At 72.8% G+C, this 54532-nt stretch carries 58 protein-coding genes and 1 riboswitch (3 of these 59 running past the window's edge); of the genes, 30 read left to right on the top strand and 28 right to left on the bottom strand.

Annotated features, from left to right (window positions below):
• Window positions 1-81: the 3' end of an RNA-guided endonuclease InsQ/TnpB family protein gene (locus ACIBG4_RS07105; protein WP_397201051.1), read on the top strand. 1248 nt of this gene lie to the left of the window's left edge; the window shows 81 of its 1329 coding nt (coding positions 1249-1329); its start codon lies off the left edge, out of view; the stop codon is at window positions 79-81.
• Here the strand turns inward: ACIBG4_RS07105 and ACIBG4_RS07100 are convergent.
• On the bottom strand, window positions 1-1501 hold the 5' portion of the coding sequence (locus ACIBG4_RS07100; protein ID WP_397201050.1) for a metallophosphoesterase family protein. 8 nt of this gene lie to the left of the window's left edge; 1501 of the gene's 1509 nt are visible here — the first part of the coding sequence; the start codon lies at window positions 1499-1501; its stop codon lies beyond the left edge, outside the window. The two genes, ACIBG4_RS07105 and ACIBG4_RS07100, sit on opposite strands and share 89 nt — an antisense overlap.
• A gap of 121 nt (window positions 1502-1622) precedes the next feature.
• Between ACIBG4_RS07100 and ACIBG4_RS07095 the strand changes: the two genes are divergently transcribed.
• The gene (locus ACIBG4_RS07095) at window positions 1623-2036 is read left to right on the top strand and encodes a hypothetical protein (protein ID WP_397201049.1); all 414 of its coding nucleotides are present in this window, start codon (window positions 1623-1625) and stop codon (window positions 2034-2036) included.
• 40 nt (window positions 2037-2076) lie between these two features.
• Here the strand turns inward: ACIBG4_RS07095 and ACIBG4_RS07090 are convergent, their stop codons facing one another.
• The gene (locus ACIBG4_RS07090; protein ID WP_397201048.1) at window positions 2077-3768 is read right to left on the bottom strand and encodes an FAD-binding oxidoreductase; all 1692 of its coding nucleotides are present in this window, start codon (window positions 3766-3768) and stop codon (window positions 2077-2079) included.
• Window positions 3769-3784: 16 nt separating this feature from the next.
• On the opposite strand from ACIBG4_RS07090, the gene ACIBG4_RS07085 reads away from it, so the two are divergent.
• From ACIBG4_RS07085 to ACIBG4_RS07070, 4 genes are all read left to right on the top strand, one after another.
• A complete protein-coding gene (locus tag ACIBG4_RS07085; protein ID WP_397201047.1) occupies window positions 3785-4339 on the top strand; it encodes a TetR/AcrR family transcriptional regulator in 555 nt (184 codons plus the stop codon).
• Entirely contained in the window at window positions 4314-5954 is a 1641-nt protein-coding gene (locus ACIBG4_RS07080) for a glycerol-3-phosphate dehydrogenase/oxidase (RefSeq protein WP_397201046.1), read from the top strand. The genes ACIBG4_RS07085 and ACIBG4_RS07080 overlap by 26 nt, the downstream gene beginning before the upstream one ends.
• Window positions 5955-6129: 175 nt before the next feature.
• Window positions 6130-6999, top strand: a complete 870-nt coding sequence (locus ACIBG4_RS07075) for a sucrase ferredoxin (protein WP_310716889.1) — start codon at window positions 6130-6132, stop codon at window positions 6997-6999.
• A 102-nt stretch (window positions 7000-7101) separates the two neighbouring features.
• Window positions 7102-7413: a WhiB family transcriptional regulator gene (locus ACIBG4_RS07070; protein WP_080036407.1), complete on the top strand. Its 312-nt coding sequence runs from the start codon at window positions 7102-7104 to the stop codon at window positions 7411-7413.
• A 201-nt stretch (window positions 7414-7614) separates the two neighbouring features.
• Here the strand turns inward: ACIBG4_RS07070 and ACIBG4_RS07065 are convergent, their stop codons facing one another.
• On the bottom strand, window positions 7615-7848 hold the full coding sequence (locus tag ACIBG4_RS07065; RefSeq protein WP_310716885.1) for a DUF397 domain-containing protein: 234 nt from the start codon (window positions 7846-7848) through the stop codon (window positions 7615-7617).
• A 127-nt stretch (window positions 7849-7975) separates the two neighbouring features.
• Complete coding sequence (locus tag ACIBG4_RS07060; protein WP_397201045.1) at window positions 7976-8866, bottom strand: helix-turn-helix domain-containing protein; 891 nt, start codon at window positions 8864-8866, stop codon at window positions 7976-7978.
• A gap of 132 nt (window positions 8867-8998) precedes the next feature.
• On the opposite strand from ACIBG4_RS07060, the gene ACIBG4_RS07055 reads away from it, so the two are divergent.
• Window positions 8999-9469, top strand: coding sequence for an ATP-binding protein (locus tag ACIBG4_RS07055; RefSeq protein WP_397201044.1), 471 nt, complete (start codon window positions 8999-9001; stop codon window positions 9467-9469).
• 9 nt (window positions 9470-9478) lie between these two features.
• Here ACIBG4_RS07055 and ACIBG4_RS07050 read toward each other — a convergent pair whose 3' ends face one another.
• Entirely contained in the window at window positions 9479-10123 is a 645-nt protein-coding gene (locus ACIBG4_RS07050; RefSeq protein ID WP_397201043.1) for a phosphoribosyltransferase, read from the bottom strand.
• Window positions 10124-10178: 55 nt separating this feature from the next.
• The gene (locus tag ACIBG4_RS07045) at window positions 10179-10526 is read right to left on the bottom strand and encodes a DoxX family protein (protein ID WP_397201042.1); all 348 of its coding nucleotides are present in this window, start codon (window positions 10524-10526) and stop codon (window positions 10179-10181) included.
• Window positions 10527-10641: 115 nt separating this feature from the next.
• Between ACIBG4_RS07045 and ACIBG4_RS07040 the strand changes: the two genes are divergently transcribed.
• Window positions 10642-11559: a LysR family transcriptional regulator gene (locus tag ACIBG4_RS07040; protein ID WP_397201041.1), complete on the top strand. Its 918-nt coding sequence runs from the start codon at window positions 10642-10644 to the stop codon at window positions 11557-11559.
• A gap of 9 nt (window positions 11560-11568) precedes the next feature.
• Here the strand turns inward: ACIBG4_RS07040 and rsgA are convergent, their stop codons facing one another.
• Entirely contained in the window at window positions 11569-12666 is a 1098-nt protein-coding gene (gene rsgA / locus ACIBG4_RS07035) for a ribosome small subunit-dependent GTPase A (protein ID WP_397201040.1), read from the bottom strand.
• Between the two features lie 327 nt (window positions 12667-12993).
• Between rsgA and ACIBG4_RS07030 the strand changes: the two genes are divergently transcribed.
• The 3 genes from ACIBG4_RS07030 (at window position 12994) to ACIBG4_RS07020 (ending at window position 15828) form a co-directional block, all read left to right on the top strand.
• On the top strand, window positions 12994-13590 hold the full coding sequence (locus ACIBG4_RS07030; RefSeq protein WP_397201242.1) for a sigma-70 family RNA polymerase sigma factor: 597 nt from the start codon (window positions 12994-12996) through the stop codon (window positions 13588-13590).
• On the top strand, window positions 13587-14312 hold the full coding sequence (locus ACIBG4_RS07025) for an anti-sigma factor family protein (protein WP_397201039.1): 726 nt from the start codon (window positions 13587-13589) through the stop codon (window positions 14310-14312). The genes ACIBG4_RS07030 and ACIBG4_RS07025 overlap by 4 nt, the downstream gene beginning before the upstream one ends.
• 163 nt (window positions 14313-14475) lie before the next feature.
• Entirely contained in the window at window positions 14476-15828 is a 1353-nt protein-coding gene (locus ACIBG4_RS07020) for a CHRD domain-containing protein (RefSeq protein ID WP_397201038.1), read from the top strand.
• Window positions 15829-15901: 73 nt separating this feature from the next.
• On the opposite strand, the gene glyA is transcribed toward ACIBG4_RS07020, so the two are convergent.
• The 4 genes from glyA to ACIBG4_RS07000 all read right to left on the bottom strand — a co-directional run bounded on the left by glyA (window position 15902) and on the right by ACIBG4_RS07000 (window position 19585).
• Window positions 15902-17155 carry a serine hydroxymethyltransferase gene (gene glyA / locus ACIBG4_RS07015; RefSeq protein WP_310716868.1) on the bottom strand — a complete coding sequence of 418 codons (1254 nt, stop codon included), beginning with the start codon at window positions 17153-17155 and terminating at the stop codon, window positions 15902-15904.
• 25 nt (window positions 17156-17180) lie between these two features.
• Window positions 17181-17263: riboswitch (ZMP/ZTP riboswitch) on the bottom strand.
• A gap of 27 nt (window positions 17264-17290) precedes the next feature.
• Window positions 17291-18271, bottom strand: coding sequence for a YihY/virulence factor BrkB family protein (locus tag ACIBG4_RS07010; RefSeq protein WP_397201037.1), 981 nt, complete (start codon window positions 18269-18271; stop codon window positions 17291-17293).
• Between the two features lie 36 nt (window positions 18272-18307).
• Complete coding sequence (locus ACIBG4_RS07005) at window positions 18308-18703, bottom strand: YccF domain-containing protein (protein ID WP_310716864.1); 396 nt, start codon at window positions 18701-18703, stop codon at window positions 18308-18310.
• A gap of 12 nt (window positions 18704-18715) precedes the next feature.
• Window positions 18716-19585, bottom strand: coding sequence for a TIGR03084 family metal-binding protein (locus tag ACIBG4_RS07000; RefSeq protein ID WP_397201036.1), 870 nt, complete (start codon window positions 19583-19585; stop codon window positions 18716-18718).
• Between the two features lie 47 nt (window positions 19586-19632).
• On the opposite strand from ACIBG4_RS07000, the gene ACIBG4_RS06995 reads away from it, so the two are divergent.
• From ACIBG4_RS06995 to ACIBG4_RS06975, 5 genes are all read left to right on the top strand, one after another.
• The gene (locus ACIBG4_RS06995; RefSeq protein ID WP_310716859.1) at window positions 19633-19758 is read left to right on the top strand and encodes a hypothetical protein; all 126 of its coding nucleotides are present in this window, start codon (window positions 19633-19635) and stop codon (window positions 19756-19758) included.
• A gap of 54 nt (window positions 19759-19812) precedes the next feature.
• On the top strand, window positions 19813-19902 hold the full coding sequence (locus tag ACIBG4_RS06990; protein ID WP_355443229.1) for a putative leader peptide: 90 nt from the start codon (window positions 19813-19815) through the stop codon (window positions 19900-19902).
• 108 nt (window positions 19903-20010) lie between these two features.
• Window positions 20011-21684: a nitrite/sulfite reductase gene (locus ACIBG4_RS06985; protein ID WP_310716857.1), complete on the top strand. Its 1674-nt coding sequence runs from the start codon at window positions 20011-20013 to the stop codon at window positions 21682-21684.
• A gap of 163 nt (window positions 21685-21847) precedes the next feature.
• Window positions 21848-22576 (top strand): phosphoadenylyl-sulfate reductase, encoded by a 729-nt coding sequence (locus ACIBG4_RS06980; protein ID WP_397201035.1) that lies wholly within the window; start codon window positions 21848-21850, stop codon window positions 22574-22576.
• Window positions 22558-23352, top strand: a complete 795-nt coding sequence (locus ACIBG4_RS06975) for a sirohydrochlorin chelatase (RefSeq protein ID WP_397201034.1) — start codon at window positions 22558-22560, stop codon at window positions 23350-23352. The genes ACIBG4_RS06980 and ACIBG4_RS06975 overlap by 19 nt, the downstream gene beginning before the upstream one ends.
• A 177-nt stretch (window positions 23353-23529) precedes the next feature.
• On the opposite strand, the gene ACIBG4_RS06970 is transcribed toward ACIBG4_RS06975, so the two are convergent.
• The 4 genes from ACIBG4_RS06970 to ACIBG4_RS06955 all read right to left on the bottom strand — a co-directional run bounded on the left by ACIBG4_RS06970 (window position 23530) and on the right by ACIBG4_RS06955 (window position 26608).
• The gene (locus ACIBG4_RS06970; protein WP_397201033.1) at window positions 23530-23826 is read right to left on the bottom strand and encodes a hypothetical protein; all 297 of its coding nucleotides are present in this window, start codon (window positions 23824-23826) and stop codon (window positions 23530-23532) included.
• A gap of 53 nt (window positions 23827-23879) precedes the next feature.
• Complete coding sequence (locus tag ACIBG4_RS06965; RefSeq protein WP_397201032.1) at window positions 23880-24428, bottom strand: GNAT family N-acetyltransferase; 549 nt, start codon at window positions 24426-24428, stop codon at window positions 23880-23882.
• A 168-nt stretch (window positions 24429-24596) separates the two neighbouring features.
• A complete protein-coding gene (locus ACIBG4_RS06960; RefSeq protein ID WP_397201031.1) occupies window positions 24597-25301 on the bottom strand; it encodes a DUF1707 domain-containing protein in 705 nt (234 codons plus the stop codon).
• 86 nt (window positions 25302-25387) lie between these two features.
• On the bottom strand, window positions 25388-26608 hold the full coding sequence (locus ACIBG4_RS06955) for a cytochrome P450 (protein ID WP_397201030.1): 1221 nt from the start codon (window positions 26606-26608) through the stop codon (window positions 25388-25390).
• Between the two features lie 79 nt (window positions 26609-26687).
• On the opposite strand from ACIBG4_RS06955, the gene ACIBG4_RS06950 reads away from it, so the two are divergent.
• Together ACIBG4_RS06950 and ACIBG4_RS06945 are read left to right on the top strand one after the other, a co-directional pair.
• Window positions 26688-27266: a TetR family transcriptional regulator gene (locus ACIBG4_RS06950; protein WP_397201029.1), complete on the top strand. Its 579-nt coding sequence runs from the start codon at window positions 26688-26690 to the stop codon at window positions 27264-27266.
• A gap of 83 nt (window positions 27267-27349) precedes the next feature.
• The gene (locus ACIBG4_RS06945) at window positions 27350-28711 is read left to right on the top strand and encodes an ankyrin repeat domain-containing protein (protein WP_310717182.1); all 1362 of its coding nucleotides are present in this window, start codon (window positions 27350-27352) and stop codon (window positions 28709-28711) included.
• 126 nt (window positions 28712-28837) lie between these two features.
• Here the strand turns inward: ACIBG4_RS06945 and ACIBG4_RS06940 are convergent, their stop codons facing one another.
• From ACIBG4_RS06940 to ACIBG4_RS06930, 3 genes are all read right to left on the bottom strand, one after another.
• Window positions 28838-29179 carry a hypothetical protein gene (locus ACIBG4_RS06940; RefSeq protein WP_310717180.1) on the bottom strand — a complete coding sequence of 114 codons (342 nt, stop codon included), beginning with the start codon at window positions 29177-29179 and terminating at the stop codon, window positions 28838-28840.
• A gap of 63 nt (window positions 29180-29242) precedes the next feature.
• On the bottom strand, window positions 29243-30310 hold the full coding sequence (locus tag ACIBG4_RS06935) for an ATP-dependent DNA ligase (RefSeq protein WP_397201241.1): 1068 nt from the start codon (window positions 30308-30310) through the stop codon (window positions 29243-29245).
• A 106-nt stretch (window positions 30311-30416) separates the two neighbouring features.
• The gene (locus ACIBG4_RS06930) at window positions 30417-31142 is read right to left on the bottom strand and encodes a pyrimidine reductase family protein (RefSeq protein WP_397201028.1); all 726 of its coding nucleotides are present in this window, start codon (window positions 31140-31142) and stop codon (window positions 30417-30419) included.
• Between the two features lie 143 nt (window positions 31143-31285).
• Here ACIBG4_RS06930 and ACIBG4_RS06925 point away from each other — a divergent pair, with 143 nt between their 5' ends.
• Window positions 31286-31687: a hypothetical protein gene (locus tag ACIBG4_RS06925; protein ID WP_310717173.1), complete on the top strand. Its 402-nt coding sequence runs from the start codon at window positions 31286-31288 to the stop codon at window positions 31685-31687.
• A 32-nt stretch (window positions 31688-31719) separates the two neighbouring features.
• On the opposite strand, the gene glgX is transcribed toward ACIBG4_RS06925, so the two are convergent.
• From glgX to pgeF, 3 genes are all read right to left on the bottom strand, one after another.
• The gene (gene glgX / locus ACIBG4_RS06920; RefSeq protein ID WP_397201027.1) at window positions 31720-33843 is read right to left on the bottom strand and encodes a glycogen debranching protein GlgX; all 2124 of its coding nucleotides are present in this window, start codon (window positions 33841-33843) and stop codon (window positions 31720-31722) included.
• A 59-nt stretch (window positions 33844-33902) separates the two neighbouring features.
• Window positions 33903-34328: an OsmC family protein gene (locus ACIBG4_RS06915; RefSeq protein ID WP_310717168.1), complete on the bottom strand. Its 426-nt coding sequence runs from the start codon at window positions 34326-34328 to the stop codon at window positions 33903-33905.
• Window positions 34329-34448: 120 nt separating this feature from the next.
• On the bottom strand, window positions 34449-35156 hold the full coding sequence (pgeF, locus tag ACIBG4_RS06910; RefSeq protein WP_397201025.1) for a peptidoglycan editing factor PgeF: 708 nt from the start codon (window positions 35154-35156) through the stop codon (window positions 34449-34451).
• A gap of 130 nt (window positions 35157-35286) precedes the next feature.
• Here pgeF and ACIBG4_RS06905 point away from each other — a divergent pair, with 130 nt between their 5' ends.
• On the top strand, window positions 35287-36726 hold the full coding sequence (locus ACIBG4_RS06905; protein ID WP_397201024.1) for an aldehyde dehydrogenase family protein: 1440 nt from the start codon (window positions 35287-35289) through the stop codon (window positions 36724-36726).
• 18 nt (window positions 36727-36744) lie between these two features.
• Window positions 36745-37659, top strand: a complete 915-nt coding sequence (locus ACIBG4_RS06900; protein WP_397201023.1) for a tetratricopeptide repeat protein — start codon at window positions 36745-36747, stop codon at window positions 37657-37659.
• A 258-nt stretch (window positions 37660-37917) separates the two neighbouring features.
• Here ACIBG4_RS06900 and ligD read toward each other — a convergent pair whose 3' ends face one another.
• A complete protein-coding gene (gene ligD, locus ACIBG4_RS06895; protein WP_310717158.1) occupies window positions 37918-38925 on the bottom strand; it encodes a non-homologous end-joining DNA ligase in 1008 nt (335 codons plus the stop codon).
• 359 nt (window positions 38926-39284) lie between these two features.
• On the opposite strand from ligD, the gene msrB reads away from it, so the two are divergent.
• Window positions 39285-39686 (top strand): peptide-methionine (R)-S-oxide reductase MsrB, encoded by a 402-nt coding sequence (gene msrB / locus ACIBG4_RS06890; RefSeq protein ID WP_310717156.1) that lies wholly within the window; start codon window positions 39285-39287, stop codon window positions 39684-39686.
• 229 nt (window positions 39687-39915) lie between these two features.
• Here msrB and ACIBG4_RS06885 read toward each other — a convergent pair whose 3' ends face one another.
• From ACIBG4_RS06885 to hemG, 4 genes are all read right to left on the bottom strand, one after another.
• Entirely contained in the window at window positions 39916-40518 is a 603-nt protein-coding gene (locus ACIBG4_RS06885) for a hypothetical protein (protein ID WP_397201022.1), read from the bottom strand.
• Window positions 40519-40678: 160 nt separating this feature from the next.
• Window positions 40679-42190, bottom strand: a complete 1512-nt coding sequence (locus ACIBG4_RS06880; protein ID WP_397201021.1) for a hypothetical protein — start codon at window positions 42188-42190, stop codon at window positions 40679-40681.
• A gap of 99 nt (window positions 42191-42289) precedes the next feature.
• A complete protein-coding gene (hemQ, locus tag ACIBG4_RS06875; RefSeq protein ID WP_397201020.1) occupies window positions 42290-42991 on the bottom strand; it encodes a hydrogen peroxide-dependent heme synthase in 702 nt (233 codons plus the stop codon).
• A gap of 4 nt (window positions 42992-42995) precedes the next feature.
• Window positions 42996-44402: a protoporphyrinogen oxidase gene (gene hemG, locus ACIBG4_RS06870; RefSeq protein WP_397201019.1), complete on the bottom strand. Its 1407-nt coding sequence runs from the start codon at window positions 44400-44402 to the stop codon at window positions 42996-42998.
• A 170-nt stretch (window positions 44403-44572) separates the two neighbouring features.
• On the opposite strand from hemG, the gene ACIBG4_RS06865 reads away from it, so the two are divergent.
• Window positions 44573-45571 carry a DUF4349 domain-containing protein gene (locus ACIBG4_RS06865; RefSeq protein ID WP_397201018.1) on the top strand — a complete coding sequence of 333 codons (999 nt, stop codon included), beginning with the start codon at window positions 44573-44575 and terminating at the stop codon, window positions 45569-45571.
• Between the two features lie 17 nt (window positions 45572-45588).
• Here ACIBG4_RS06865 and hemE read toward each other — a convergent pair whose 3' ends face one another.
• The gene (gene hemE, locus ACIBG4_RS06860; RefSeq protein ID WP_397201017.1) at window positions 45589-46611 is read right to left on the bottom strand and encodes a uroporphyrinogen decarboxylase; all 1023 of its coding nucleotides are present in this window, start codon (window positions 46609-46611) and stop codon (window positions 45589-45591) included.
• A gap of 588 nt (window positions 46612-47199) precedes the next feature.
• On the opposite strand from hemE, the gene ACIBG4_RS06855 reads away from it, so the two are divergent.
• The 7 genes from ACIBG4_RS06855 to ACIBG4_RS06825 all read left to right on the top strand — a co-directional run bounded on the left by ACIBG4_RS06855 (window position 47200) and on the right by ACIBG4_RS06825 (window position 54390).
• Complete coding sequence (locus ACIBG4_RS06855) at window positions 47200-47796, top strand: DUF3000 domain-containing protein (protein ID WP_310717144.1); 597 nt, start codon at window positions 47200-47202, stop codon at window positions 47794-47796.
• A 45-nt stretch (window positions 47797-47841) separates the two neighbouring features.
• Window positions 47842-49116 (top strand): HRDC domain-containing protein, encoded by a 1275-nt coding sequence (locus ACIBG4_RS06850; protein WP_397201016.1) that lies wholly within the window; start codon window positions 47842-47844, stop codon window positions 49114-49116.
• 74 nt (window positions 49117-49190) lie between these two features.
• Window positions 49191-50336: a Gfo/Idh/MocA family protein gene (locus tag ACIBG4_RS06845; RefSeq protein ID WP_397201015.1), complete on the top strand. Its 1146-nt coding sequence runs from the start codon at window positions 49191-49193 to the stop codon at window positions 50334-50336.
• Window positions 50333-51496, top strand: a complete 1164-nt coding sequence (locus ACIBG4_RS06840) for a dihydrodipicolinate synthase family protein (protein WP_397201014.1) — start codon at window positions 50333-50335, stop codon at window positions 51494-51496. Before ACIBG4_RS06845 ends, ACIBG4_RS06840 begins: the two co-directional genes overlap by 4 nt.
• Window positions 51493-52356: a sugar phosphate isomerase/epimerase gene (locus tag ACIBG4_RS06835; protein ID WP_310717135.1), complete on the top strand. Its 864-nt coding sequence runs from the start codon at window positions 51493-51495 to the stop codon at window positions 52354-52356. The genes ACIBG4_RS06840 and ACIBG4_RS06835 overlap by 4 nt, the downstream gene beginning before the upstream one ends.
• 184 nt (window positions 52357-52540) lie before the next feature.
• On the top strand, window positions 52541-53428 hold the full coding sequence (locus ACIBG4_RS06830; RefSeq protein ID WP_397201013.1) for an MEDS domain-containing protein: 888 nt from the start codon (window positions 52541-52543) through the stop codon (window positions 53426-53428).
• Window positions 53425-54390, top strand: coding sequence for an anti-sigma factor RsbA family regulatory protein (locus ACIBG4_RS06825; RefSeq protein WP_397201012.1), 966 nt, complete (start codon window positions 53425-53427; stop codon window positions 54388-54390). Before ACIBG4_RS06830 ends, ACIBG4_RS06825 begins: the two co-directional genes overlap by 4 nt.
• Before the next feature lie 24 nt (window positions 54391-54414).
• Here the strand turns inward: ACIBG4_RS06825 and ACIBG4_RS06820 are convergent, their stop codons facing one another.
• On the bottom strand, window positions 54415-54532 hold the end of the coding sequence (locus tag ACIBG4_RS06820; protein WP_397201011.1) for a class I SAM-dependent methyltransferase. The gene runs 485 nt beyond the window's last position; 118 of the gene's 603 nt are visible here — the last part of the coding sequence; its start codon lies beyond the right edge, outside the window; the stop codon is at window positions 54415-54417.

Raw genomic sequence — 54532 nt, 5'->3', positions numbered from 1 at the left:
AAGCGATCCGCACCTCGTCCTCCAGGGGTGGCTCCAGTTCCTGGTCCAGGCAGCCGGTGGCGGCGAAGCAGCGGAGGGTGAGCGTGTCCGGCGTGACCGACATGTGCAGGAACTGCTTGAAGAACGGGGGCGTGTCCCAGTCGGACAGCTCCGACAGGTAGCGGTGGAAGACCCGGCCGACCGGCAGCCGCAGCGGCCACGGCCAGGACCCGAGCAGCCGCGCCGCCCACTTGACGCGCGGCGTGATCCGCACCGGCGACTCGATGGGCCGCACCGGGGTGTTGCCGATGCGCTCGGACATGACGCAGGCCGCCTCGGCCGGCGTGAGGTAGAGCCACTTCATGCGCAGCCGCCTGGCGTAGAGCTGGCTGTAGAACGACAGGGAGTCGCCGCGCAGCGGGTAGCACTTGAAGTCGTCCTCGTGGACGGCGGCGACGTCCACCCGGCCGATGGTGTGGGTGGCGTGCATGAACGCGCCCCCGCCGCCGGACACGACGTACTGGATGACCCGGTCGCCCACCCGGACGGGGTAGCGCTGGTAGTTGTGCACGTCGCCGCCGATGGCGGCCACGTAGCGGTGGCGGGGGTCGCGGACGATGTCGTCGATCGTGCCGCCGTCCTCCAGCGGTGAGGGTTTGTACTCGTTACGGGTGTAGATCGGCTTGCCGGTGACGAGGATCTTGGGCCGGGGGTCCAGGGACACCTCGCGTAACCAGGCGGTCTGCCGCCGGTCGATGGCGCCCCTGATGCCGGTGTCGACGCCGACGACGAGCAGGCTCTCGCTCTCGATCGCCCAGTACGGGCCGGGCTGGGCGGCCGGGCCGGCGGCCTGCTGGGAGGGGCGCGAGCGCAGCTTGCGGGCCTCGGCCAGGCGGGACTCGTCGATGGTCTCGGGCCTGCGCCAGAGGAGCCCGCGCAGCCCTCCGCCGGCCGGGCCGGGCTTGAGCGGCGGCGCGTCGCAGAAGACCCGCATGAAGCCGCCGAGCCCGTCGTACCAGTCGTGGTTGCCGGGGATCGCGTAGATGGGGGCGTCGTAGTCCTGGTACGGGCGGAAGAACTTGTCCCTGTACTCGTTGCCCGATCCGGCCGGGTAGATGACGTCGCTGGCCACCACCGCGAACGACGTCCCCTGCCCCATCCGCAGCAGGCCGGGCACGACCGCGTACTGCGAGGCGTCGCCCTCGCCGGTGTCGCCGAGCAGGATGAAGTCGAAGGTGGGGCCCAGGCCGGGGCGGACGCGGAAGCCGGGGTCGGCGCCCTGGTCGAGCCGGCCGGTGACCCAGCGCTCCCGGATCTCGGGCGACGGATCGCCGAACAGTCCGGCCAGGATCTCGTTGCGCGAGCGCCACAGTGTGCGCGGGTCCAGCCAGGTGAAGCCCTTCCGCTTGGGCCGCAGCCGGTCGAACGTGCCGATCCGGGAACAGGCCCAGCCTGCCCCTTCTTCGGACACCCGGGACGAGAGCTGCTTTCCGCGTTCGGCCGCCGCTTCCACCATGACCATATCTTTACCGTGATCTTTCCGGCGCGCATCCCGAACGCTCCGTGCCGCTCTCGACACGGAAGGTTCCCATGTGTAGCCTCACGCCCCAAGCAAGCGGTTGTCGGCCGCGGGAGGGGCTGCCATGGCCCGGAACGGTCCGGACGATACGACCCGGCGGGACACCTCGGAGGTGGCCGCCGTCGAAGGGCTGCTGGCGTTGGCGCACATGCGGTGGCGGTGGAGCCGGGGGCGGGTCCGCTGTGTCGTGGAGGCGGTCATGCGCAGCCGCGCGCTGGCCGCCGCGGACCCGGCCGCGCACACGGCGCTGCTGGTCCGCTCGCTGCGTTCGGCGGCCCGGGTGATGCTCGGGCGCGGGCGGCCCGGGGAGGCGCTGCCGTACGCGCTGGAGGCCGCCGCGCTGGCCCGCTCGCTGGGCGGCCCGGCGCTGGTGATGTGCCTGGGGACCCTGACGGAGACGTACGAGGCGCTGCACCGGTACGGCGAGGCCGCGGCCACGGCGCGGGAGGCCGAGGCCGCCATCGACCCGCCCCCCTGAGCCCGCCCGCTCCCCCGCGAGACGCCCGCCGGAAGGCCGGTCAGGGCACCAGCGCGCCGGGGTTGAGCACTCCCTCCGGGTCCAGCCGCGCCTTGACGGCCCGCAGCACCTCGACGCCCACCGGCCCCAGCTCCCGCGTGTACGCCTCCAGGTGGTCGCGGCCGACGCCGTGGTGGTGCGACACGGTCCCGCCCGCCCCGGCGATCGCCTCCAGGGTGGCCCGCTTGGCCGTGGCCCACTGCTCCACCGGGTCGCCGTGCTGGGCGGTCACCACGGTGAAGTACAGCGACGCGCCGGTCTCGTACACGTGGGAGATGTGGCACATCACCAGCGGCGACCCGAGCGCGCCGAGCAGCGCCAGCCGCACCGCGTCGTACAGGCGGGGCAGCCCCGACCAGAAGCAGGCCGTCTCCAGCGTCTCCACGGTCGCGCCGGCGGCCAGCAGCGAGTCACGCAGGTACGGCGCCGAGTACCGGCCCCGCTCCCACGCCTGCCCCGGCTCCTCGCCGAGGGGCTCGCCGCCGTGCCGCGCGAGCACCGCCCCCGCCCCCGCCCGGACGGCGGCCACGGACGCGCCCTCGTAGCCGGCGATCACCAGGCAGCCCGGCCCGCCTCCGCCCAGCGCGTCCGGCCGGGCCAGGCCGACCATGGTCTCGGTCTCGTCCGACAGCCGCAGCACCGTGGGCAGCGGCCCGTCCTGGGCGAGCGCGCGCAGCGCGGCGGCGCCCTCACGGAACGACGGGAAGCGCCAGCCCTCGTAGACCTTCTCGGCGGGCGCGGGCCGTACCCGCAGGCGCAGCGAGGTGATGACGCCGAACGCGCCCTCGGAGCCGAGGACGAGCTGCCGCAGGTCCGGCCCCGCCGCGGAGCGGGGCGCCCGGCCGAGCTCCAGTGTGCCGACGGGGGTGGCCACGGTCAGCCCGGCCACCATGTCGTCGAAGCGGCCGTATCCGGCGGACGCCTGCCCGCTGGACCGGGCCGCCGCGAAGCCGCCGAGCGTGGCGTACTCGAACGACTGGGGGAAGTGGCCGAGCGTCATGCCGTGCGCGGCGAGCAGCCGCTCGGCCTCCGGCGCCCGCAGCCCGGGCTCCAGCTCGGCCACCCGCGACTCCAGGTCGAGGCCCACGAGCCGGTCCAGCCGCCCCAGGTCCAGCGCCACCACGCCCGCGAACGCCGCCCGCCCGCCGGCCCCGTTCCCGGGCGGGCCGGCTTCCGCGGTCGTGGGCCGGCCGGCTTCCGCGGTCGTGGGCCGGCCGGCTTCCGCGGTCGTGGGCCGGTCGGCTTCCGTGGTCGTGGGCCGGTCGGCGGCGAGACCGCCCACGACCGAGGTGCCGCCGCCGAAGGGGACGACGGCGACGCGCTCGCGCGAGCACAGCTCCAGCAGTTCGGCCACCTCGGTGTGCGAGCCGGGCAGCACGACGGCGTCGGGCGCGTCGAGGGCGTCGCCGGCGCGCATGCGCAGCAGGTCGGGCGTCGACTTGCCGCGCGTGTGCCGGACCCGCTCCTCGGGGGAGGTGTGGACGTGCGCGGCGCCGGTGATCCCGGCCAGCGCCTCCAGCAGGCGGCCGTCGAGGGCGACGCCGGGCAGCCGCACCGACTCCAGCGGCACGGCCGGGGCGGCGGGCCCGCGCACGCCGAGCAGGTCGCGCAGCAGCTCGCGGACCGGGCCGGGAAGCTCGCGGGCGCGGGCGGGGTCGCCCCAGCCGGACCAGAGCATGGGTTCAGCGGACATGTCTACACTGTGACACATGACGTTGATCCGTCACAATGACGGCGTTCTGGACGCGGCGCATGACTGCGTGCTGGCCTACGGGGTACGGCGCACCACGCTCACCGACGTCGCCCGCCGGGCCGGCGTCTCGCGCATGACGCTCTACCGGCGCTGGCCGGACGTGCGGTCGCTGGTGGCCGACCTGATGACGCGCGAGTGGCTGCGGGCGGTGGAGGACCTGGACCTGTCCGACCCGGTGGCGGCCGTGGTGGAGGGGGTGCGGCGGCTGCGCGCCCACCCGCTCTGGGTCAAGATCGTCGAGGCCGACCCCGAGCTGCTCCTGCCGTACCTGCTGCAGCGCAGGGGGGCCACCCACGACGCCGTCCTCGCCGTGCTCGAACGCGTCACCGGCGACCCGCGCGCGGCGCGGGCGGTCCTGCTGGTCGCCCAGTCGTTCCTGATCTCCGCGCCCGCCATGACCGGCCCCGGCCCCGAAGGGGCGGACAGTGACACTGTGACCCTGGACGACCTCGACGCCGAGCTCGCGACCCTGCTGGAGGGATACCTTGGACAGCTCGCTCAACGCCCGTAGGAGAAGCCGGGAGCTGGCGCGGACCGCCGGGGAGACGGTGGACGTGCTCGTGGTGGGGCTCGGCGCCACGGGCGCGGGCGCGGCCCTGGACGCCGCCTCCCGGGGCCTGACGGTGGCGGCGGCCGACGCGCACGACCTGGCGTTCGGGACGTCCCGGTGGAGCTCCAAGCTGGTCCACGGCGGGCTGCGCTACCTGGCGAGGGGCGAGGTGGGCATCGCCTACGAGAGCGCCGTGGAGCGCGGCGTCCTGCTGCTGCACACGGCGCCGCACCTGGTGCGCGCGCACCCGTACGTGCTGCCCCTGACCCGCGACGTCTCGCGGGCCCGGGAGGCGGCCGTGATGGCGGGCTACCGGCTCGGCGACGGGCTGCGGACCGCCGCCCGCACGCCCCGGCCGCTGCTGCCCGGCCCGTCGCGCCTGGACGCGCGGCGGACGCGCCGGCTCGCGCCGTTCCTGCGCCCGCAGGGCCTGCGCGGCGGGCTGCTGTCGTGGGACGGGCGGCTGCTCGACGACGCCCGCCTGGTGGTGGCCCTCGCGCGCACGGCCGCCGCGCACGGCGCCCGGATCCTGACCCGCTGCCGCGTCCTGGAGCTGACGGGCCGCGGAGCGCGGGCGCGGGACGAGCTGACCGGCGAGGAGTTCGAGATCCGCGCCAGGGCCGTGATCAACGCGACGGGCGTGTGGGCGGGCGGGCTGGACCCGCGCGTGCGGCTGCGGCCGTCGCGGGGGACGCATCTGGTGTTCGCGCCGGGGACGCTGCCGGGGCTCACGGCGGGGCTGCACCTGCCGGTCCCGGGCGCCGGCAACCGGTTCGCGCTGCTGCTCCCCCAGCCCGACGGGCGCGCGTACCTGGGGCTCACGGACGAGCCCGTGGACGGCCCCGTTCCGGACGTGCCGGAGGCGCCAGAGGAGGACGTCACGACGCTGCTCGGTCTCCTCAACGCGGTTCTGGACGTCCGGCTGCCCCGGGAGGCCGTGGCGGGCGCCTACGCGGGCCTCAGGCCGCTCCTGGCGGGCGAAGGCGGCACGGCCGACCTGTCGCGCCGGCACGCCGTGCTGGGGGGCGAGAGGGGCAGGAGAGGCTGGCGTGGCGACGCGGTGGTCACCGTCGTGGGCGGCAAGCTGACCACGTACCGCCGGATGGCCGAGGACGCCGTGGACCGGGCGGTGTCCGTCGCGGGGCTGGACGCGGGGCCCTGCCGCACGGCCCGCCTGCCGCTCGTGGGCGCGAACCCGGCGGCGGGCACACCGGCCGCGCCGGGCACGGCGGGCGGACCCGGGCGCGCAGACGCGGACCGGGGCGCGGGCCAGGACCCGGAACAGCTTCCGGCGCGGCTGGTGGAGCGCTACGGCGGCGAGGCGGCGGCCGTGCTGCCGTACGCCCGCGCCCACCCGGAGGAGGTCGGGCCGGGCGTCACGGCGGGCGAGCTGCTCTGGTCGGCGCTGCACGAGGGCGCCCTCGACGAGGGGGACCTGCTGGACCGGCGCACCCGCATCGGCCTGGTCCCGGCCGACCGTGCCGCCGCCCTGCCCGCCGCCCGCGCCATGCTGGCCCGCGCCGCCGCCACCCTGGAGGCCGCCGGGGACGCCACCGGGGCGCCGGACACCCCGTGACCGCCCGCAGCCTCCCCGGGGATGGCCCGACACGAGCGGGGCGACACGTCGGGCGGATCCCCCACATCCGGCGAGCCTTACCGTTAGGTTAGTCTTACCTAATCTCATGCAGGCTCGCAGAGGGGGAGCGTTGGCCAGGGGCTGCGAACATCCGGACGGATGCCACAGCGGAGCGGTGCCCACCTGGGCCAGCGCCACCGTGGGGGCCCGGTTGTGGCTGCTCGTCGAGTACTCCGGCCCGTGGCCCTCCCACCTGGAGAGCCTCGACCTCCCGGACGACGTCGCCCGGCTCGTCGAACGGGCCCTGGAGCGCGGCGTCAGGCCCCAGCTGATCCGGCGCCCGGGGCGGCGGACCCGATCGGCGGGGCAAGGGATGCGTGTGCTAGTCGCCTACGGCGCGGGCCCGCAACCGTGGCTGGCCTCGGGCGTCGTCGCAGGTCCTGACGATCTTGACCTCGACGCGCTGGTGGCCGGAGTGGTCCCGGAGTCCTGCATACTTGAGGACGAGCCGGTATTTCTGGTCTGCACGCACGCCAAGCGCAATGCGTGTTGCGCCCGCATTGGACTACCCCTCGCTCGTGACCTGGCCACCAGGTGGCCGGACAGAGTATGGGAAACGTCACACGTTGGCGGCGATCGTTACGCCGCCAACCTCGTGTGCTTGCCACACGGAATTTTCTACGGCAGCATGTCTCAGGCTGCTGCGATCGCAGCGGCTAACGCGTACCGGTCGGGCGAGATCATTCTCGACCGCTACCGGGGACGCGCAGGCATCCCTGAGCCATTGCAAGCCGTCGAGCACTTCGCCCGAGCCCATACGGGAGAGTGCTCTGTCGGCGCAGTGGCCGTGGAATCCTCCAGGTCGGACGGCGACGTCACCGAGGCCCTCGTGAGCTGCGGCGACGTCCGGTTCCGGGTTGTGGTCAAGCCCTCGGCGTTCCGAGCGCCGTGTGGCACGGCTTGCGCCGACACGATCACCACCTACCGGCTGGTTTCGCTGGACAGGCTCTCGCCTGTGCGGTATGCCACGCCGGCGCTTACCTGACTCATGGGAACATCACGGCCCCTCCTTGCGTTGGAACAGTGACGCCGAAAGCGTCCAATGCGGCTCAATTACCGAAATACCTCTCACGAAGGTGGTTTTCTCATGTCTCAGGTACGTCGGCAGCTCGCCCGCCCGCGCCCCAGCTGGGGTTGGCAGGATGATGCCGCGTGCCGGGGTGAGGACCTCGTGCTCTTCTTCGGCCCCGACGGAGAGCGCCAGCCCGAGCGTGACGTACGTGAGCGGAAGGCCAAGGCGATCTGCGCGCAGTGCCCCGTCCGCAACGAGTGCCTGGACTACGCGCTCTCGCGCCCGGAGAAGTACGGCACGTGGGGCGGCCTCAACGAGGACGAGCGCGCCTCCGAGCGTCGCCGTCGCATGCGCCGCGCCGCCAGCGCCGGCATCTCCGCCGCCTGACCCGCCCGGCAGTCACGAGCACCGTGTGATCCCGCAGTTGTCCCGATGAACCGGGGCCAGGCCCGCCAGGTCCAGGCCCCGGCGAACCCGGTCGGGACAACTGCATGATCAGGCGCGAATCTCAACCCGAGCACGCGAAAGAGCCCGGCGCCTTCCCTCGGCGCCGGGCTCTCGTCATTGGTCGATCCCCGTTCGAGCAGATCAGACGATCAGGTCGTCGAACTCCCCGTCCTTGGCCCCCAGGACGAACGCGGTGATCTCGGCGCGCGTGTAGACGAGCGCGGGATCGTCGGGAAAGCGCGAGTTGCGCATCGCGATCTCCCCCGTGGGCAGGGTGGCCACCTCGACGCAGTTGCCGTTGGGGTTGCTCCGCCTGCTCTTCCGCCACACGACGGGGAGGTGGCCGGCGGGCGTTCCGTTGCGGAACCCATGCATGGAAGAAGCTCCTCGCTTGCAAATGCACGTGCATCCGTGCTTTGCGAGCAGAGATTACGGCAGCGCGAGACCGGCCATACCCCTGATGGCCAAATTTCCCCCTATGGGGTGGGTCACAGGCGCGCGGTCACAGCGACGAGCGCAGTCCCTCCAGGAACTTCCTGGTCCGGGCCGGGGACTCCGCCTGGATGCTCAGCCGGTCCATCACCCGCATGTAGTGCTCGGCCTCGGCGGGCTTGTCGAGGTAGAGGGCGCTGGTGAGCTGCTCCATGTAGACGACGTCGGGCAGGTCCCGCTCGGGGAAGCGCAGGATGCTGAACGGCCCGCCGGCCGCCGCGTGACCGCCCCGCTCGAACGGCATCACCTGCACGGTCACGTTGCGCAGGTCGGTCATCGCCAGCAGGTGGTCGATCTGCTCGCGCATGATTTCGGGGCCACCGAGCGTGCGCCGCACGACCGCCTCGTCGATCACCGCCCACAGCGTGACCGCGTCCTCGCCCGTCAGTCTCCGCTGCCGCGTGGTGCGCAGGCGCACCCGCCGCTCGATCTCGTCCTCCGGCGCGACGTCGTGGACGAGCCTGATGACCGCGCGGGCGTAGCCGGGGGCCTGGAGCAGGCCGGGCACGAACTGGTTCTCGTACGTCCTGATGACCGAGGCCGCGCCTTCGAGACCGATGTACACCTCGAACCAGGCGGGCAGCAGGTCGCCGTACTTGTGCCACCAGCCCTGGGCGTTGGCCTGCCGGGCGAGGCTCAGCAGCGGGGCGCGCTCGGCCTCCTCGGTGACCCCGTACAGGGTGAGCAGGTCGGCCACGTCGCGTGCCTTGAAGCTGACCTGCCCCAGCTCCAGCCGGCTGATCTTGGCGTGCGAGGCGCGAATCGCGTATCCGGCGGCCTCCCGCGAGATACCCTTCTCCGTGCGGAGCCTGCGCAGCTGGCTGCCCAGCAGAATCCGCAGGACCGTCGGGCTTCCCGGCGTGAAGCCGAGGACGCTCCCTTCCGCGCTTGGTGCGCTCACGCCACCGCTCCTAGATCATCTGCACGTGCAAATGCGATTTGCATCCGTAAACGGCGAAAAGTCTTGCATCGGAAAGCGCATGCCGTAAAGATGGCTGTGGATCATTTAACAGACCGTGCTTCGGGGGCCACGATGACGACTTTCGACGCTCGGCCGCAAGCCCCCGTCATAGGTGCCCGGCCGCCGGAATGGCTGTCCTCCGTCCTGCTGGGCGGACGGCCCACTCCCCGCGACGCGATCTTCCCCTTCCACGGGCTGATGGAGCCCGCGTGCGTGTCCTCCGCCCGGCGCTTCGTCGACCACACGCTGGCCGCCTGGGGGTCGGACTGCGTGGCCTTCGAGGCGCAGCTCGTGGTGTCCGAGCTGGTGACCAACGCCATGCGGCACGGCGGCGGCATCGACGAGCTCCGCCTGCTCGGCTACGGCACCGAGGTGGCGTGCGTGGTCACCGACCGCTGCCTGGCCGCGCCGGTGGCCGCCTCCCCCGACCTGTTCGCCGAGTTCGGGCGCGGGCTGCGGCTGGTCGAGGCGATCTCCACCACGTGGGGCTGGGTCGTCTCCAGCGCCCGCCGCAAGCTCGTCTGGGCCGTCCTCGCCGCCTGACTCGCCGGGCTACGGGTTCGGCTCTCCCCTCCCCCTCGCCAGCAGCTCCAGGACGTCGGCGTCGCTGAGCTGGTCGAAGTGGACGTACCACTGGCCGACCGCGCGGAAGTCGGCGGGCGTCTCGAGCACCACCACGTCGTAGGCCTCCCCGCGCAGCGCCCGCACCGTCTCGCGGGCCCCGACCGGCACCGCCAGCGTCACCCTGGCCGGCCCCGCGCGGTCCACGGCCCGCAGCGCCGCCCGCGCCGTGCCGCCGGTCGCCAGGCCGTCGTCCACCACGACCACCTCGCGGCCCGCCAGCACGGGCAGCGGCCGCTCGCCCCGGTAGACCCGTACCCGGCGGGCCAGCTCCCGCCGCTCCTGCTCGACCACGGCCGCCACGGACGACGGCCGCAGCCCGAGCCGCGTGAGCAGCGGCAGGTCCAGCACCGGCTCGCCGCCCTCGGCTATCGCGCCGACGCCCAGCTCCGGCATCGGCGGGTAGCCGATCTTGCGGGTGACGAGCACGTCGAGCACGCCGCCCAGCCGCCGCGCGACGGGCAGCGCCACGGCGACGCCTCCCCGGGGCAGGGCCAGGACCACGGGGTCGCGGAGGTGGAGCAGCCGCCCGGCCAGCAGCTCACCGGCCTCGGCCCGGTCGGCGAACACATCCATGCCCTGGTCCTACCCGCCCCGCCCCGCTCCCCCGCCCTATCGCCATGACGGGTCGTCAGGCGACGCCGAGGACGAGGCAGGCGACGGCCAGCCCCAGATATCCGGCGGGGACCGCGATCGGGCCGTACACGCGGATGCGGACGTGCGCGACGACGGCGCCCGTGAAGAACAGGACGAGCCCGGCCGCCGCGGCGACGCCGACGAGCGGGACGCCCAGGAGCCCGAGCGACAGCCCGGCCGCCCCTGCGGCCTTGAGCGCCCCGAGCATCGGGATCCAGGAGTGCGGGACGCCCAGCGCGGCCGAGTTGGCGAGGACGAACCCCGCCCGCGCGAAGTCGGCGATCGCCGCCCAGGCGTTGACCGCGATCGTGAGGACGGTGACGACGACGTACGCAAAGGACATGGAGCTCGGCTTCCTACGGGAACGGACGTCGGGCGGCCGCCGCCGCTCGCTGGCTCGCCCAGCCTCGCCGAGCCCTCTCCCGGCCGTCCAATACCGGCGTCTATAACCTGGCGGCATGGACGTCGACACCCGGTTGTTGCGGTACTTCGCCGCCGTGGCGGAGGAAGGCAGCCTCACCCGCGCCGCGGAGCGGCTGTACGTGTCCCAGCCGGCGCTGACCCGGCAGATCAGGCAGCTGGAGACCCAGCTCGGAGTGCGGCTGTTCGCGCGCTCCCGGTCCGGCATGGAGCTGACCGATCCGGGCCGGACCCTGGCCGGGCGGGTGCCCGCTCTGCTGTCCGGGTGGGACGACGCGCTGCGGGAGACCAGGGCCACGTCCGCCCGGGCCGCCCGCCTGCTGCGGATCGGCTTCCTGGCCAGCGCCGCGAACGAGATCACCCAGAGCATCGTCGCGGACTTCGCCCGCCGCCGGCCCGGCTGGAAGGCCGACATGCGGCAGGCGACGTGGTCGGACCCGACGGCCGGGCTCGCCGGGGGCGACGTCGAGGCCGCCCTGCTGCGGCTGCCGTTCCCCGGCCAGGACACTCTGCGCGTGGAGGTGCTGTTCTCCGAGCCCCGCTGGGTCGCGCTGCCCTCGGACCATCCGCTGGCCGCGCGTGAGCGGATCGCCTTCCGGGACCTGTGGGAGGAGCCGTTCGTGGCGGCCCCGTCCGAGACGGGCGGGTGGCGGGACTACTGGCTGGGCGCCGACGAACGCGAGGGCCGCCCCGTCCGCGTCGGCGCGGTCACCGACCAGCCCGACGAGTGGCTCAGCGCCATCGCCAACGGCTACGGCGTCGCCCTGGCCCCCGAGTCCGCCAGCCGGTTCTACACCCGCCCGGGTGTCACGTACCGGCCAGTCACCGGTGTCGCGCCGAGCGGGGTGGGCGTCGCGTGGACTCCCGCCGGCGACGCCGATCCCGTCGTCCGGGACTTCGTCCGCGCCTGCCTGGACAACAGGCCGCCCAGGCAGGACGGCGAGGTCACCGCCTGATCGCGGCCGTCAGGGACGGGCGCGCCCGGAGCGGCGCATCTCCTTGTGGATGATCTTCCACCGGTTCTGCTGCTCCTTGCGGAGCCGGGCGTCGGTGCGGCCCGCCATCCAGGCCGCCTCCCGCTGGAGCTTGCGCCAGCTGGTCAGCCGCCGCTCCGGCAGGTCGCCGCTCTCGACGGCAGCCGTCACCGCGCAGCCCGGCTCCGCCTCGTGCCCGCAGTCGCCGAACCGGCACTGCTGTGCCAACTCGTCGATGTCCGAGAACACCAGGTCGACGCCCTCGTTCATGTCGTACAGGCCGACCCGCCGGATGCCGGGCGTGTCGATGACGAGGCCGCCCCCGGGCAGCGGGATCAGCTCCCGGTGGACCGTCGTGTGACGGCCCCGCCCGTCGCCGGCGCGGACGAGCTGCGTCTCCATGACGCCGTCGCCGGCGAGCGCGTTGACCAGCGTGGACTTGCCGGCGCCGGACGGGCCGAGCACGACGGCGGTACGCGAGCCCTCCAGGTACGCGCGCACCAGGTCGACGCCCTCCCCGCGCAGCGAGGAGACGGCGTGCACGTCGACGCCCGGCGCGGCGGCGTGCACGTCGGCGAGCAGGTCGTCGAGGCCCTGGTCGAACAGGTCGGCCTTGGTGACGAGCACCACGGGCGTGCCCCCCGACTCCCAGGCCAGCGCGACGAGCCGCTCGATGCGGCCGAGGTCGGCGAAGTCGGTGGAGTGCATGGACGGCTCGGCGACGAACACGATGTCCACGTTGGCGGCCAGCACCTGGCCCTGGCCGTCGCCGGACAGGCCGCCCCGCGAGTCGCGGCTGACGCCGCCGCGCACGAACGCCGTGGTGCGCGGCAGCACGGCGTCCAGCTCGTAGCGGCCCTCGGGCAGGGCGCGGAGCGCGGCCCAGTCGCCGACGCACGGCAGCGCGACGGGGTCCTCGGCCGAGGCCCGGCGCACCCGCGCGGAGTAGCGGGCGTGGTGCTGGCCGTCCACGGTGATCACCTCGGCGGCGCCGCGGTCCACGCGGGAGACCCGCCCGGGGACGGCGCCGGAAGGAAGCTCGGCGGCGCGGGACGCGGTCCAGCCGAGCAGGGAAAGGTCGAACGACAACGCAGTGATTCCTCTGCTGAGAAGGGAGACCGGGTGGCTCAGGCAGGCACCCGGAGGTGAACGGCACGCAGGCGGAACAGGACAATCCGCATGGTCTCCACCTCCTGTCTCGCACTCTTCTCGCGCCACGGCCGCGCTCTCGCGCTCCGTGGGATCACTCCATGGTCACCGCGGCGCGCGGCGACGGCGACGCCCCGGTGCCGGGCCGTCGCGCAGACTCTACGCAGCCCGCCACGAAGGACGCAATCCCATTTTTCTCGGCGTGTCGTTGAACCCTGCCCGGAGCCCTGGCCGTACTTCCTGCCGACGACTCGAGAAAGGGGAATGATGCGGACCAGCACGTATCCCCCACCCTCGGCCGAGGGGGCCGGCCTCATGGGCAAGCCGCGGTTGAGCCAATGGATCAGGCGCGTCCGGCCCGATGACGACCTGGTCGTCTCGGCTCTCTATCGGGAGTACCACGGGCCGCTCCTGGCGTTCGTGGTACGGCTGACGGCGGGCGACCGGCAGTGGGCAGAGGACGTCGTACAGGAGACCATGATCCGCGCCTGGCGGAGCGCGGAGCGGCTGGATCCGGCGTCGGTCTCGTTGATGCCCTGGCTCGCGACCGTGGCCCGACGTATCGTCATCGATGACCGGCGGCGCAGGGACGCCCGCCCCCAGGAGTCGGGCGACGGGCCGCTGGAGAGCGTGCCCGTGCCCGACGAGATGGAGGGACTGCTGCACCAGGTGCTCGTGTCAGACGCGCTGAGGGCGCTGTCGCCGGCGCACCGCGAGATCCTCAATGAGACGATCCTGCGGGACCGGTCGGTGAACGACGCCGCCGAGGCCCTCGGGATCCCCGTGGGCACGGTGAAGTCCCGGGTGTACTACGCCGTACGCGCCCTGCGCGTCGCACTGGAGGAGAGGGGGGTGACGGCGTGACGTCGCAGGTGGAGCACACCGATGTGGGCGCCTACGCCCTCGGCCTGCTGGACGACGACGACAAGGCCGCCTTCGAGGAGCACCTGGCCACCTGCCCGCCGTGCGCGGCAGAGCTCGCCGACCTGTCGGGGGTGGCGGGCGCGCTCGTCGGCATCGGCCCGCTGGACGACCTCGGCCCGCCGCCGTCGCGCGGCGAGGCCGAGGTCGTCGATCTGATGCGGCGCAAGCGGACGGCCGACCGCCGTGCGCGCAGGGGCACGATCGTGATCGGACTGGCCGCCGCGGTGACGCTGGTCGCCGGCGGCCTGACCGTCGGCACCCAGCTCGGCGACTCGGGCGCCGTGCCGCCGCCCGCGGCGGCCGGGCACCACGACCATCTGGGTCCGGCGGAGCAGTTCTACGCCGACGGCACCCCCGTGGCCGGCACCGGCGCCCGCGGCGTCACCGGCGGCCTGGTGATCGAGTCGAAGGCGTGGGGCACCCACGCGGCGCTCAAGCTGTCGGGCGTGAAGGGCCCGCTGGAGTGCGAGCTGGTGTCGGTGTCGAAGTCCGGGGAGCGGCGGGTCATGACGGGATGGGCGGTTCCAGCCGCCGGTTACGGGGTCCCGGGGCAGCCGGATCCGCTCTACATGCACGGCGGCAGTCCGTACCCCCTGGAACAGATCGACCATTTCGAGGTGGTCACCACGAAGGGCGAGAAACTGCTCACCGTGAACGTCTGACCTCGCGCCGGATGCCCTCTCACCTGCGGTGGGAGGGCATTTCCATGCCCTCTTCCCCTGGTGGCAACCGGTACTTTTACCCGTTCACGGGTTGAACCTCCGCCGGTCCGGGTCCCGTACTGCCTGCCGTACCGAACCGAACGCCCGAATGCAGAGGTTTGTCATGCCCAGTTCCCAGGACGCCCGCACCGGCGCCGCACTCGCCATCGGCCTGCTGGCCGCCGCCCTCGCCCCCACCGCCGTCCCGGCCGCCGCCGACGCCCGGCCCGCCCAGCGGGCGATCGTGCCCGCCGCCCCGTCCCGCGCCGACGCCGGTGACGTCTTCCTGGCCGCCGGTCTGCGCGGCGCCAACGAGGTGGGCGTCCGGGGCGACGCCGACGGCCGTGCGACCGTCGTGCTGCGCGTCAGCGGCGACCGGGTCGCCTTCGCGATCCGCTGGAACGGGATCGGCGCCCCCACCGCGGCCCACGTCCACCTCGGCGCGCGGGGCGCGAACGGCGACGTGCGGCTGGAGTTCCTCACCAAGCCGCTGCCCGGCGGCGTGCTCGGCGTCAGCGGCTCCGTCGAGGCCGATCCCGAGCTGGTCCGGGCGCTCGTCGAGGACCCGGGCGGCTTCTACGCCAACGTCCACGACGCCCGTCACCCGAAGGGCGCGGTGCGCGGCCAGTTCCACCAGGTGGGCCCCGTCGATCTCGACGGGGTGCTCCAGGGCAGCAACCGCGCGACCCTGAGCTCGCGCGCGGACGGCGGGCAGGAGGTTCAGGCGAAGGACGGCAAGAAGCGGGGCGACAAGGACGGGCGCGCCGTGTGGTGGCTGCGCCCGCACGGCTCGGCCATCGGCTACACCGCGACCTGGTCGGGGCTCGCCCCGGTGACGAACGGCCACGTCCACAAGGGCGTGCCCGGCGAGAACGGCGCCGTCGTGGCCGACCTGTTCGCCGCGCCGAAGGGGCTGCCGGCCGGCATCACCGGCGTGGCGGGCGAGGCCAGGGTGCCGGCCGCCGTGGTCAAGCGCATCGCCGCCCACCCGGGCCGGTACTACAGCAACCTGCACACCACCGAGTTCGGCGGCGGGGCGGTGCGCGGCCGGCTGTCCGGCAGGCCGTTCGGCCACCCGCGCGCGCTCACCGCCGACGTGCTGCGCGGCTCCCAGATCTACGCCTGCGCCGAGCAGCCGGGCGGCGGGTACGCCTTCACCCAGGAGGGCGTGGACGCCCGGTTGCGGCGCGGCATCGCGCACTCCTTCGTCACCCCGGCCGCCGGCCCGCCGCAGTGGATCGCTCCGGACGGCAGCGCGGTGCGCGGCAAGGTCGTCACCAAGACCCCCAACGGCGAGCGGGCCATCCCGGAGCTGGTGCTGGCCGCCACCCCGGCGGGCGCGAAAGGCGGCCTGTTGTCGGGCGTCACCCAGGTGCTGCGGCTCAACACCGAGGGCGGCGTCGCACCGGCGGGCTCGTGCAAGCCGGGACGGAAGGCGCGCGTCCCGTACCGGGCCGACTACCTCTTCCTGGGCTGATCGCCGCGGGGAGAGACGGCGGCCCCGTCCCGGACCACAGGGTCCGCGACGGGGCCGCCGGCGTCGGTGCGGACTAGGACAGGCCCGGGGCCGGGAACTGGGCGGTCAGCTCGCTGACCTCCTGGTGGACGCGCGCGATGACGTCCTCGGCGTCGCCCTTGGCCAGGGCCGTGACGACCTCGTCGATCCAGGCGCCGATCTGCCGCATCTCCGCCTCGCCCATGCCGCGCGAGGTGACCGACGGGGTGCCGATGCGGATGCCGGACGGGTCGAACGGCTTGCGGGTGTCGAACGGGACCGTGTTGTAGTTGGTCTCCAGACCGGCCCGGTCGAGCGCCTGCGCGGCGGGCTTGCCGCCGATGCCCTTGGGCGTGAGGTCGAGCAGGATCAGGTGGTTGTCGGTGCCGCCGGAGACGAGGTCGAAGCCGCGGCTGCCGAGCTCCTCGGCGAGCGCCTTGGCGTTGGCGACGACCTGGTGGGCGTACGCCTTGAAGTCGTCGGTCGAGGCCTCGTGCAGGGCGACGGCGATGGCGGCGGTGGTGTGGTTGTGCGGTCCGCCCTGCAGGCCCGGGAAGACGGCCTTGTTGAGGGCCGTGGCGTGCTCGTCGCTCGACGCCATGAGCATGGCGCCGCGCGGGCCGCGCAGCGTCTTGTGGGTGGTCGTGGAGATCACGTCGGCGTGGCCGACCGGCGACGGGTGCGCGCCGCCCGCCACGAGGCCGGCGATGTGCGCGATGTCGGCGGCCAGCACGGCGCCCACCTCGCGGGCGATGGAGGCGAAGCCCTCGAAGTCGATCGTGCGCGGGATGGCGGTGCCGCCGCAGAAGATGAGCTTCGGCCGGTGCTCCAGGGCCAGCTCGCGCACCTCGTCGAGGTCGACGCGACCGGTGTCCTTGCGCACGCCGTAGCGGACCGGGGTGAACCACTTGCCGGTGGCCGAGACCGACCAGCCGTGCGTGAGGTGGCCGCCGAACGGCAGGCCCATGCCCATGACGGTGTCGCCGGGCTGGGCGAAGGCGAGGTAGACGGCCAGGTTGGCCGGGGACCCGGAGTAGGGCTGCACGTTGGCGTGGTTGACGCCGAACAGCGACTTGGCCCGCTCGATCGCCAGGGTCTCGATCTGGTCGATGACCTGCTGGCCCTCGTAGTAGCGCTTGCCGGGGTAGCCCTCGGAGTACTTGTTGGTCAGGACGGTGCCCGTCGCCTCCAGGACGGCCTTGGAGACGTAGTTCTCGGAGGCGATCAGCTTGACGGTGTCGGCCTGGCGGCGCTCCTCGGCCTGGATCAGCTCGGCGATCCGCGGGTCGACGCTAGCGAGAGAACTCATGACTCTCCTGTCATCATTGACATCCGGCGAAGACCCAGGCGCACGGCCTCCGCTCCCTTCCGCTCCCCGGTGGTGAGTCCACCTCATGCGCCAGTCGCGACGTCTACAGACGATAGCGGACGTGGTGGTGTCGGCTCACTCGCGCGTGGTGACGGCGCCCCCTGCGACGACCGCCTCCTCCGGCCGGACCGCGCGCCCGGGGACCGGCCACAGCTTGTCCACCTCCGCGTTCAGGATGGCGCCGATGAGGACGGCCAGCGCCGTGATGTACAGCCACAGCAGCAGGGCGATGGGCGCGGCGAGCGAGCCGTACACGGAGACGGGCGAGAACCACGCGGCGAGCACGGCGCGCAGCACGGCGGCGCACACGATCCACAGGAACAGCGCCAGCACGGCCCCGGGCAGCTCCCGGTACCACTTCGTCCGCACCGGCACGCTCACGTGGTAGAGCACGGTCAGGAACAGCACCGACCCGATGACCACGACCGGCCAGTACAGCAGGTCGATGAGGACGGCGTACTGCCCCGGCAGCGCGTCCCTGAGGATGGTCGGCCCGATGACCAGGATCGGCATGACGACGATGGCGATGGCCAGGCCGACGACGTAGAGGCCGAACGACATCAGGCGCGTCCGGACGATCCCCCGCGTCTCTCCCAGCCCGTACGAGACCGAGATGAGGTCGACGTACACATACAGGGCACGCGATCCGGACCACAGGGACAGCAGGAAGCCGAGGGAGATGATGGACACCTTGCTGGCGTCGTCGCGCAGCACGTCGTTCATGAGCGGGTTGACGACGGTGTCGATCGTGTCCTTGGTGAACAGGATGCCGGACTGCTCGATCACCCACCGGCGCACCTGCTCGACCTTGTCCTGGCCGAGCCACGTGCCGAGCTTGCCGATCACGCCGATGACGCCGAGCACGAACGGGGGCAGCGACAGCAGGGCGAAGAACGCCGCCTCGCCCGCCAGTCCGGTCACCCGGTAGGCGACCCCTGCGTCGACGGCGTCGCGCACGATCGCCCACGCCTTCGTCCCCCGCATCCGGCCCAGACCGGCGCGGACGTCGGAGGCGATGCGCTTCCTCGCCCGCGTGGGCAGATCGGTGGACGTCATGACACCAACGTATTCGCAGCGGCTCTTCCCGACAGCTTATGTCCCTGTGCCCCTGCCCTGGTCGGTGTCCACGATGCGCGCTCCGAGCGGCAGGAGGGAGACGGGCACCAGCTTGAGGTTCGCGATGGCCAGCGGGATGCCGATGACGGACAGGAACAGCGGGATGGAGGTCAGGACGTGCCCGATCGCGAGCCAGACGCCGGCGACCACGCACCAGATGATGTTGCCGATCAGGGAGAACACTCCGGCCTGGGGGTCGCGCACCACCGTCCGGCCGAACGGCCACAGGGCGTACGCGGCGATCCTGAAGGCGGCGATGCCGAACGGGATCGTGATGATGAGGACGCAGCAGACGATCCCCGCCACGGCGTACCCGAGGGCCAGCCAGATACCGGCGAAGACCAGCCAGATGACGTTCAGAATCGTGCGCATGCCTTCAGCTTGTCACCGCGCGGGCGTCGCGCGACATCCGGCATCCCCCTGAGCCTGACCCTGAGCGCCGGGCCCTGACCTGGGGGGACGTCCCTTGCCGGGCGGCCCGGCGAACGCCTGCGCGATCTCCGCCCAGGCGCGGGCGGCGGGGCCGGTGACGACGAGGGCGGTGTCGGCCAGGTGGACGCGCTGGGTGACGAGCAGGCAGAAGTCCAGCATGGGGCCGCGCACCGTGTCGGCCGCGCCCTCCGGCCCGGCCGTCCACGGCTCGCCGCCGCCGGGCGGCGCCAGCTCCACCCGTACGGGCTCGGCCGGGAGGGGCAGCCCGCGCACGGCGAACCCGTAGGGGCGCGCCCGGACGCCGAGCGTCGCCACGTGCCGCAGCCGGAGCGTGGGCTCGCGGGTGACGCCGAGCGCGGCGGCGACGTCCTCGCCGTGCGCCCAGGTCTCCATGAGCCGGGCCGTGACGAAGGAGGCGGCCGACATGTCCGGCCCGTACCAGGGGATCCGGTCGCGCGCGCCGAGCCCGGCGAACGCGTCCAGGCTGCGGGCGCGGGCCGCACGGAACCAGGCGTGCAGCTCGCCGGCCGGCATGCCGCGCGACCGGAACGCCAGCTCGTCCACCGAGCCCGGCCCCAGGGCGGAGACCTCCGGCGAGGCGCGGAACGCGGCCGGATCGGTCACCGCCGTGCGGGCCGCGTCGTCGAACCACGCCAGGTGGGCGACCTGGTCGCGCACCGTCCAGCCCTCGGCGGGGGTCGCCAGCTCCCACTGCCCGGGACTCAGCGGCGCCAGCAGGGCCTCCAGGGAGGCCGTCTCCGCGCGCAGGTCGGCGAGCAGCTCTCCCATCAGGTCCGGCGCCGGCTGTCCCGTGTCGCTCATGCCCGCCACCCTAACCGAACAAGGTTCTACGAGGAATAATGCGAAGGGTGATCTGCGAGAGCTGCAAGGAGCGGCGGCACGAGGAGTGCCGGGGAGGCTCGTGGTGCGACTGCCAGCACCAGGGCTCGGAGCACGAGAAGGAGTCGCCGCTGGACTGGCCGCGCCAGGGATGATCACGTCCAGACTCTGGACCGTTGTTGGACATCTCGGGCAGCCCGAGTATCTTCATGTACATGCCAGCGGACCCCATGCTCGTCGGCCGACGCCACGTCGACCTTCAGCGTGTCCGCAGCGCCATCTGTCGTGACGCCCGCTGATCATCACCTGATTTCTGACTGAGGGCGTCGCACTCCTCTTCGCAACCCCCGCACTCGACGACGAGGCGGGAGGAAGCACGAGCGCGCCCATGACGCGAAGGACGCGCAATGAGCACTCCTGCCAGCCGGCACCACAAGCGCCCGCGCGGCGAGGGTCAGTGGGCTCTCGGTTACCGTGAGCCGCTCAACAAGAACGAGGAGAACAAGAGGAACGACGACGGGCTCAACGTCCGCCAGCGGATCATCGACATCTACTCCAAGGGCGGCTTCGACTCGATCGACCCCGCCGACCTGCGCGGCCGCATGCGGTGGTACGGCCTCTACACCCAGCGCAAGCCCGGCATCGACGGCGGCAAGACCGCGATCCTGGAGCCGGAGGAGCTGGACGACCGCTACTTCATGCTGCGCGTCCGCATCGACGGCGGCCAGCTCGACCTGCGCCAGCTGCGCGCGATCGCCGACATCTCCAACCTGTACGGCCGGGGCACCGCCGACCTGACCGACCGGCAGAACGTCCAGCTCCACTGGATCGACATCGAGTCGGTGCCCGACATCTGGGAGCGCCTGGAGGCCGTCGGCCTGTCCACCACCGAGGCGTGCGGCGACACCCCGCGCGTCATCCTCGGCTGCCCGCTGGCCGGCATCGACACCGAGGAGGTGCTCGACGCCACCGAGCAGATCAACGAGGTGTACGACCGCTTCATCGGCGACCCGGCGTTCTCCAACCTGCCGCGCAAGTTCAAGACCGCGATCAGCGGCTGCCCCGCCCACTGCACCGTCCACGAGATCAACGACGTGGCGTTCGTCGGCGTCGAGCTGCCCGGCGGCGAGAAGGGCTACGACGTGTGGGTGGGCGGCGGCCTGTCCACCAACCCGATGTTCGGCAAGCGGCTCGGCGTGTTCGTCCGGCCCGACCAGGTCGGCGACGTCTGGGCCGGCGTGATCGGCATCTTCCGCGACTACGGCTACCGGCGGCTGCGCCACCGCGCGCGGATCAAGTTCCTCGTCAACGACTGGGGCACGGAGAAGTTCCGCGAGGTGCTGGAGAAGGAGTACCTCGGCGCGCCCCTGCCCGACGGACCCGCACCCGCCCAGCCGCGCGGGTCGCGCCGCGACCACGTGGGCGTCTTCCCGCAGCAGGACGGCGGCTTCTACGTCGGGTTCGCCCCCAAGGTGGGCCGCCTCGACGGCGACAAGCTGCACGTCATCGCCGACATCGCCGAGCGGCACGGCTCCGGCCGGGTCCGCACCACGGTCGAGCAGAAGATGGTCATCCTCGACGTCGCGCCCGACCAGGTCGACTCGCTGGTGGCCGAGCTGGAGGCCAACGACCTCCAGGTCAACCCGTCCACGTTCCGGCGGCAGACGATGGCCTGCACCGGCATCGAGTACTGCAAGCTCGCCATCGTCGAGACCAAGGCCACCGCGTCCGACCTCATCGACGAGCTGGAGCGGCGGCTGCCGAACTTCGAGGAGCCGCTGACGATCAACGTCAACGGCTGCCCCAACTCCTGCGCCCGCATCCAGGTCGCCGACATCGGGCTCAAGGGCCAGCTCGTCGTCGACGAGAACGGCGACCAGGTCGAGGGCTTCCAGATCCACCTCGGCGGCTCGCTCGGCGTCAACGCCGGCTTCGGCCGGAAGGTGCGCGGCCTGAAGACCACGGCGGCCGGCCTGGCCGACTACGTGGAGCGGGTCGTCACCCACTACGACGCCCAGAAGAAGGAGGGCGAGTCCTTCGCCGACTGGGTGCAGCGCGCGGACGAGGCGGACCTGCGATGAGCGAGCGCGCCGTCCCGTTCCACTGCCCATACTGCGGCGACGAGGATCTCGAACCGTACGAGGGCGAACTCAACGTCGGCGGGTCCGCGACCGGTGGGGGCTGGTACTGCCGCTCGTGCGCCCGCGCTTTCAAGCTGAAGTTCCTGGGGATCGGAGTGACGATATGACGCTGGTGGACATCGAGGTCGGACTCCGGAGACAACGCGGCACCCTCGACCTGCAGGACATCGTGGAGTCGGCCGCCGTCTTCCTGGAGGAGGCGTCCGCCCGCGAGATCATCCGCTGGGCGGCGGCGACGTTCGGCGACCGGCTGTGCCTGACCTCCTCGATGAGCGACGCGCTCGTCATCGACCTGGTGAGCCGGGTCAAGCCGGGCGTGGACGTGCTGTTCATCGACACCGGTTACCACTTCGCCGAGACCGTCGGCACGCGGGACGCGGTGCGGCAGGTCTACGACGTCAACGTGATCGACGTCAAGCCGTCGCGGACCGTCGAGGAGCAGGACCGCGACCTCGGCCCGCGCCTGTTCGGCCGCAACCCCGACCTGTGCTGCTACCTGCGCAAGGTCGAGCCGCTCAACCGCGCGCTGGAGCCCTACCTCGCCTGGATCTCCGGCATCCGCCGCGACGAGTCGCCCAGCCGGGCCGACACCAAGGTCGTCGAGTGGGACGCCAAGCGGCAGATGGTCAAGGTCAACCCGATCGCGCGGTGGACCCAGGAGGAGGTCGACAACTACATCGCCGACAACGGGGTGCTGATCAACCCGTTGCACTACGACAACTACCCCTCGATCGGCTGCGCCCCCTGCACCAGGCAGGTCGCGGACGGCGAGGACCCGCGCAGCGGCCGCTGGGCGGGGCTGGGGAAGGTCGAATGCGGCATTCACCTGTAGTCCCCGGCGTGTGGTCCGCCCCGCTGGCAGGCGGGGCGGACCAGGACCCGCCTCTGGTGGCGGTCGCGCACGGCTCCCGCGACCCGCGGGCCGCGGCCGTCGTGGAGGCGCTCCTGGACGAGGTCCGGCGGGCCCGCCCGGGTCTGCCGGTCCGCACGGCCTACCTGGACCACGCCGCGCCGAGCCTCGGTCAGGCGCTGGCCGGGCTGGGCGAGGCCGTGGTGCTGCCGCTGCTGCTGACGGAGGCGTACCACTCGCGGGTGGACCTGCCGGCGGCGCTGAGCGAGGCGCGGGCGCGCGACGCGCGGCTGCGCGTCCGCTACGGCGCCACGCTGGGGCCGCACCCGCTGCTGACGGCGGCACTGGAGCGGCGGCTGGCCGAGGCGGGAGTGGCGCCGCGTGACCCCGGCACGGCCGTGGTGCTCGTGTCGGCCGGCTCCAGCGACGCGCGGGCCAACGCCGTGGTCGCCCGCATGGCCGGGACCTGGGCGCGTGACGGCGGCTGGTGGGCCACCGTGCCGGCGTACGCGTCGGCCGCGTCCCCGACGCCGGAGCAGGCGGTCGAGCTGCTGCGCGAGGCGGGCGCGCCCCGGGTGGCCGTCGCGCCGTACCTGCTGGCTCCGGGCCTGTTCGCCGACAAGGTACGGCGGGCGACGCTCGCCGCGGGCGCCGACGTCGTGGCGGACGTGCTGGGCCCCGCGCCCGAGGTGGCGCGGGTGCTGCTGGAGCGCTATGACGCCGCCCTGCGCGTCCCCGTGGGAGCAGCGGCCTCCTAGTGCCGCATCAGGCAACGTTCGCCCTGTCCACGATCTCGCGGAGGCGTTCGTCGGCGGCGTGCTTGTTCCGCCAGATGATGTAGCGGCGGATCATGCTGCCCTGCTCTTCGTGGCCGGCATGGTCGGTGCCGTCGAGGGCGAAGTAACGCAGGGCGGTGAACTGGGCCTCGATGCGGTTCAGCCAGGAGCCGTTGGTCGGCGTGCGTACAGGTGCTCGACGCGGGCCTTCTTGGCAGCGTGGTCGGGGTCGCGGGAGGTCTTCCAGGCCTTTATGTTGTGGATCACGTCCCGGACCCGGTCCGGGCTGGTGAATGTCACCTCGGAGATCTTTACCACGGGCATGCCCTGTGCGGACAGCAGCACCATCTGGGCCCGCCGCCAGGTCACCACCGAACCGGTGCCGCTGCGGATGATCCGCAGCAACCGCCTGCCCTCGTCGTCCTCGATCTCGCGGACACGTACTCGTTCTGCCACCCGCACAGTCTGGCGACACCGCGCTCACAACAGGGGTGTCGGCGCTCGCGTCACTATGCGTTGGGGTCACGCAGGCCGACTGCGTCATGCCGCCAGAACGGCTCTGCATAGACCAGCGTCCCCGTCATCCATGGCTCGTACTCTGGGAGCTTGATGGCCTGGAAGGCACCGTCCGGGATACGCAGGGATGGCTTTCGGAAGCCCAGGCCACCACCGGGCACGAAGCCGAAACGCGAGTAATAGCCCGGATCGCCCTCCAGGAAGACGAGGGGAACAGCCCGCTCGGCGAGGATCCCCAGTCCGTGTCGGACCAAGGTCGAGCCGATACCGCGCTTCTGGAGCTCAGGCATCACGGCCAACGGACTGAGGACTTGCACTTCAACCAGCCGCCGAGGGGCATCGAGGAGACTGCGGGTGAACATGACATGGCCGACGACCTGCCTGTCGTGCTCGGCGACCAGCGAGAGACCGTCCTCGGGCGCGATGGTGGCCCGCAGGGTATCGACCAGGTCGGCCACGACAAAGCCATGGTCGCCGAACGCCCGCAGGTGAACATCCCGCACGGCCGGTCTGTCGCTCGGAAGTTCTTCGCGAAGATCCATGTCCGGAGAGTAAAGGCCCCTCCGGGTGGCTCGCACGCGGTTTCAAGACCGGAAGGACACGCGGCCAGGGACCGCCCAGTTGCACACCGGACCAGCATCCGAACGGAGCGTCTCGCTCCGACGGGGCGAAGGTTCGCTGATGCGGCACCAGCCCCGGTTGTCCGGTCGTCAGTGACCGAGGAGGCGCCGGCGGTCCTCGTCGCCGTGGAGGCGGCGGTGGCCGTCGCGCCAGTCGTCGCCGTGCAGCCGCCGCCACTGCTCGCGCCAGGCCGCCAGGCCGCGCTTCAGCGGCTGCGCCCGGGAGTCGCCGACCACCTTCACGTCGCCCATGACCGCGTACGCGCGGACCCGGACCACCGGCACGTTCATGCCCGGGGCGGCCTCCAGCACGTCCACGCGCTTGTCGCCCATGACCGCCATCCCGTCGAGGTCCACGTGGACCCCGTCCGGGACGATGATCTTCACATCGCCCATCACCGAGACGGCCGTGATGTCCACCGCGTCGGTGCGCACCTCGGCCTCGCGCAGGTCCAGCAGCACGTCGCCCAGCACGGCCACCGCGCCCAGCTCCTGGTCGATCCGCCAGGCGCCGCGCCGCTTGGTGTCGCCCATCACACCCACGAACCAGCGCCGTTTGCGCTCGGGCCCCGATCCGGGCCCGTGCTGGACGGCCGGGAACGCCCCGGGCCCGGCGGCCGGCAGGTCCTGGGTGAGCAGGGCCAGCTCGGCGTGCGTGGAGGCGGTGTAGGCGGCCTCGGTGCGGTCGGTCAGCTCGGCCAGCGAGAGCCGGCCTTCCACGGAGGCCACGCGCAGTTGCTCCACGACGGCCTCGCGCTCCGCGTCGGACGCGCGGACCTCGCCAGGGTCAGTCATATGACGCAACATATCGCGTTTCCGCGTCCGGTTCCTCCTCCTGCGGGAGGAGGCACAGCCCTCGCCCTGCTCATTTCGGAGCACTCTCACCAGGCGACCGGAAGCCGCCACACCCCGTAGACCATCGCGCTCTCGCGCAGCGGGACCTCCCCCTCCGCGACCGCCAGGCGCAGCGTGGGGAAGCGCTCGAACAGCGCGCGGTAGCCGATGCGCATCTCGATGCGGGCGAGCTGCTGCCCCAGGCACTGGTGGACGCCGTGCCCGAAGGCCAGGTGGTGCCTGGCCTCGGCCCGGTCGAGCCGCAGGACGCCCGGGTCGGCGAAGCGCCCCGGGTCGCGGTTGACCGCGGGCAGCCCGATGACCACGGTCTCGCCCGCGCGGACGAGCGTGCCGCCCAGCTCGACGTCCTCCAGGGCGGCGCGGTTGGGCGCGCCCAGATGGACGACGCTGAGGTAGCGCAGCAGCTCCTCGACCGCGCCGTGGGTGAGCGTGGGCTCGCCGCGGAAGGCGTCGAGCTGCCCGGGGTGCCGCAGGAGGGCGTAGACGCCCAGGGCGAGCATGTTGGCGGTGGTCTCGTGTCCGGCGACCAGGAGCAGCAGGGCGATGTTGGTCAGCTCCTCGTCGCTCAGGTCACTCCCGGCGATCAGCCCGCCGAGCAGGTCGTCGGCCGGGTGGGCGCGCTTGTGCCGCACCAGCTCGCCCAGGTAGCCGGCCAGGTCGCCCATCGCGGTCAGGGCCCGCGCCGCGCTGTTGTCCATGTCCACGATCACGGTGGTCAGGTCCTCGAAGAAGGCGTGGTCGCGGTAGGGGACGCCGAGCAGTTCGCAGATCACCAGGGAGGGGACGGGGAGCGCGAACGCCCGTACGAGGTCGGCGGGCGGCCCGGCCGCGGCCATGGCCTCCAGCCGGTCGGCGACGATCTGGGCGATGCGTGGTTCGAGGTCCCTCATCCGGCGGACGGTGAACTGGCCGACGAGCAGGCGCCGGTACCGGGTGTGCTCGGGCGCGTCCATGGCGGGGAACCAGCCGGGCGCGGCAGCCGCGTCATGGCCGCCGGGGCGGACGTTCGGGCGGGGCAGCGGCGAGTGCCGGAGCTCCGGCCGGGCGGTGAAGCGCGGGTCCGACAGGACCGCCCTGGCGAGGTCGTAGCCGGTGACGAGCCATCCGACGTGCCCGTCGGGGAAGGCCAGGCGGGCCGGCGCACGGCGGTCGCGGTACCGCTCCAGCTTGGGGGGCGGCGCGAACGGGCATCCGGTGTCACGCCGGGTGGGCAGGGTCACCGGCGTCTCGGCGCTCTGGTCGCTCATCGGATCGGCTCCTGACAATGTGAATGTTGACTATCTTTTGAGAGTACACCATCAGTTTCTGGTACGGCAGAATGAGCGCATGGGGAACGGCGGGCTACGCGAGCGCAAGAAGGCCAGGACCAGGGAGACGATCCTGCGCGAGGCGTTCAGGCTCTTCCGGGAGCGCGGCTACCACGCCACCACCACCGAGCAGATCGCCGAGGCCGCCGAGGTCTCCCCCGCCACCTTCTTCCGCTATTTCCCGGCAAAGGAGGATTTGGTCGCGCTCGACCGGTTTCCTCCGCTCGTCGAGGCGCTGGCCGCGCAGCCGCCGGGCGCGCCGGTCACCGTGCTGCGTGGCGCGTTCCGCACGGCGTTCGCCTCCCTGACCGCCGAGGAGATCGCGGCGGGGCACGCACGGGAGGTGTTCGCGGCGACCGTCCCGGAGCTGGTGGCGGCCAACCTGCGCAAGGCGTCCGGCTTCCTGCGGGAGGTCGGGGAGCTGCTGGCCGGCAGGACGGGCCACGACGCGGACGATCCGCGCCTGCGCAACGCCATGGGGGCGGTCTTCGGCGTCGTGACCCTGGTCTGGCTGCAGTGGGCGCGCGACCCGTCCTTGGACGGGCCCACCGAGCTCGACGAGGCGCTGGCGCATCTGGAGTCGGGCCTGCGCATGTGATGGCATCGGCCGGGGGCGCGCGTCCCGGCCGGTGGCGGCAGGGATGGCCGGGGTGGGGGCTGAGCTGGGCTAGTGTCCCTTGCATGCATGAGGAGAAGCTCTACCGGGCCGCGTTGAACGGCGAGTCGGAGACCGTGAGCGAGCTGCTCGCCGGGGGCGCCGACCCCAACCGGCCGAGCGAGGGAGAGGACGAGGGCCTGCCGCTGTGCGCGGCCGCCGCCTGGGACCGGGTCGAGGCCGCCCAGACGCTGCTGGCCGCCGGGGCCGACGTCAATGGCCGGGAGGGCGGCGGCTGGACGGCGCTGCTGTGGGCGGCGGCCAACGGCCACGCCGACACGGCTGGGCTGCTGCTGGAGGCCGGGGCCGAGGTCGACGCCGCCAACGACGACGGTGACACGCCCCTCACGCTGGCCGCCCGGCGGGGCGCGCTCGGCGTGGTGCAGGTGCTGCTGAGCGGCGGGGCCGACCCGCAGAAGTCCGACGGCGACGGCGACACCCCGCTCGACGTGGCGGCCGACTGGGTGGGCGTGCACCTGGAGAGCGCGCTGCTCGACCAGATCGGGCAGGACGACTGGGAGTACGTGGTGGCCCGGCAGTTCGCCAAGGACGGCACCGAGCTGGTGACCGTGGCGGGCCGCTCCGCCGACGGCTCGGAGACCGAGCAGGTCCAGGCGCAGCGGGGGCACGCGGCCATCGTCACGCTGCTGGAGGACGCCACCGGGGCGCACACCCCGGTCGACCGGCTGGTGGCGCGGGCGCTGGCGCACCGCGACACGGACGAGGACGCCGAGACCTGGTGGATCGTGGCCGACTCGCTGGCGCGGCGGGGCGACGACGAGACGTACGAGGCGCTGGCCAGGCTGTGCGCCAGCGAGGACGCCCGGGAGCGGGAGTTCGGCGTGGACGCCATCGCCCAGTTCGGCGTGACCGAGGACGGCAAGCCGTACCTGGAGCGGACGCTGCCGCTGCTCCAGCGGATGGCCACCACCGAGAGCAACCCGCAGGTGCTGCGGTCGGTGCTGTCGGCGCTCGGCCACCAGGGTGACCCGCGCGCACTGCCGCAGGTGCTCGGCATCATCGGCAGGGAGGGACACCAGCGGACGATGACGGACGCGATCGCGCTGGCCGACGTGCTGCCGCCCGACCACGCCGAGGGGCTGGCCGTGCTGATCTCGATGACCGGCGACGCCGACGACGAGGTGCGCGACTGGGCCACCTCGGGGCTGGCCGGGCTGGCCGCCGACACGCCGGAGATCCGCGAGGCGCTGGCCGCCCGCCTGGACGACACGGACCTGCGCACGGTCGCCGAGGCCACGCGCGGCCTGGCGGAGCGCGGGGACGCCCGAGGGGCACGCGGCGTCGAGCGGGTGCTGGCCGAGAGCGACGACGACTACGCCCGCGACCTCGTCACGGAGGCCCGCGCCAAGCTGACACCCGACTCCTGACACCCGACTCCTGACACCGGGCACCGTCCTTCAGGGCCGGGCGTCAGGGACGTCCCGTCCTGAAGACCGGCCCTGAAGACCGCCCTTGAAGCCCGGCCCTGAAGGACGGCCCTGGGGTCCGGCGCGTCAGGGGCGGCGTTCGGTGGCGAAGATGCCGTTGACCGCGACGATGGCGAACCAGATCACCGGGATGACCCACCCGGAGACGTTGCCGACGCTCAGCGCGATCGTCGCCACCGTGCCCAGGGCCAGCGAGACGATCGCCAGCGCGAGCCGCTGCCCGTCGGCCGCCCTGGACCGCTTGGCCAGGTCCTTGGCCTTCGGGACGGCGGCGAGGCGCTCGTCCACCCGCCGGTCGACCTCCTGGCCCATCTTGTCGAGGAACGACTCGATGAGCGCGTCCTCGTAGTCGGGGCCGAGGTCGCGGCGGGCGGACACGGCGGCTCGGAGCTCATCACCGGTGCTCATGTGTCGAGATATAGCGTGTCCTGGCCACCGCGGCAAGGCACAGCACGAGCACGGACGGGTTGCTCAGCGGGCCAGGATGTCGTCCAGGTTGTACGAGACCGGCCGCTCCAGCTGCTCGTACGTGCAGGACTCCGGGGTGCGGTCGGGCCGCAGGCGGCGCCAGTGGGCGGTGTGCCGGAACCGGTCGCCCTCCATCTGGTCGTAGGCCACCTCGATGACCAGCTCCGGCCGGAGCGGGATGAACGACAGGTCCTTCTTCGCGCTCCACCGCGAGATCGCGCCGGGCACCCGCTGCCCGCCCGTCGCCGGCCCGGCGGCCGGCCGGCCGGCACCGGCCACCGCCTGCTCGGCCCAGTGGCCCCAGGGGTGCTCGCCGAGATCGGCGACGTACGGCTTGAGCTCCTCCACCAGCTCGGCCCGGCGCGCCATCGGGAACGAGGCCGCCACGCCCACGTGGTGCAGCCGCCCGTCGGGCCCGTAGAGGCCGAGCAGCAGCGAGCCGACGATCGGGCCGGTCTTGTGCTCGCGGTAGCCGGCCACCACCACATCGGCGGTGCGCTCGTGCTTGACCTTGAACATGGTGCGCTTGTCCGGGACGTAAGGCTGGTCGCCGGGCTTGACGATGATGCCGTCGAGCCCCGCGCCCTCGAACATCTCGAACCACTCCCCCGCCTGCCCGTCGTCGCGCGTGACGGGCGTGAGCCGCACCGAGTGGCCGGCCTTGCCGAAGATGCCCTCCAGGCGGGCGCGGCGCTCGGAGAAGGGCAGGTCGAGGTACGACTCGTCGCCGAGCGCCAGCAGGTCGAAGGCGACGAACGCGGCCGGCGTCTCCTCCGACAGCATCTTGACCCGCGAGGCGGCCGGGTGGATGCGCTGCTGGAGGGCGTCGAAGTCGAGCTGGGAGCCGCGCGGCAGCACGATCTCGCCGTCGACCACGACCCGCTCGGGCAACTCGGCCTTGACGGCCTCGACCAGCTCGGGGAAGTAGCGGGTGAACGGCCGCTCGTTGCGGCTGCCGAGGTAGACCTCGTCGCCGTCGCGGAAGACGATGCAGCGGAAGCCGTCCCACTTGGGCTCGTAGAGCAGGGTGCCGTCCTGCTTGGGCATGGCCTTGACGGGCTTGGCCAGCATGGGCGCCACGGGCGGGCGGACCGGCAGGTTGGGCACCGGCTCCGGCTCGGCCTCGACCTCGGGCCCCGGAGCCCGTACAGGCTCGGCGGATGTCGGGTCGATGGGGTCAGACATGGTTCGGCTCCCTCGTGTACCGGCAGAAGAGGACGCCGTCCTCCTCCAGCACCTGGCTGAGGCCGAGGCCGACGTGCGCCGCCTCGCCGTTCAGGATGCGCGCCGCGCCCCCGCCGAGCAGCAGCGGGCTGATCGTCAGGCACAGCTCGTCGAGCACCCCGGCCGCGGCGAGCTGGGCGTTGAGCCGCGGCCCGCCCTCGCACAGCACCCGGGTCAGCCCGCGCTCGTGCAGCCCCCGCACCGCCGCCGCCAGGTCGACCACCTCGTCCCCGGCGACCACCACGTCGGCGACGGCCTTGGCGGCTGCCAGGCGGTCGGCCGGCGCGGAGGCGCAGGTGACGACGATCGTGGGGACGATCGCCTCGGCGAACAGCGGGCCGTCGAAGTCGAGGTCGAGGCTGCGGCTGACCACCGCGACGGGCGGCGTCTCGGGCCGCCCCTCGCGCAGCGCCCGCCACGACTCGCGCGGCCGGGCGGGGCCGTAGCCCTCGGCGCGCACGGTGGCGGCGCCGGCGACGACCACGTCGGCGAGCCCCCGCAGCACGCCGAAGATCCGCCGGTCGGCCTTGCTCGACAGCCCGCCCGACAGGCCGTTCACCCAGGCGGCGCCGTCCGCGCTGGCGACCATGTTGACGCGCAGCCACGGCCGGCCGGCCGGATAGGCGTACGCCTGCTCGATGGGTGGTTCGTCCTCTATGTCCGGGTAGATGCGACGCACTCCTCTACCTTGGCACACGCCTCCGACAACCCGCCGTGACGGCGGCCTTTGCCCGGAGACACAGCACTTTGCGGTAACCAATGGCATACATGGAGTGATGCGCCTAACGTGTCGTCTGGGATCGGTGACCGAAGGAGGCCCGGGTGGGGCTGGCGACAGCCGTGACGTGGACGTGCACCGCGATCGTGGGCATCTATCTGCTCTACCTGTGGCTCTCGGGCGGCGGCCTCAGACAGCAGGCCACCAAGGTGACCCGCTTCCCGGTGACGTTGATCTTCTCCCATCCCGTGCTCGCCACGGCGGCGCTGGCCTGCTGGGTGGCCCACCTGGTGACGGGCGTCAGGGCGCTGGCGTGGACGGCGTTCGGGGTGCTGGCCGTGGCGGCGCTGCTGGGCTTCACCATGTTCACCCGCTGGCTCGGCGGGGGGCGGCACGCCCGGGGCGCCGAGCGCCGCTTCCCCGTGCTGGCCGTGGCGCTGCACGGCCTCGGCGGCGTGGTCACGTTCGCGCTCGCGCTCGCCGCCGCGGCCCTCACCGGCCGATGACCCGCGGATGACCCGCGGATGACCCGCGGGCGTCAGGACGCGCGCGGCTGGCGCAGCACCTGGATGGAGCGGGAGGTGACGGCCACCAGCGCGCCCGGCTGCCACCGCTCGTCCGGGAACGGCTCGTCCTGGCGGGTGTCGTGGTTGGTGTCGAGCACCGGCAGCCAGACCGGGCCGAACTCCTCGCCCGGCAGCGTGAACGTCATGTCCTCGTGGTGGGCGTTGATGAGCAGCAGGAACGAGTCGTCCACGATGCGCTCGCCGCGCGTCCCCGGCTCGGTGATGGCCTCGCCGTTGAGGTAGACCCCCAGCGACTTGGCGTAGCCGGTGTGCCAGTCGCCGGCGGTCATCTCCGCTCCGCCAGGGGTGAGCCACACCAGGTCCCGCCGGCCGTTCTCGGGGTTGCGGCCGTGGAAGAAGCGGCGCCGCTGGAAGACCGGGTGCTCACGCCGCAGCCGCGACAGCGTCCGGACGAACGCCAGCAGGTCGTCCTCGGTGTGCAGGAGCGACCAGTCGATCCAGGCGATCTCGTTGTCCTGGCAGTAGGCGTTGTTGTTGCCGCGCTGGGTGCGGCCCAGCTCGTCGCCGTGGGACAGCATCGGCACGCCCTGCGACAGGAACAGCGTGGTCAGGAAGTTGCGCCGCTGGCGGTGGCGGAGCCGGACGATCTCCGGGTCCTCGACCGGGCCCTCGGCGCCGGAGTTCCAGGAGCGGTTGTCGTCGGTGCCGTCCCGGTTGTCCTCGCCGTTGGCGAGGTTGTGCTTGCGGTCGTACGAGACGAGGTCGGCGAGCGTGAACCCGTCGTGGCAGGTGACGAAGTTGATGGAGGCCACGGGCCGGCGCCCGGAGGTGGCGTACAGGTCGGCCGAGCCGGTCAGCCGCGAGGCGAACTCGGGCAGCGCCGAGTGCGTTCCCCGCCAGAAGTCACGCACGATGTCGCGGTACTTGCCGTTCCACTCGGTCCACAGGGGCGGGAAGTTGCCGACCTGGTAGCCGCCGGGCCCGACGTCCCACGGCTCGGCGATGAGCTTGACCTGCGAGATCACCGGGTCCTGCTGGATGAGGTCGAAGAAGGCGCTCAGCCGGTCGACGTCGTGCAGCTCCCGGGCCAGCGCCGAGGCCAGGTCGAACCGGAAGCCGTCGACGTGCATCTCCAGCACCCAGTAGCGCAGGGAGTCCATGATCAGCTGGAGCGCGTGCGGCGAGCGGACGTTGAGGGAGTTGCCGCAGCCGGTGTAGTCGAGGTAGTAGCGGCGGTCGCCGTCGTGCAGCCGGTAGTAGGCGGAGTTGTCGATGCCGCGGAAGCCGAGCGTCGGCCCCATGTGGTCGCCCTCGGCGGTGTGGTTGTAGACCACGTCGAGGATCACCTCGATGCCCGCCTCGTGCAGCGCCCGCACCATGGCCTTGAACTCCAGCACCTGCTCGCCGCGCGTGCCGGCGCTGGAGTAGCCGCCGTGGGGGGCGAGATAGGCCATCGTGTTGTAGCCCCAGTAGTTGGTCAGCCCCCGGGCCACGAGGAAGTGCTCGGGCATGAAGTGGTGGACCGGCATCAGCTCGACCGCCGTCACCCCGAGCGACAGCAGGTGGTCGATGATCGCGGGGTGTCCCACGCCCGCGTAGGTGCCGCGCAGCGCCTCGGGAACCGCCGGGTGCCGCATGGTCAGGCCGCGCACGTGCGCCTCGTAGATCACCGTCTGGTGGTACGGGGTGTGCGGCGACCGGTCGTTGCCCCAGTCGAAGAACGGGTTGACCACCACGTTCTTCGGCATGTACGGCGCGCTGTCGGCCAGGTTGAGCCGTGCCGGGTCGGTGAACTCGTACGAGAACAACGACTCGTTCCACGTCAGGTCGCCGTCGATGGCCTTGGCATAGGGGTCGAGCAGCAGCTTGGCGGGGTTGCACCGGTGGCCGCGGGAGGGCTCGTAGGGCCCGTGGACGCGGTAGCCGTAGCGCTGTCCCGGCACGATGCCGGGAAAGTAGGCATGCCAGACGAACCCGTCGACCTCCGGCAGGTCGACGCGTTCCTCGGAACCGTCATCGTGGAAGAGGCTGAGCTCGACCCGCTCGGCCACCTCGGAGAACACCGAGAATCCGGTGCCCACACCATCCCAGGTGGCGCCGAGTGGATACGGCTCGCCCGGCCAGACATCTCGCATGTGACTCAAGTGTCCCACGCGATCGCGATCACACCAGAGCGATCGCGATCACGATCTCGCTAGAGGAGCTGAGCGTTCAGCGTGATCGTCGTGCCGGCCAGCGCCTTGCTCACCGGGCAGTTGGCCTTGGCGGTCTCGGCGGCCTCCTGGAACTGCTCGGCCGTGATGCCCGGCACCTGGCCCTGCACGGTGAGGACGATGCCGGTGATGCCCTCGCCCGGCTGGAAGGTCACGTCGGCGCTGGTGCGCAGCGACTCGGGCGGCGTGCCGGCGCCGGCCAGGCCGTGGGAGAGCGCCATCGAGAAGCACGAGGAGTGGGCCGCGGCGATGAGCTCCTCGGGCGAGGTCTTGCCGTTGGCCGCCTCGGCGCGTGACGCCCAGGAGACCTCGAACGTGCCGACGCCGGACGTGTCGAGCGACACGGTGCCCGAGCCGTCGAGCAGGGCGCCCTTCCACTGCGTGGTGGCGGTGCGGGTGGTGGCCATGACGGTTCCTCCCTCTGGTCTGTTGGACTTCCGACCCTACCGTGAGCCCGGACACCCTCGTCCGGCCGCTGCCCGGACCGGCCTGGGCCTGCGCGCGCGACCGCTGCCGGGCGATGCCGGCTAGGCCAGCCAGACGAGGCCGGCGAAGCGCCCGCCGGGCTGCTCCCTGCGGTGCGAGTACAGCTCCTCGGACTCGATCGTGCAGCGCGCGTCGTGGCGCACGTCCGCGACGCCCGCCGCGCGGAGCTGGGCCTCGATGCCGGCGCGCAGGTCGAGGGCGGGAGTGTCCCAGGAGGTCGTGGACCAGGTCTCCGGCACCCGGGCGGCGACGCGCTCGCGCAGCTCGGCGGGCACCTCGTAGCACCGGCCGCACGCGCCCGGCCCGACGAGCGCCGCCATCCGCTCCGGCGACGCGCCCTTGGCGGCCATGGCCTCGACCAGCGCCGCGGCCACGCCCAGCTCGGTGCCGGGGCGGCCGGAGTGGGCGGCGCCCACCATCCGCGCCACGGGGTCGCCCACGAGCACCGCCGGGCAGTCGGCGCCGAGTGCGGCCAGGGCGAGGCGCGGCTCGGTGGTGAAGACGCCGTCCAGCGGGGGCGGGTCGTCGCCGAACGGCTCGCTCACGTACGCGACGTCGGCGCCGTGGACCTGACGCATGAACACCACGGCCCGCACGCCCAGCTCGGCGGCGACCCCGTCGCGGTTGGCGCGGACGGCCGCGGGGTCGTCCCCCACCAGTCCGCCGAGGTTGCGCGACCCGTACGGCGGCGCGCTGACACCCCCGTGACGGTCGGTGACGGCGACGTGGACACCCGGGGCCAGCTCCATGCCCTTGATCCTAGGGGGAGCCGGGCCCGCTCCCGGGACGCCGGGCACCCACCGGCGCCCGGCCGGCTCTCGCGGGATCTCGCCGGCTCTCGCTGGATCTCGCTTGTCAAGCAAGCATATGCTTGGTGACGTGACCGACTATCGCAACCTGATCGGCGGCCGGCTGGTCCCGGCGGCCGGCGGCCGGACCATGGACTCCGTCAATCCCGCCACCGGGGAGGTGTGGGCCCGCGTCCCCGCGAGCGGCCCGCAGGACGCCGAGGCGGCCGTCGAGGCGGCGGGGAAGGCGTTCCCCCGCTGGTCGGCCCTGCCCGCCCTGGCCCGCGCGCACGTCCTGCGCCAGGTCGGCGCCGTCTTCACCGAGCACGCCGAGGAGCTGGCCCGGCTGGAGACCCGCGACAACGGCCGGATCCTGCGCGACACCCTCACCAAGGACCTGCCCGGCATGGCGCACCTGTGGCAGCTCGCCGCCGGCCAGTGCCTGGACGCCGTCAGGGGCGACACCGTCATCCTGGGCCCCGACGCGCTCGGGATGACCCGGCGGGAGCCGTACGGCGTGGCCCTGTGCGTCATCCCGTGGAACTCCCCCATCTCGACCTTCTCCGCCAAGGCCGCCTACGCCCTGGCGGCGGGCAACACGGTGATCGTCAAGCCCGCCGAGCAGGCGAGCGTGTCGGTGCTGCGGCTGGGCGAGCTGCTGGCCGAGGTGCTCCCGCCCGGCGTTCTCAACATCGTCAGCGGCGTGGGCGAGGAGGTCGGCGACGCCCTCGTACGGCACCGCGGCGTGCACAAGATCAGCCTGACCGGCTCGACGGAGACGGCCCGCGTCATCACCAGGGCCTCGGCGGACACGCTCAAGCCGTTGACGTTCGAGCTGGGCGGCAAGTCGCCGAACATCGTCTTCCCCGACGCCGATCTCGACGCCGCCGCCCTGGGCCTCACGGTGAACTCCGTCTACACGGGCAACGCGGGACAGGTCTGCGTGGCCGGCTCCCGGATGCTGATCCACCGGTCGGTCTGGGACGAGATGCTGGGGCGGATGGAGCGCATCGCCGCCGGGCTGGTGCTCGACGACCCGCTCAACCTGGACACCACGATGGGGCCGATCGTCTCGCGCGGGCAGTACGAGCGGGTCACGTCGTACCTGGACCTGGCCGAGAAGGAGGGCGCCGAGCTGGTCTTCGGCGGCCGGCGGGGCGCCGAGGTGGTGCCGCGCCTGCCCGGCGGCTACTGGGTGTCGCCCACCCTGTACACGACGAGCGACAACGGGCTGCGCGTCTGCCAGGAGGAGATCTTCGGGCCGGTCGCGGTGGCGATCCCGTTCGAGACGGACGAGGAGGCGCTGCGGATCGCCAACGACTCCCCGTACGGGCTGGCGGCCGGCGTCTGGACGCGTGACCTGGGACGGGCGCACCGGTTCGTGCGGGACCTGCGGACCGGGACGGTATGGGTGAACACCTTCCGGCAGATGCCGCCGGGGCTCCCGTTCGGCGGCGTGAAGGACAGCGGCTACGGGCACGACGGCGTCCTGGAGTACACCCGGGAAAAGGCTGCCGTCATTCAGATCTAGTCGGATAGATTCCCGGCCATGAGCGAGGGGATCATCAGCGAGGAGATCGGCGACGAACCCGCCGGCGCGTCCGCCCTGCCGGCGCTGTCCGAGGAGGCCGCGCAGTCGCGGGCGTCCGTGCTCCGCAGCCGGGCCGAGTCGTACGTGGCGCTGTCACGCTACGACGCGGCCATCGCGGACCTGACCGAGGCGATCGCCCTGGCGCCGGACAGCGCCCGCGCGTGGCGGCTGCGGGGTGAGAGCCACCGGCTGATCGAGCGGTACGACGCGGCGCTGTCGGACTTCGACCAGTCGCTGCGCCTGGAGCCCGACAGCGCGTACGCCCTGGGCTCGCGCGGCCAGGTGTACGCGGCGCTGGGCCGGCTGGAGGAGGCGCTGACCGACTTCGACCACGCGCTGACGCTGACGCCCGAGTCGTTCTGGGTCCTGGAGGGCAAGGCGGACGCCCTGGCCGACCTGGGCCGGCTGGACGAGGCGCTGGACGTGCACGCCGGCATCATCGCGCTCAACGAGGGCCAGGCGTACCCGTGGCTGGCCAGGGCGGAGCTCTACCAGCGGGTCAACCTGTACGCCGAGGCCATCGACGACTACACCCGGGCCCTCGGGGTGGACCCCGGCTACGCGCGGGCGCTCAGCAGGCGCGGCGAGGCGTACCGCATGATCGACCGCTACGACGAGGCCCTGGCCGACCTGAACCGCGCGATCGAGCTGGACCCGGACAACGACCGGGCGCTGGGCAGCCGGGGTGCGGTGCTGAGCGAGCTGGGCGACGACGAGGCGGCCGTGCGCGACCTCGACCGGGCCATCGAGCTGGACCCGGAGTACGTCTGGGCGTACCGGGTGCGCGGGGAGGTCCTCCAGGACCTGGACCGCCATGAGGAGGCGGTCGCGGACTTCACCCGGGCGCTGCGGCTGGAGTTCGGGGACTCCTGAACCACCGGGTGGAAGAATCCTCCCCCAAGCGGACGAGGATTGCCCTCCTCGGTAGAAGTTCTTTCAACCCAGGCGAACCTCCGTAACCCCTGACTCCGGGTTACGTTCCAGGCACGTGCCCGCACTCCGGGCACGGCGGAAAGACCGCACGGCCGGTGGATGCCGAACGCCCCGGTGATCGGAGGGGGCCGGCCGTGCGGGACGGCGAGCGTGGAGCTCCTCAGGTGCCGCCGTGCGGGACGGCGAGCGCGCAGCTTCTCAGGCGTCGCCGTCCGGACGGGCCTTGCTGGGCTGCACGCGCCGCGGCTCGCCGGGCATCTTCGGATAGTTCGGCGGATAGGGCATGTCGCCCCGGCCGTCCGCCGCGTACCGCTCCAGGAGAGGCTCGATGGAGTACGCCCGGTCGTCGATGGCCGCGTGCACGTCGCCCACCTTGGCGAAGCGGGCCGGCATCGTGCGGATGTCGAAGTCGGCCGGGTCGGCGTCCTCCAGCTCCTCCCAGGTGAGCGGCGCCGAGACGGGCCCGGTGGGCTTGGCCCGCACCGAGTAGGCGCTGACGACCGTGCGGTCCCGGGCGTTCTGGTTGAAGTCCACGAACACCCGCTCGCCCCGCTCCTCCTTCCACCACGCGGTGGTCACCAGATCGGGGGCGCGCTCCTCCACGGCCCGCGCGAGGGCGATGCCCGCGTGCCGGACCTCGACGAAGTCCCAGCGCGGCTCGATGCGGACCGCGACGTGCGCGCCGCGGTTGCCCGAGGTCTTCACGAACCCCGTCATGCCGAGGTCGGCGAGCACCTCACGGGTCAGGAACGCGGCCCGGCGCGCCGCGTCGAACCCGAGCCCCGGCTGCGGGTCGAGGTCGATGCGCAGCTCGTCGGGGTGCTCCACGTCGGCCGCGCGCACCTGCCACGGGTGGAAGTCGACCGTGCCGAGGTTGGCGCAGTACGCGACGGCGGCGACCTCGGTGACCCGCAGCGAGTCGGCCTTGCGCCCGCTGGGGAAGGTGACCGTCACGGTCTCCAGCCAGTCGGGGTGCTTGGGCGGCATGCGCTTCTGGTAGATCGCCTCGGTGTGGATGCCGTCGGGGTGGCGCTTGAGGTTGGTCGGGCGGTCCCGCAGCGCCCGCAGCACGCCGTCGCCGACGCTCACGTAGTACTCGACCAGCTCACGCTTGGTGACGCCGATCTCCGGAAAGTACACCTTGTCGGGGTTTGTGACCTTGACGGTCCGCTCCCCCACCTCGAGCTCTATGAACGGCGATGCCATGCCCTCGAACCTACCCCGGACGACCGACAATCCCGGGAACCCCAGGGCGGGCCCCGGGTGGGCGGGTCCGTCCCGGAGCGCGCCTCGGTGGCGGTACCGAGGGCTCGACGGGACGGACCTGAAGACCACCCGCCTGCGCGGCTCGCACGGGCGCTGGCGCGCCACCCGGACGACCCGCGGACCGCCCCCGCGCGGCGCCAGCACGGGCGTGGGCTGTGCCGCTCGGGCGATCCGGCGAGTGATCCCACCCTGAGCAGGAGGCGATGACGCCTCCTTGCCTACAAAGACGCGAATTTCCCCCAGAAGGGATGCTTCCCCCGACGGAGATCTCTTTTTGCCACATCTCGTACGCTGGATACATGGACAAGGTGGTCAAGAGCGATGCCGAGTGGCGGGTCGAGCTCTCTCCGGAGGAGTTCCACGTGCTCCGCGAGGCCGGCACCGAGCGGCCGTTCACCGGGGAGTACGTCGACACCAAGACCGAGGGTGTGTACTCCTGCCGCGCGTGCGGCGCCGAGCTGTTCCGGTCCGACACGAAGTTCGAGTCGCACTGCGGGTGGCCGAGCTTCTTCGAGCCGTCGGAGTCGGACGCGGTGCGGCTGATCGAGGACCGCACCCTCGGCATGGTCCGCACCGAGGTGCGCTGCGCCCGCTGCGACTCCCATCTCGGCCACGTCTTCCACGGCGAGGGCTATCCCACGCCGACCGACGACCGCTACTGCATCAACTCCGTCTCCCTGCGGCTCCTCCCCAAGGAGTGAACGGGCGGCGACAGCGCGTACCGGCCCGTCGCCACGGGTAGGAGCGGCGGGTGAGCCTTGTGCATCTCCGTCACCGGTGGGTGACGGTCGAGGCGATCGGCCGGGTCATCACGCAGCGCTGCCGGCTGTGCTGGAAGACCCGCGTCCGCGTCCGCTAGGTGTTAGCCAGAGCCGATGGCGATGCTGCTTCAACGGTGTCCGGATCGTGGCTCCGGTCCGGACACGCCGTTCATCGTGATCGCCGTATCAGGTAACGAGTATGAGATGTGTCGAGCCAGCTCTGGTCGATTTCCTGCCCTGTGACGCGACCTATGAGAACGAGACTCGTCGTGATCATTTCTTCGGTCGGCGATCCTTGATCGACTGGGACATCCCAGGTGGCCGGCATCTCCAGACCCTCGGCTTCGGCCGCCAGCGAGGGTGGGATGACCTCCATGGGCAGGTTGTCCACGACCTGCCCGTCCACTGCGTGGTAGATGCGATGACCTCCGTCTCCGTGCCAGCCGATGCCGACGGCGCGGCCGCCGTCACGTGAGAGATCGGACAGCTCCCGGTCGTTGGTGATGTCGAGCCACTGCACCTGGATGGCGAGCGACCAGGAGGCGAACTGCCCGACGAGAACGATGCCGTCGTGGTCGCCGGGCATCTCGTCTCCTCCGAAACCGGAGGGCAGGCCGGCCAATGTGACCGTCGCCGCCGTTTCTGGGGCGACGCGGAGCCGGCGAGCGGTTTCCTCCACGGTGAGGCCCTCGCTCCACACTGCCGCGAAGTTATGGGCAAGACCTTCCCAGTGAGACTCCAGCAGGTCGTACAGATCACGTCCGGAAGCCATCCTTCACGTCCTTCGAAAGAGCATGAGTACCGCCCCCACCGCGCGCGGGCAGGTGGAGAGGTCGAAGATGGTGCGGACCAGGGTGGCCACGAACGGCTGAGCGGACTTGTTCCCGCGCGTCCGGCTTTCGGCACGTCCCGGGCCGGGCCACGGGCCCCGGTCATCCGGGGTCCGGGTGCGTGACGCGGCAGCTCGTGTCGGCGGGGCCGAGGATGTTGGCGAGCACGGGGTTCCCGTTCTCGCCGAACCTCGCCTGGACGAACACCACGGGGTGCGCGGCGCCGTCCCGGCGGAGGTACTCCAGGCCGCGCCGGCAGAGGGTGAGGGCGTCGGCGGAGTTGGCCGCCGACTCCGGCAGGTCCGTGTAGATACGCAGATATCCACCGATGGTGCGGACATCCCTGACATGGCGCATGGCGCCGTCACCGGAGCCCCAGCGGGCGCGGAAGTACTCGACCGCGGTGAGCTCGGCGTCCCGGGACGTTCCTGCTGCTGCGGTCGCCCCGGCGGCTCCGGTGGCGCCCCTCGCCCCGGCCCCGGTCCCAGTCCCGGTCCCACTGTCACCCGGGCGCCCGACCGGCGCCCCCGAGCCACCGCTCGGCCGGGGCGCGGACCGGTGCGTGGGCTGGGGCGTGGGCTGGGGCGCGGGGTTGGTCGTGGACCGGGACGTGGAGTCAGTCGCCGGATCGGTCGTGGACCGGGCTATGGAGTCGGCCGCCGCGTCGGCCGTCGAGCGGGACGCCGGAACGGTCGGCGGACGGGCCTGGTCGGTCGGTGCGTGAGCCGGATCGGCCGGCGGTCGTACGGCGCCGGGAGTGACGCCCTCGGCACGTACCTCGGTACGGGTCACGCCGGCCTCCCCGACGCCTCTGTAGCTCCCGCCGGCCTCCCCGGCCTCTCCGGCCTCTGCGGACGTACCAGCCGATCTCCCGGACTCACCCGATCCCCCCGATCCCCCTGGTCCGGCCGTTCCGGCCGCGGAGAACATCCCGCCGACGGGACCGCCACCGAGCAGCGCCACTCCGCCCGCCAGCACCACCGAGCCGGCCGACACCCACACGAGCCACGCCTTGTGCGCCGCGCTCCGCCGCAGCCACGACTCGGGCACCCGCGCGTGCCGCCGCTCCGGCCGCCCTCCCCGATCGGCCGCGTGCCCACCGCGGGCCGCATGCCCGTCACGGCCGGAGGTCCAATCGTCGCCGGCGTGCATCCCGCGTCCTCGGGGCCCCAGCTCGGCGATCCTCCTGCAGATGCGGTCGGCGATCCGCCGGGAGGCCCGGCCCGCGGCACGCCGGGAGAGCCGGCCCGCGACGCGCCCGCCGACGCGGCCCGTGGCCGGCCGCCCGTGCCGCCCCGCCGCACCGTCCGGCCCCGGCACGGCTCCGTGCGGCCCCTCCTGCGCACCACCGCGCGGGACGTCGGGCGCACCACCGCGCGGGACGTCGGGCGCGCCACCGTCCGGGGCACCGTGCGCGACGCCGTCCGGGCCGCCGTAAGGCGCGGCCGTACCGGCGGCTAACCCCTCCCAGCCAAGGGTGAGGTGCTCCCAGGCGCGGGCCACCGCCTCGTCGTCCCCGTACGGGAAATCCTCCGGCATGAGCCCGTACGGGAAGTCCTCCCACGGACCGTCACCGTACGGATGCCTTCCGTGCCTGCCCGAGTCCGCGGTCACGATGGTCCCCCCCTGGAACGTGACAACCCGCCGTCACCACCGAGTGTGACAAAGCAGGTAGATCAATGCGGAGGGATCGCGGACTTCCCGTTGACCGTTCTACGGCAGGGCGTCGACCAGCTCGGTCACCGGCTTGCGGGCGCCGGTGTAGAAGGGGATCTCCAGACGGGTGTGCCGGCGGGCCTGGGCGCCGCGCAGCTCGCGCATGAGGTCGACGATCCGGTGCAGCTCGTCGGCCTCGAAGGCGAGCATCCACTCGTAGTCGTTGAGCGAGAAGCAGGCGACCGTGTTGGCCCGGACGTCGGGGTACTCGCGGGCCATACGCCCGTGCTCGGCCAGCATGGCGCGCCGCTCGGAGTCCTCCAGGAGGTACCACTCCAGGGAGCGCACGAACGGGTAGACGCTCACGTACGCCCGCGGCTCCTCCTCGGCGAGGAACGCCGGGATGTGCGACTTGTTGAACTCGGCCGGCCGGTGCAGCGCCATGGCCGACCAGACGGGCTCGCTGTGGCGGCCCAGGGCCGTGCGGCGGAAGCGGGAGTAGACGTCCTGCAGGTCGTCGGAGGTGGGCGCGTGCCACCAGAACATGTAGTCGGCGTCGGCGCGGAACCCGGCCACGTCGTACAGGCCGCGGGTGACCACGTCCTTGAGCGCCGCCTGCTCCAGCAACTCGCCGACCTCCGCGCCGAGACTCTCGCGGTCGGCGGGCAGCGGTCCGGTCGCCCGGAAGACGGACCACATCGTGTAGCGGATCACCTGATTGAGATCGCGGGCCTTGAGCCGCGGTGCGCCCTCTGTCATGCCCCTATTCTCCCCGCAGCGACAGGTGGTCCAGAATCCGGGCGGCGGCCGTGCGCGCCGTGGCGACACAGGCGGGGACGCCCAGCCCGTCGTAGGCGGCCCCGCACACGGCGAGCCCCGGCAGCACGGCGACGGCGGCGCGCACCCGGGCCACGCGGTCGAGGTGGCCCACGTTGTACTGCGGCAGGGAGCCGCCCCAGCGGGTGACGCGGGTGTCGATCGGCAGCCCGCGCACGCCCATGACACCGGCCATCTCCGCCATCGCGAGGGCCACCAGCTCGGTGTCGTCGCGCTGGAGCAGGTGCTCCTCGCCGACCCGGCCGATGGAGCAGCGCAGCCGCACGAGGCCGTCGCCGGCCAGATGAGGCCACTTGACGGAGCTGAACGTGACGGCCTTGACCGGCCTGCCCTCGACGGGCGGCACGAGGTAGCCGCTCTCGCCGGGCGGCTCGGGGAACGCGTCGGCGGCGTAGGCGAGCGTGACGATGGCCATGCTGGCGTACTCGATGCGCGCCAGCTCGGCCGACGCCTTGGGCGCCTCGCCCTTGAGCAGCCGGGCGGCGGAGGGAGCGGGCGTGGCGATGATCACGGCGTCGGCCTCGATCACCTCGGGCCTCGGCACGGGGCCGGTCACCAGCCGCCACCCCTCGGCGGTGCGGTGCAGCTCGCGCACGGTCACCCCGGTGCGGATCTCGGCCTCCGACGCCTTGGCGACCGCCTCGGGCAGGCTGCCGAGGCTGCCGCGCAGCGTGGCGAACACCGGCCCGCCGGCGCTGGGCGCCTCGTGCAGGATCTGCCGGGCGGCGCTCAGCAGCGAACGCTCGGAGCGGGCGACGGCGGCCACCCGGGGCATCGTGGCCTCCAGCGACAGCCGGTCGGAGCGGCCCGCGTAGACGCCGCCGAGCAGCGGCTCGATGAGCCGTTCGAGCACCTCGCCGCCCATGCGGGCGCGGATGTAGGCGGCGACGGACACGTCGGTGCGGACGAGGGTGGGCGGCAGGATCTGGTCCATCGGCACCCGCAGCAGCCCGCCGGGCGAGACGATGCCGGACTTGGCCAGCTCGGTGAGGTCGGCGGGCACGCCCATGACCTGCCCCTTGGGCATGGGGCGCAGCGAGCCCCTGCTGAGGATGGCCGATCGCGCGGAGCTGGGACTGACCAGGTCGTCGCCGAGACCGACCGCCTTGGCCAGCTCCGTGCCCTCGGGCCGCCTGGCCAGCACGGCCTCGGCTCCGGCGTCGACGCTGACCCCGGCGACCTCGGAGGCGTGCAGCTTGCCGCCGATGCGCGGGCCGCCTTCGAGGACCGTCACCCTGATCCGATCGCCGCCCGCCTGGCGGAGGTGCCACGCCGCGGCCAGACCAGAGATCCCGCCCCCGACGACGACCACGTGCGCCCTTTTCCCTTCCACGCCTCCAGACGCTACCGTCTCCGCGGCCCGCCCGGCCGCCCGGGGCGCGGTCCCGCGCGGGGCCGGCACGGCGTTCCGGGTCGCGTGCGCTCCGGCCGCCGACATCCGCACGTGACCGTACCGTGACGGATCCGATCAAACCCCTCCAGTTCCTGGTCCGTCGTAAGGGCATGAGGAGATTCCAGTACGGCACGGCGCTGTCGGCCGCCTGCGCGGCCCTGCTCTTAGGGGGCCTGACGGGATGCGGCGGCGGGGCGGAGATGCAATCCGCCTCCCGCGGCGAGTCGGCACAGGCGGGAGCGCCCGCCCTGGCGCCTCAGGACTCCGCGGGCGGCAAGGCGCGGCGTCAGCCCTCGGCCCAGGACGCCGCGGGCAGGACCGCCGGGAAGAACATCGCCTCCGACGTCACGGTCACCGCCCAGGACCGGCAGGTCATCTACGTCGGCAGGATGACGGTACGGGCCAAGGAGGTCACGGCGGCGGCCCAGAAGGCCAAGCAGATCGTGAGCGGCGCGGGCGGCTACCTGTCGAAGGAGCAGTCCAGCTCCTCCGACGGGGGCGAGGGCTCGGCCGAGCTGGAGTTCAAGATCCCGCCGGCTCGGTACGCCGACGTGCTCGCGAGCATGGGCAGGGACCTGGGCGAGCAGATCTCGCTCAACCAGGGCACCGAGGACGTCACCGCGCAGGTGGCCGACGTCAACAGCCGGATCAAGTCGGCCCAGCAGGCGCTCGACTCGCTGCGCACGCTGCTGAAGAAGGCCGACACCATCGGCAACGTGCTGGAGGTGGAGCGGGAGATCTCCACCCGCGAGGCGGACCTGGAGTCGTTGCAGGCCCAGCAGAAGGAGCTGGCGGGACAGGTGAGCATGGCCACGCTCACGCTGACCGTGGTCGGGCCGGTCACGGTCGTGACGCCGCCGTCGGAGGAGCCCGCCGGGTTCCTCGGCGGGCTGGCCAAGGGATGGTCGGGGCTGGTCGCGTTCGTGAAGGTGGCGCTGACCGTGGTGGGCGTGTTGCTGCCCTGGATGCTCATCCTGGCGCCGGTGGCCGCGCTGATCGTGTGGCTGACGCGCCGGAACGCGCGCCGGCGGCCCGCCCCGCCGGCCAGGACCGTGCCACCGGCCGGAGCCGGCGAACCGCCCCAGCCCCCGGCGCCCGCCCAGTCCTGACCGGCGAGCCGGCCGGGTCAGGCCTCGTGGACCAGGTCGGTGAGGCGCTTGAGCTGGTCGGGGTCGGTGGAGGGCAGCACGCCGTGCCCGAGGTTGAACACGTGGCCCTCCGCCTGCCGTCCCTCCCGCAGCACCTCGCGGGCCTTGCGCTCGACCGCCTCCCACGGGGCCAGCAGGATCGCCGGGTCGAGGTTGCCCTGCAGCGCCTTGCCGGGGCCCACCCGGCGGGCGGCCTCGTCGAGCGGCACCCGCCAGTCGACGCCCACCACGTCGGCGCCCGCCTCGCCGAGCAGTCCCAGCAGCTCGCCGGTGCCGACGCCGAAGTGGATGCGCGGCACGCCGAGGTCGGCCAGGCCCTCGAAGATGCGGCGCGTGTGGGGCAGCACGTACTCGCGGTAGTCGGCGGGGGCGACCGCGCCGACCCAGGAGTCGAAGAGCTGGACGGCCGAGGCGCCCGCCTCGACCTGGAGGCGCAGGTGGGCCAGGACGATGCCGGCCAGGCGGTCCATCAGCGCGTGCCACAGGCGCGGCTCGCCGTACATCATGGCCTTGGTGTGGTCGTGGTTGCGGGACGGGCCGCCCTCGATGAGGTAGGCGCCGAGCGTGAACGGCGCGCCGGCGAAGCCGATGAGCGGCGTGCCGCCGAGCTCGCCGGTCAGCGCCCGGATCGCCTCGGTGACGTAGGGGACGTCGTCGGGCTCCAGCGGGCGCAGCACGTCGAGGTCGGCCTCCTCGCGGATCGGCTGGGCGACGACCGGCCCGACGCCGGGCTTGATGTCGAGATCGACGCCGATGGCCTTGAGCGGCACGACGATGTCGCTGAAGAAGACGGCCGCGTCGACGCCGTAGCGGCGGACCGGCTGCATGGTGATCTCGACGGCGAGGTCGGGCGTGGCGCACGCCTGGAGCATCGGCACGCCCTCGCGCGCCTTGAGGTACTCGGGCAGCGATCGGCCGGCCTGCCGCATGAACCAGACGGGGGTGTGGGGGACGGGCTGGCGGCGGCAGGCGCGCAGGAACGCTGAGTCGGCGAGATTCACCCTCCCAGGGTGCCATGACCTCCCGCCGGTCCCCTCATCGGCGCCGCATCGGCACGAGGTGTCGGAAAAGTATGCATTGAACACCCCAAATCATGATCGAATAGTCGGATGGAGGTTTACCGGCCGACCCGGCCCTCGGCGCTCACGCGGGTCGAACACACCCCATGGGCGACCAGAAAGCCGGTCTTGACTGGACCAAATGTTCGCCAAGCGACCGCGCGGCACCGATTCAGCATCCACTTTCGGGACACGCCGAGCGCGTTGCGGGGAATTGTCGGTGAGGCGTGCCAACGTCGGAGCCACGATCCGAAGAAAGGCCCCGTTGCGATGACAGGTGCGACGACAGGCGCCGCCGCAGGCGCCGCGCTCAGTGCCGTGCCCCGGCCTGTGACCGCTCCCGCGACCCGTACCGCGGCTCCTTGCGGGACTCGTTCCCGGACTCCTGGCACGACTCATGACGGGACTCGTGACGGGTGCCGTGCCGTGCCGTCCACGTCCGCCCGCCAGCGGGTTGCGGCAGCGGGTTGAGCAGGCACGATGAGCACCCCCGTGGTCCCCTTCCCCGAGGCTGCGGCCTACGCTGCGACCATGACCTCGAGTGACCGGCCGCCGGCTCCCCCGGCGTTCAGGCGCGCGGCCGAGAGCCTGCGCCCGGCCGAGGTCAGACCGGAGATCGAGCTGGAGGACCTGCCCGCGCCGCAGCGGCTGGCCCCCTACTCCGCCGCCGTGGGCGCGTCGGTCTACCGTGACGACGACGAGCTGGCCGTGGGCCGGCTGATCCTGCTCTACGACCCCGACGGCCAGCGCGGCTGGGACGGCCCGTTCCGGCTGGTGGCCTACGTGCGCGCCGACATGGAGCCGGAGATCACCTCCGACCCGCTGCTCGGCCCGGTCGCCTGGAGCTGGCTGACGGAGGCTCTGGACGCCCACCACGCCGACTACTCGGCGGCCGGCGGTACCGTGACAAGAGCGGTGTCCGAGGGCTTCGGCAACAAGGCCGATGATCCGGTCACCACCGAGCTGGAGCTGCGGGCGTCCTGGTCCCCCGCCCAGGAAGACCTCTCCGGTCACGTGGCCGCCTGGTGCGACCTCATGTGCGTGGCCGCGGGGATCCCGCCGCTGCCGCCCGATGTGGCGTCCCTGCCCCGCAGGCGCGAAGATCCGGAGAGTGACCGTACGAAGTGAGGGCACCAGTCGAGACGTCATCCGCGTCATGAGAGCGGTGAACTCATGACAGAAGAAAGAACCGTGCAGGGCGGCACCATGGCCGACGGCGCGGAGCCGGGCGAGCGCCCGGTCGTGCCGCTGCTGGAGCCCCGCGAGGGCATCCCGCCGGTCGTCGCGGACGCGGCCACGCTGGCCGGGGTGGTCGACGCGTTCGCGCGCGGCAGCGGCCCGGTCGCCGTCGACGCCGAGCGCGCCTCGGGTTACCGCTACGGCAACCGCGCCTACCTGGTGCAGGCGCGCCGGGCCGGGGCGGGCACCGCGCTGATCGACCCGATCGCCTGTCCCGACCTGTCGGGCCTGGACGCGGCGGTGGCGGACGCCGAGGTCGTGCTGCACGCCGCCTCGCAGGACCTGCCGTGCCTGCTGGAGGTCGGGTTCCGGCCACGCGCGCTGTTCGACACCGAGCTGGCCGGCCGGCTGCTCGGCTACGAGCGCGTGGGGCTGGGCACGATGGTGGAGACCGTGCTCGGGCTGCGGCTGGAGAAGGGTCACTCGGCCGCCGACTGGTCCACCAGGCCGCTGCCGGAAGACTGGCTGCGCTACGCCGCTCTCGACGTGGAGGTGCTGGTCGAGCTGCGCGACGTGCTGCACGCCGAGCTGGAGGAGGCGGGCAAGCTGGAGTGGGCGCGCGAGGAGTTCGCCGCCGTGCTCGGCACGCCGCCCGCCGTCCCCCGGTCGGATCCGTGGCGGCGTACGTCCGGCATCCACAAGGTGCGCAACGTGCGCGCGCTGGCGATCGTGCGCGAGCTGTGGCTGATGCGCGACCGGATCGCCCGCGAGAACGACCTGGCGCCCGGCCGGGTCCTGCCCGACTCGGCGATCGTGGCCGCCGCCCTCGACGTGCCCCGCACGAAGAAGGCGTTGACCGAGATCGCGCCGTTCACCGGTCGCAGCGCCCGCCGCTACATGAGCGAGTGGCTGAGCGCGGTCAGCCGGGCGCGCGCGCTGCCCGACGTGCAGCTGCCGCAGCCGAGCACGCCCGGCGACGGCCCGCCGCCCGCCAACCGCTGGCCCGACCGCGACCCGGCCGCCGCCAAGCGGCTGGCCGCGGCCCGTGCCGTGATCGCGGCGCTGGCCGACGAGCACCGCATGCCGACGGAGAACCTCCTGCAGCCCGACGCCGTGCGCAGGCTCACCTGGGAGCCGCCGAAGCAGATCACCGACGAGACCGTGGCCGAGCGGCTGCGCGAGCTCGGCGCCCGCGACTGGCAGCTCGCCCTCACCGCCCACCCGCTGGCCAGGTCCCTGGCCAGGCTGGAGACCAAGGGCGAGCTCTAGGCACGACCGGCACTTGACGCCTCCGGCGGCTCGGCCTTACCGTTCGGGAAAGCGCTTTCCGTGAAAGGATCCCCATGAGCGTGCGCACCATCGGCGTCGTGATGAACGGCGTCACCGGACGAATGGGATATCGCCAGCACCTGGTCCGATCCGTCCTGGCCATCAACGAGCAGGGCGGCGTCACGCTCTCCGACGGCAGCCGGGTCAAGCTGCGCCCCGTCCTGGTCGGCCGCAACGCCGCCAAGCTGGCCGAGCTCGCCGACCGCCACGGCATCCCCGACTACACGACCGAGCTGGACGCCGCGCTGGCCGACGACGACAACCTCGTCTACTTCGACGCCCAGGTCACCTCCGCCCGGGTGAAGGCCGTGCTGAAGGCGATCGAGGCGGGCAAGCACATCTACGCCGAGAAGCCCACGGCCGAGTCGGTCGAGGAGGCCGTGGCGCTGGCCGAGGCGGCGACGGCGCGGGGCGTGAAGAACGGCGTCGTGCAGGACAAGCTGTTCCTGCCGGGCCTGCTGAAGCTGAAGCGGCTGATCGACGGCGGGTTCTTCGGCCGGATCCTCTCGGTGCGCGGGGAGTTCGGCTACTGGGTGTTCGAGGGCGACTGGCAGGAGGCGCAGCGCCCGTCGTGGAACTACCGGGCCGAGGACGGCGGCGGCATCGTGCTCGACATGTTCCCGCACTGGCACTACGTCATGGAGAACCTGTTCGGCCGGGTCCGCTCGGTCTACGCCCAGGCCGTGACGCACGTGCCGCAGCGGGTGGACGAGCAGGGGCACGCCTACCAGGCCACGGCCGACGACGCCGCGTACGGCGTGTTCGAGCTGGAGGGCGGGGTCATCGCGCAGATCAACTCCTCCTGGACCGTGCGCGTGAACCGCGACGAGCTGGTGGAGTTCCAGGTGGACGGCACGGAGGGCAGCGCGGTCGCCGGCCTGCGCAACTGCCGCGTCCAGCACCGCGCCGCCACGCCCAAGCCCGTGTGGAACCCCGACCTGCCCGTCACCGCGCGCTTCCGCGACGGCTGGCAGGAGGTTCCGGACAACGCCGAGTTCGACAACGGCTTCAAGATCCAGTGGGAGCTGTTCGTCCGGCATGTCCTGGAGGACGCGCCGTTCCCGTACGACTTCGCCGCCGGCGCCCGCGGCGTGCAGCTCGCCGAGCTGGGCCTGCGCTCGTCGGCCGAGGGCCGCAGGATCGAGGTGCCGGAGCTGTGAGGATCGACCTGCCCGGCGGCGCGTACGAGCTGCGCGAGCCGGTGACGTGGCCGCGGCCGGACGGCCCGGCGGTCAGCCGCGTCGTGTACGCGGCGGCGCACGTGGTGGCCGACCCGCTCGGCGACAACACGCCCGGCTCCCCCGCGGCCGTGGACTGGGACGCCACGCTGCGCTTCCGCCGCCACCTGTGGTCGCACGGGCTGCGCGTGGCCGACGCGATGGACACCGCGCAGCGCAACATGGGACTCGACTGGGCCGCGACGAGAGAGCTCATCCGGCGCAGCGCCGACGAGGCGCGCGCGTTCGGCGACCCGGCCGAGCTGGTGGCCTGCGGCGCCGGCACGGACCACGCCCCCGGCGCGGACGACCTGAAGGCGATCACCGCCGCGTACACCGAGCAGATCGAGACCGTGCAGGCGGCCGGCGCCGGCGTGATCGTCATGGCCTCGCGCCAGCTCGCGCGGGTGGCGGCCGGCCCGGAGGACTACCACCAGGTGTACGGCGAGCTGCTCGGCCTGGCCGACCGGCCGGTGGTGCTGCACTGGCTCGGCGAGATGTTCGACCCGCAGCTGGCCGGCTACTGGGGCTCGCGCGACGTGGCGGCGGCCACCGAGGCGTTCCTGGAGCTGATCCACGCCCACGCGCCGAAGGTGGACGGCGTGAAGGTGTCGCTGCTGGACGAGGAGCACGAGATCGGCCTGCGGGCCGCGCTGCCCGAGGGCGTCCGGCTCTACACCGGTGACGACTTCAACTACCCGTCGCTGATCAGGAGCGGCTCGCACGCGCTGCTCGGCATCTTCGACGCGATCGCGCCGGCCGCGGCGGCGGCCCTGCGGGCGCTCGACGCCGCTGAGGCCGCCTCCGACGACGCCGGCCGTGACCGGATGCTCGCCCGTTACGACGAGATCCTGGCGCCGACGGTGGCGCTGTCGCGCAAGATCTTCGAGACGCCGACGTACAACTACAAGACCGGCATCGTCTTCCTGGCCTGGCTGAACGGCCACCAGGACGCGTTCGCCATGGTCAACGGCGCTCAGTCGGCCCGCTCGCTGGTCCACCTGTCGGAGGTGTTCCGCCTGGCCGACCGGGCCGGGCTGCTGGCCGACCAGGAGCTGGCGGTCCGCCGCATGCAGGCGCTGCTGGCGGTGAACGGCCTGTGAGCCTCTCCCTCAACCAGTGGACCACCAGGCGCTGGACGGTGGCCGAGGCCGTCGACGGCTGCGTGCGGCACGGCCTGGAGGCCATCGGCCTGTGGCGGCAGGAGGTCGCCCAGCAGGGCCTGGCCGAGTCGGCCAAGCTGGTGCGCGAGGCGGGCCTGCGGGTGTCGTCGCTGTGCCGGGGCGGCTTCCTCACGGCGGGCGGGCCCGGCGAGGACGGCCGCCGGGCGTTCGCGGCGGCGCTGGAGGACAACCGGCGGGCCGTCGACGAGGCCGCCGAGCTGGGCGCGGCCTGCCTGGTGATGGTGGTCGGCGGGCTGCCGGGCGTGGTCCCGGGCGAGCCGCTGTCGGGCGCCGTGTCGAAGGATCTCGCCGTCGCTCGGGAGCGGGTGGCCGAGGGCCTGGCCGTGCTCGCGCCGTACGCCGGTGAGCGGGGCGTGAAGCTGGCGCTGGAGCCGCTGCACCCGGTCTACTGCGCGGACCGGGCGGTCATCTCCACCCTGGAGCAGGCGGTGGACCTCAGCCTGCCGTATCCGGTGGAGCAGGTCGGGGTGGTGGTCGACACCTTCCACGTGTGGTGGGATCCGCGGCTGTTCGAGCAGATCGCCCGCGCCGGCGAGCGGATCGCCTCCTACCAGGTGTGCGACTTCCTGCACCCGCTGCCCGCCGACGTGCTGCTGGGGCGCGGCATGATGGGCGACGGAGTGATCGACTTCGCGCCGATCACCCGGGCCGTGCTGGCGGCCGGCTACACCGGCGACGTGGAGGTCGAGATCTTCAACGCCGACGTGTGGGCCGCCGATCCGGACGAGGTGCTGGCCACCATGAAGGCCCGCTACGCCGAGGTGGTCGTGCCCTCCTGACCGCCCCGTTCTCCGGGCGCCGTCCCGCGGGGACGGCGCCCGCCTTTGTGACGTGGGTCACCGTGGAAGGGCGCGGAGCCGGGAGAAGTTGTTACTGTGGAAGGGCGGGCAGGAACGCGCGGCTCCCCTCGACTCCCTCGACGTCTGAACATCCTGCCGCATCCCCGAAGACGAGAAGCGGTACATGGCACATCCCACCACAGTGGACCATCTCCTCCCGGGGGATCACGTCTGCTGGACATTCGACGACCATGAACGGCATCTGTCGGCCCTGATTCGTTACCTTCGCGGAGGTCTCGAGCGGGGTGAGCAGGTCCTGTACTTCACCGACACCTTCCTGCCCGACGCCTTCCTCGCGGCGGCGCAGGCGTACGGTCTGGAGGTGCGCGAGCCGGAGCGCACCGGGCAGCTTCAGGTGACCACCGCCGAGGAGTCCTACCTGGCGGGCGGCACGTTCGACGCCGAGCGTGCCCTGGCGGGCTGGCACACCGCCATCGGGGAGGCGCGCGGCCAGGGCTACAGCGCGCTGAGGGTGGCGGCCGACATGGGCTGGACGGTCCGCGCCACTCCCGGCGTCGAGCGGCTGGCCTGGTACGAGGCGCAGGTCAACCAGATCTTCTCCGACGGCTACGCGATGGCGCTGTGCTGCTACGACCGGCGGCTGTTCACCAGCGCCGAGCTGGACCGGGTCGGCGCCGCCCACCCGGCGACCGCGCGGGCGGGGGCGGGCAGCCACGAGGAGTGGGCGCCGATGCTGCGGATCCGGCGCACCTTCGAGGGGCTGGCGCTGACGGGCGCGGCCGACCGGAGCAACAGCGACGCCCTGGAGGCCACGCTGCGCCATGTCGTGGCCGACGCCCATCGCATCGCCGACGGTGCCGCCCCGCTGGTGGTGGACGTGGCGGACCTGACGTTCGCCGACACGGCCATCGCCCGCCTGCTGGCCGGCGCGGTCGCCGCCGCGCGAGGCCGGCTCCTCCTGCGGGGCGTCCGCCCGACGCTGCACGAGATGCTGTCGGTGATCGACCCGGGCCAGGCCCACGCGCGGTGCGTCACCGGGAGCACGGTATGAGCGTCACGACCTCCCCCTCCGGCCCTTCCGGGCCCGTCGCCGATCCGTTCGAGCACATCGGGCTGCTCTACGACACGCCCGACGCCTACGCCGAGGGGTGCGCCGCGTTCCTGCGGCGGGCGCTCGACGCCGGCCAGCCGGCCATGGTGGCCGTGCCGGGCGGCAACGGCGACCTCATCCGGTCCCGTCTGGGCGGGGCCGCCTCCCGGGTGGTCTTCGCCGACATGGCGGTGGCCGGCCGCAATCCCGGCCGCATCATCCCCCGCGTGCTGCTGGACTTCGCCCGCCGCCACTCCGGGCAGCGCGTGTGGATCATCGGTGAGCCGATCTGGGCGGGCCGCAGCGAGGTCGAGTACCCCGCCTGCGCGGCGCACGAGGCGCTCATCAACGCCGCCTTCGCCGGCCGCGACGCGGCGATCCTGTGCCCGTACGACACGGCCGCCCTCGGCGCGCGAGCGGTCGAGGACTCCTACCGCACTCATCCCGTCATGGCCGAGGCAGACCGCACCTGGGCCAGCGGCCTCTACGCCGATCCCTTGGACACCGCAGCGATGTTCGACCAGCCCCTTCCCACTCCCCCACTCACCGCGTACCAGCGGACGTTCCAGACCGTCGGCGAGCTGGAGGACGTGCGCTCCTTCACCGCCGGTCTCGCCCGCTCGGCGGGCCTGCCCGACTCCCGCGTCGAACGCGCGGTGCTCGCGGTCAACGAGGTCGCCACCAACGCCTTCGAGCACACCGCGGGCGGCTGCACGATCACCGTGTGGACCGAGACCGCGACGCTCGTGTACCAGATCGACGACGCCGGTCACTTCGTCGAGCCGATGGCCGGGCGGATCCCGCCGGTGGACCTGCAGTCGCGCGGTCACGGGCTGATCCTCGTCAACGAGCTCAGCGATCTGGTGCGCCGCCACGACCACGCCGCCGGCACCACCACCCGCCTGCACTTCGTGCTCGGCTGACGCCGCCACCGGAGCGCCGCCGGCTCAGTCCTGCGGTTTGCGCCAGGTGATGCTGTACCGCAGCAGCAGGTGGCGGCGGTACGCGGAGCCGGGCAGGATCTCGGCGGCCAGCTCCCGCATCTGCGGGTAGGTCACCGGCGGC

It is taken from the genome of Nonomuraea sp. NPDC050383 (genome assembly GCF_044459125.1).
Lineage (GTDB): Bacteria > Actinomycetota > Actinomycetes > Streptosporangiales > Streptosporangiaceae > Nonomuraea.
The sequence above is the reverse complement of the archived record's forward strand: the minus strand, read 5'-3'. Positions and strand labels throughout refer to the sequence as shown.

Coding starts and splice junctions, on each gene's coding strand:
- msrB (WP_310717156.1), top strand. CDS start 39,285: ATGGACAAGGTGGTCAAGAGCGATGCCGAGTGGCGGGTCGAGCTCTCT.
- glgX (WP_397201027.1), bottom strand. CDS start 33,843: ATGCGAGATGTCTGGCCGGGCGAGCCGTATCCACTCGGCGCCACCTGG.
- ACIBG4_RS06980 (WP_397201035.1), top strand. CDS start 21,848: ATGACGCTGGTGGACATCGAGGTCGGACTCCGGAGACAACGCGGCACC.
- ACIBG4_RS06965 (WP_397201032.1), bottom strand. CDS start 24,428: ATGGATCTTCGCGAAGAACTTCCGAGCGACAGACCGGCCGTGCGGGAT.
- ACIBG4_RS07085 (WP_397201047.1), top strand. CDS start 3,785: ATGACGTTGATCCGTCACAATGACGGCGTTCTGGACGCGGCGCATGAC.
- ACIBG4_RS07090 (WP_397201048.1), bottom strand. CDS start 3,768: ATGTCCGCTGAACCCATGCTCTGGTCCGGCTGGGGCGACCCCGCCCGC.
- ACIBG4_RS06985 (WP_310716857.1), top strand. CDS start 20,011: ATGAGCACTCCTGCCAGCCGGCACCACAAGCGCCCGCGCGGCGAGGGT.
- ACIBG4_RS06845 (WP_397201015.1), top strand. CDS start 49,191: ATGAGCGTGCGCACCATCGGCGTCGTGATGAACGGCGTCACCGGACGA.
- ACIBG4_RS07010 (WP_397201037.1), bottom strand. CDS start 18,271: ATGACGTCCACCGATCTGCCCACGCGGGCGAGGAAGCGCATCGCCTCC.
- ACIBG4_RS07020 (WP_397201038.1), top strand. CDS start 14,476: ATGCCCAGTTCCCAGGACGCCCGCACCGGCGCCGCACTCGCCATCGGC.
- ACIBG4_RS07005 (WP_310716864.1), bottom strand. CDS start 18,703: ATGCGCACGATTCTGAACGTCATCTGGCTGGTCTTCGCCGGTATCTGG.
- ACIBG4_RS06960 (WP_397201031.1), bottom strand. CDS start 25,301: ATGACTGACCCTGGCGAGGTCCGCGCGTCCGACGCGGAGCGCGAGGCC.
- ACIBG4_RS07000 (WP_397201036.1), bottom strand. CDS start 19,585: ATGAGCGACACGGGACAGCCGGCGCCGGACCTGATGGGAGAGCTGCTC.
- ACIBG4_RS07055 (WP_397201044.1), top strand. CDS start 8,999: ATGACGACTTTCGACGCTCGGCCGCAAGCCCCCGTCATAGGTGCCCGG.
- ACIBG4_RS06825 (WP_397201012.1), top strand. CDS start 53,425: ATGAGCGTCACGACCTCCCCCTCCGGCCCTTCCGGGCCCGTCGCCGAT.
- ACIBG4_RS07070 (WP_080036407.1), top strand. CDS start 7,102: ATGTCTCAGGTACGTCGGCAGCTCGCCCGCCCGCGCCCCAGCTGGGGT.
- ACIBG4_RS06940 (WP_310717180.1), bottom strand. CDS start 29,179: ATGAGCACCGGTGATGAGCTCCGAGCCGCCGTGTCCGCCCGCCGCGAC.
- ACIBG4_RS07045 (WP_397201042.1), bottom strand. CDS start 10,526: ATGTCCTTTGCGTACGTCGTCGTCACCGTCCTCACGATCGCGGTCAAC.
- ACIBG4_RS06990 (WP_355443229.1), top strand. CDS start 19,813: ATGTACATGCCAGCGGACCCCATGCTCGTCGGCCGACGCCACGTCGAC.
- ACIBG4_RS07095 (WP_397201049.1), top strand. CDS start 1,623: ATGGCCCGGAACGGTCCGGACGATACGACCCGGCGGGACACCTCGGAG.
- ACIBG4_RS07050 (WP_397201043.1), bottom strand. CDS start 10,123: ATGGATGTGTTCGCCGACCGGGCCGAGGCCGGTGAGCTGCTGGCCGGG.
- ACIBG4_RS06885 (WP_397201022.1), bottom strand. CDS start 40,518: ATGGCTTCCGGACGTGATCTGTACGACCTGCTGGAGTCTCACTGGGAA.
- ACIBG4_RS06955 (WP_397201030.1), bottom strand. CDS start 26,608: ATGAGCGACCAGAGCGCCGAGACGCCGGTGACCCTGCCCACCCGGCGT.
- ACIBG4_RS06950 (WP_397201029.1), top strand. CDS start 26,688: ATGGGGAACGGCGGGCTACGCGAGCGCAAGAAGGCCAGGACCAGGGAG.
- ACIBG4_RS06975 (WP_397201034.1), top strand. CDS start 22,558: ATGCGGCATTCACCTGTAGTCCCCGGCGTGTGGTCCGCCCCGCTGGCA.
- pgeF (WP_397201025.1), bottom strand. CDS start 35,156: ATGGAGCTGGCCCCGGGTGTCCACGTCGCCGTCACCGACCGTCACGGG.
- ACIBG4_RS06855 (WP_310717144.1), top strand. CDS start 47,200: ATGACCTCGAGTGACCGGCCGCCGGCTCCCCCGGCGTTCAGGCGCGCG.
- glyA (WP_310716868.1), bottom strand. CDS start 17,155: ATGAGTTCTCTCGCTAGCGTCGACCCGCGGATCGCCGAGCTGATCCAG.
- ACIBG4_RS07030 (WP_397201242.1), top strand. CDS start 12,994: ATGCGGACCAGCACGTATCCCCCACCCTCGGCCGAGGGGGCCGGCCTC.
- ACIBG4_RS06850 (WP_397201016.1), top strand. CDS start 47,842: ATGACAGAAGAAAGAACCGTGCAGGGCGGCACCATGGCCGACGGCGCG.
- ACIBG4_RS06945 (WP_310717182.1), top strand. CDS start 27,350: ATGCATGAGGAGAAGCTCTACCGGGCCGCGTTGAACGGCGAGTCGGAG.
- ACIBG4_RS06900 (WP_397201023.1), top strand. CDS start 36,745: ATGAGCGAGGGGATCATCAGCGAGGAGATCGGCGACGAACCCGCCGGC.
- ACIBG4_RS06915 (WP_310717168.1), bottom strand. CDS start 34,328: ATGGCCACCACCCGCACCGCCACCACGCAGTGGAAGGGCGCCCTGCTC.
- hemQ (WP_397201020.1), bottom strand. CDS start 42,991: ATGACAGAGGGCGCACCGCGGCTCAAGGCCCGCGATCTCAATCAGGTG.
- ACIBG4_RS07040 (WP_397201041.1), top strand. CDS start 10,642: ATGGACGTCGACACCCGGTTGTTGCGGTACTTCGCCGCCGTGGCGGAG.
- ligD (WP_310717158.1), bottom strand. CDS start 38,925: ATGGCATCGCCGTTCATAGAGCTCGAGGTGGGGGAGCGGACCGTCAAG.
- ACIBG4_RS06830 (WP_397201013.1), top strand. CDS start 52,541: ATGGCACATCCCACCACAGTGGACCATCTCCTCCCGGGGGATCACGTC.
- ACIBG4_RS07065 (WP_310716885.1), bottom strand. CDS start 7,848: ATGCATGGGTTCCGCAACGGAACGCCCGCCGGCCACCTCCCCGTCGTG.
- ACIBG4_RS06865 (WP_397201018.1), top strand. CDS start 44,573: ATGAGGAGATTCCAGTACGGCACGGCGCTGTCGGCCGCCTGCGCGGCC.
- ACIBG4_RS06935 (WP_397201241.1), bottom strand. CDS start 30,310: ATGCTGGCCAAGCCCGTCAAGGCCATGCCCAAGCAGGACGGCACCCTG.